The sequence below is a fragment of the Proteus sp. G2673 genome (assembly GCF_009915125.1).
GTDB classification, from domain to species: domain Bacteria; phylum Pseudomonadota; class Gammaproteobacteria; order Enterobacterales; family Enterobacteriaceae; genus Proteus; species Proteus penneri.
The window spans coordinates 1-57,614 of sequence record NZ_JAABLT010000001.1; the positions used below are offsets into that span (position 1 = coordinate 1).

Annotated in this window: 50 protein-coding genes and 1 pseudogene; 24 read left to right on the top strand and 27 right to left on the bottom strand. The window is 39.0% G+C overall.

Annotated features, from left to right (window positions below; genetic code table 11):
• Nucleotides 1-338: pseudogene (locus tag GWI59_RS00005) on the bottom strand (signal recognition particle-docking protein FtsY); the annotation flags it as partial.
• A 228-nt stretch (nucleotides 339-566) separates the two neighbouring features.
• On the opposite strand from GWI59_RS00005, the gene rsmD reads away from it, so the two are divergent.
• Together rsmD and GWI59_RS00015 are read left to right on the top strand one after the other, a co-directional pair.
• On the top strand, nucleotides 567-1,151 hold the full coding sequence (rsmD, locus tag GWI59_RS00010) for a 16S rRNA (guanine(966)-N(2))-methyltransferase (RefSeq protein ID WP_006535412.1): 585 nt from the start codon (nucleotides 567-569) through the stop codon (nucleotides 1,149-1,151).
• Between the two features lie 17 nt (nucleotides 1,152-1,168).
• Nucleotides 1,169-1,465 (top strand): DUF1145 family protein, encoded by a 297-nt coding sequence (locus GWI59_RS00015; protein ID WP_072063811.1) that lies wholly within the window; start codon nucleotides 1,169-1,171, stop codon nucleotides 1,463-1,465.
• Between the two features lie 81 nt (nucleotides 1,466-1,546).
• On the opposite strand, the gene GWI59_RS00020 is transcribed toward GWI59_RS00015, so the two are convergent.
• Entirely contained in the window at nucleotides 1,547-1,933 is a 387-nt protein-coding gene (locus GWI59_RS00020; RefSeq protein ID WP_072063812.1) for a DUF2500 domain-containing protein, read from the bottom strand.
• A gap of 145 nt (nucleotides 1,934-2,078) precedes the next feature.
• On the opposite strand from GWI59_RS00020, the gene GWI59_RS00025 reads away from it, so the two are divergent.
• Entirely contained in the window at nucleotides 2,079-2,705 is a 627-nt protein-coding gene (locus tag GWI59_RS00025) for a lysoplasmalogenase (RefSeq protein ID WP_006535415.1), read from the top strand.
• Nucleotides 2,706-2,884: 179 nt separating this feature from the next.
• Nucleotides 2,885-5,236, top strand: a complete 2,352-nt coding sequence (locus GWI59_RS00030) for a zinc/cadmium/mercury/lead-transporting ATPase (protein ID WP_161670834.1) — start codon at nucleotides 2,885-2,887, stop codon at nucleotides 5,234-5,236.
• Between the two features lie 86 nt (nucleotides 5,237-5,322).
• Here the strand turns inward: GWI59_RS00030 and tusA are convergent, their stop codons facing one another.
• The gene (tusA, locus tag GWI59_RS00035; RefSeq protein WP_036933135.1) at nucleotides 5,323-5,577 is read right to left on the bottom strand and encodes a sulfurtransferase TusA; all 255 of its coding nucleotides are present in this window, start codon (nucleotides 5,575-5,577) and stop codon (nucleotides 5,323-5,325) included.
• Nucleotides 5,578-5,783: 206 nt separating this feature from the next.
• Between tusA and GWI59_RS00040 the strand changes: the two genes are divergently transcribed.
• The 3 genes from GWI59_RS00040 (at nucleotide 5,784) to GWI59_RS00050 (ending at nucleotide 9,130) form a co-directional block, all read left to right on the top strand.
• A complete protein-coding gene (locus GWI59_RS00040) occupies nucleotides 5,784-6,458 on the top strand; it encodes a 7-cyano-7-deazaguanine/7-aminomethyl-7-deazaguanine transporter (protein ID WP_072063815.1) in 675 nt (224 codons plus the stop codon).
• A gap of 363 nt (nucleotides 6,459-6,821) precedes the next feature.
• Complete coding sequence (locus tag GWI59_RS00045; protein WP_161723655.1) at nucleotides 6,822-7,925, top strand: glycerol dehydrogenase; 1,104 nt, start codon at nucleotides 6,822-6,824, stop codon at nucleotides 7,923-7,925.
• Nucleotides 7,926-7,987: 62 nt separating this feature from the next.
• Entirely contained in the window at nucleotides 7,988-9,130 is a 1,143-nt protein-coding gene (locus GWI59_RS00050; RefSeq protein WP_161670832.1) for a phosphoenolpyruvate-utilizing N-terminal domain-containing protein, read from the top strand.
• 176 nt (nucleotides 9,131-9,306) lie between these two features.
• Here the strand turns inward: GWI59_RS00050 and glpC are convergent, their stop codons facing one another.
• Genes glpC through glpA form a run of 3 tightly spaced genes read right to left on the bottom strand, consistent with a single transcriptional unit; the run spans nucleotide 9,307 to nucleotide 13,452 of the window.
• Complete coding sequence (gene glpC, locus GWI59_RS00055) at nucleotides 9,307-10,500, bottom strand: anaerobic glycerol-3-phosphate dehydrogenase subunit GlpC (RefSeq protein ID WP_072063817.1); 1,194 nt, start codon at nucleotides 10,498-10,500, stop codon at nucleotides 9,307-9,309.
• Nucleotides 10,497-11,804, bottom strand: coding sequence for a glycerol-3-phosphate dehydrogenase subunit GlpB (gene glpB / locus GWI59_RS00060; protein ID WP_006535424.1), 1,308 nt, complete (start codon nucleotides 11,802-11,804; stop codon nucleotides 10,497-10,499). The genes glpC and glpB overlap by 4 nt, the downstream gene beginning before the upstream one ends.
• Complete coding sequence (gene glpA / locus GWI59_RS00065) at nucleotides 11,794-13,452, bottom strand: anaerobic glycerol-3-phosphate dehydrogenase subunit A (protein ID WP_202608802.1); 1,659 nt, start codon at nucleotides 13,450-13,452, stop codon at nucleotides 11,794-11,796. Before glpA ends, glpB begins: the two co-directional genes overlap by 11 nt.
• Nucleotides 13,453-13,832: 380 nt before the next feature.
• On the opposite strand from glpA, the gene glpT reads away from it, so the two are divergent.
• The 6 genes from glpT to GWI59_RS00095 all read left to right on the top strand — a co-directional run bounded on the left by glpT (nucleotide 13,833) and on the right by GWI59_RS00095 (nucleotide 19,222).
• Nucleotides 13,833-15,185: a glycerol-3-phosphate transporter gene (glpT, locus tag GWI59_RS00070; protein WP_109848551.1), complete on the top strand. Its 1,353-nt coding sequence runs from the start codon at nucleotides 13,833-13,835 to the stop codon at nucleotides 15,183-15,185.
• 136 nt (nucleotides 15,186-15,321) lie between these two features.
• Nucleotides 15,322-16,401 carry a glycerophosphodiester phosphodiesterase gene (gene glpQ / locus GWI59_RS00075; protein WP_161723657.1) on the top strand — a complete coding sequence of 360 codons (1,080 nt, stop codon included), beginning with the start codon at nucleotides 15,322-15,324 and terminating at the stop codon, nucleotides 16,399-16,401.
• A gap of 192 nt (nucleotides 16,402-16,593) precedes the next feature.
• Nucleotides 16,594-17,151 (top strand): LemA family protein, encoded by a 558-nt coding sequence (locus GWI59_RS00080; protein WP_072063821.1) that lies wholly within the window; start codon nucleotides 16,594-16,596, stop codon nucleotides 17,149-17,151.
• Nucleotides 17,152-17,187: 36 nt separating this feature from the next.
• Nucleotides 17,188-18,261, top strand: coding sequence for a hypothetical protein (locus GWI59_RS00085; RefSeq protein WP_202608105.1), 1,074 nt, complete (start codon nucleotides 17,188-17,190; stop codon nucleotides 18,259-18,261).
• Between the two features lie 8 nt (nucleotides 18,262-18,269).
• Nucleotides 18,270-18,812 (top strand): LemA family protein, encoded by a 543-nt coding sequence (locus tag GWI59_RS00090; protein ID WP_161707172.1) that lies wholly within the window; start codon nucleotides 18,270-18,272, stop codon nucleotides 18,810-18,812.
• Nucleotides 18,809-19,222 (top strand): hypothetical protein, encoded by a 414-nt coding sequence (locus GWI59_RS00095; protein WP_115065061.1) that lies wholly within the window; start codon nucleotides 18,809-18,811, stop codon nucleotides 19,220-19,222. Before GWI59_RS00090 ends, GWI59_RS00095 begins: the two co-directional genes overlap by 4 nt.
• Nucleotides 19,223-19,264: 42 nt before the next feature.
• Here GWI59_RS00095 and epmA read toward each other — a convergent pair whose 3' ends face one another.
• On the bottom strand, nucleotides 19,265-20,242 hold the full coding sequence (epmA, locus tag GWI59_RS00100; protein ID WP_006535433.1) for an elongation factor P--(R)-beta-lysine ligase: 978 nt from the start codon (nucleotides 20,240-20,242) through the stop codon (nucleotides 19,265-19,267).
• A gap of 940 nt (nucleotides 20,243-21,182) precedes the next feature.
• Here epmA and frdA point away from each other — a divergent pair.
• Genes frdA through frdD form a run of 4 tightly spaced genes read left to right on the top strand, consistent with a single transcriptional unit; the run spans nucleotide 21,183 to nucleotide 24,491 of the window.
• Complete coding sequence (gene frdA, locus GWI59_RS00105; protein WP_006535435.1) at nucleotides 21,183-22,979, top strand: fumarate reductase (quinol) flavoprotein subunit; 1,797 nt, start codon at nucleotides 21,183-21,185, stop codon at nucleotides 22,977-22,979.
• The gene (locus GWI59_RS00110) at nucleotides 22,972-23,709 is read left to right on the top strand and encodes a succinate dehydrogenase/fumarate reductase iron-sulfur subunit (RefSeq protein ID WP_006535436.1); all 738 of its coding nucleotides are present in this window, start codon (nucleotides 22,972-22,974) and stop codon (nucleotides 23,707-23,709) included. The genes frdA and GWI59_RS00110 overlap by 8 nt, the downstream gene beginning before the upstream one ends.
• 14 nt (nucleotides 23,710-23,723) lie before the next feature.
• The gene (gene frdC / locus GWI59_RS00115) at nucleotides 23,724-24,116 is read left to right on the top strand and encodes a fumarate reductase subunit FrdC (RefSeq protein ID WP_072063826.1); all 393 of its coding nucleotides are present in this window, start codon (nucleotides 23,724-23,726) and stop codon (nucleotides 24,114-24,116) included.
• A gap of 15 nt (nucleotides 24,117-24,131) precedes the next feature.
• On the top strand, nucleotides 24,132-24,491 hold the full coding sequence (gene frdD, locus GWI59_RS00120; RefSeq protein WP_006535438.1) for a fumarate reductase subunit FrdD: 360 nt from the start codon (nucleotides 24,132-24,134) through the stop codon (nucleotides 24,489-24,491).
• A gap of 65 nt (nucleotides 24,492-24,556) precedes the next feature.
• Here frdD and sugE read toward each other — a convergent pair whose 3' ends face one another.
• From sugE to hydN, 4 genes are all read right to left on the bottom strand, one after another.
• Complete coding sequence (sugE, locus tag GWI59_RS00125; RefSeq protein ID WP_006535439.1) at nucleotides 24,557-24,871, bottom strand: quaternary ammonium compound efflux SMR transporter SugE; 315 nt, start codon at nucleotides 24,869-24,871, stop codon at nucleotides 24,557-24,559.
• A gap of 131 nt (nucleotides 24,872-25,002) precedes the next feature.
• Nucleotides 25,003-25,293: a hydrogenase maturation factor HybG gene (gene hybG, locus GWI59_RS00130; RefSeq protein ID WP_006535440.1), complete on the bottom strand. Its 291-nt coding sequence runs from the start codon at nucleotides 25,291-25,293 to the stop codon at nucleotides 25,003-25,005.
• A gap of 8 nt (nucleotides 25,294-25,301) precedes the next feature.
• Nucleotides 25,302-25,643 carry a hydrogenase maturation nickel metallochaperone HypA gene (hypA, locus tag GWI59_RS00135; RefSeq protein ID WP_006535441.1) on the bottom strand — a complete coding sequence of 114 codons (342 nt, stop codon included), beginning with the start codon at nucleotides 25,641-25,643 and terminating at the stop codon, nucleotides 25,302-25,304.
• 72 nt (nucleotides 25,644-25,715) lie between these two features.
• Nucleotides 25,716-26,273 (bottom strand): electron transport protein HydN, encoded by a 558-nt coding sequence (gene hydN, locus GWI59_RS00140; RefSeq protein ID WP_072063828.1) that lies wholly within the window; start codon nucleotides 26,271-26,273, stop codon nucleotides 25,716-25,718.
• A 404-nt stretch (nucleotides 26,274-26,677) separates the two neighbouring features.
• On the opposite strand from hydN, the gene GWI59_RS00145 reads away from it, so the two are divergent.
• Both GWI59_RS00145 and GWI59_RS00150 read left to right on the top strand, forming a co-directional pair.
• Nucleotides 26,678-28,291, top strand: coding sequence for a sigma 54-interacting transcriptional regulator (locus GWI59_RS00145; RefSeq protein ID WP_072063829.1), 1,614 nt, complete (start codon nucleotides 26,678-26,680; stop codon nucleotides 28,289-28,291).
• Between the two features lie 169 nt (nucleotides 28,292-28,460).
• Complete coding sequence (locus tag GWI59_RS00150; RefSeq protein ID WP_109399395.1) at nucleotides 28,461-29,348, top strand: 2OG-Fe dioxygenase family protein; 888 nt, start codon at nucleotides 28,461-28,463, stop codon at nucleotides 29,346-29,348.
• Between the two features lie 259 nt (nucleotides 29,349-29,607).
• Here the strand turns inward: GWI59_RS00150 and fdhF are convergent, their stop codons facing one another.
• A complete protein-coding gene (fdhF, locus tag GWI59_RS00155; RefSeq protein WP_109399396.1) occupies nucleotides 29,608-31,752 on the bottom strand; it encodes a formate dehydrogenase subunit alpha in 2,145 nt (714 codons plus the stop codon).
• A gap of 528 nt (nucleotides 31,753-32,280) precedes the next feature.
• Here fdhF and eptB point away from each other — a divergent pair.
• On the top strand, nucleotides 32,281-33,972 hold the full coding sequence (gene eptB / locus GWI59_RS00160) for a kdo(2)-lipid A phosphoethanolamine 7''-transferase (protein WP_161723659.1): 1,692 nt from the start codon (nucleotides 32,281-32,283) through the stop codon (nucleotides 33,970-33,972).
• A gap of 83 nt (nucleotides 33,973-34,055) precedes the next feature.
• On the opposite strand, the gene GWI59_RS00165 is transcribed toward eptB, so the two are convergent.
• The 7 genes from GWI59_RS00165 to GWI59_RS00195 form a co-directional block, all read right to left on the bottom strand.
• The gene (locus tag GWI59_RS00165) at nucleotides 34,056-35,252 is read right to left on the bottom strand and encodes a lactate oxidase (RefSeq protein ID WP_109848543.1); all 1,197 of its coding nucleotides are present in this window, start codon (nucleotides 35,250-35,252) and stop codon (nucleotides 34,056-34,058) included.
• Between the two features lie 122 nt (nucleotides 35,253-35,374).
• On the bottom strand, nucleotides 35,375-35,998 hold the full coding sequence (gene ycaC, locus GWI59_RS00170) for an isochorismate family cysteine hydrolase YcaC (RefSeq protein ID WP_072063835.1): 624 nt from the start codon (nucleotides 35,996-35,998) through the stop codon (nucleotides 35,375-35,377).
• A 377-nt stretch (nucleotides 35,999-36,375) separates the two neighbouring features.
• Complete coding sequence (gene narI / locus GWI59_RS00175; protein WP_006535456.1) at nucleotides 36,376-37,053, bottom strand: respiratory nitrate reductase subunit gamma; 678 nt, start codon at nucleotides 37,051-37,053, stop codon at nucleotides 36,376-36,378.
• A complete protein-coding gene (gene narJ / locus GWI59_RS00180; RefSeq protein ID WP_167426098.1) occupies nucleotides 37,050-37,775 on the bottom strand; it encodes a nitrate reductase molybdenum cofactor assembly chaperone in 726 nt (241 codons plus the stop codon). Before narJ ends, narI begins: the two co-directional genes overlap by 4 nt.
• The gene (gene narH / locus GWI59_RS00185) at nucleotides 37,775-39,328 is read right to left on the bottom strand and encodes a nitrate reductase subunit beta (RefSeq protein WP_109399401.1); all 1,554 of its coding nucleotides are present in this window, start codon (nucleotides 39,326-39,328) and stop codon (nucleotides 37,775-37,777) included. Before narH ends, narJ begins: the two co-directional genes overlap by 1 nt.
• Nucleotides 39,328-43,089, bottom strand: coding sequence for a nitrate reductase subunit alpha (locus GWI59_RS00190; RefSeq protein WP_161723662.1), 3,762 nt, complete (start codon nucleotides 43,087-43,089; stop codon nucleotides 39,328-39,330). The genes narH and GWI59_RS00190 overlap by 1 nt, the downstream gene beginning before the upstream one ends.
• A gap of 52 nt (nucleotides 43,090-43,141) precedes the next feature.
• Nucleotides 43,142-44,536, bottom strand: a complete 1,395-nt coding sequence (locus tag GWI59_RS00195) for a NarK family nitrate/nitrite MFS transporter (protein ID WP_115065059.1) — start codon at nucleotides 44,534-44,536, stop codon at nucleotides 43,142-43,144.
• A gap of 297 nt (nucleotides 44,537-44,833) precedes the next feature.
• Between GWI59_RS00195 and narX the strand changes: the two genes are divergently transcribed.
• Both narX and narL read left to right on the top strand, forming a co-directional pair.
• Nucleotides 44,834-46,639, top strand: a complete 1,806-nt coding sequence (narX, locus tag GWI59_RS00200) for a nitrate/nitrite two-component system sensor histidine kinase NarX (protein ID WP_161669576.1) — start codon at nucleotides 44,834-44,836, stop codon at nucleotides 46,637-46,639.
• 25 nt (nucleotides 46,640-46,664) lie between these two features.
• Nucleotides 46,665-47,318 carry a two-component system response regulator NarL gene (gene narL / locus GWI59_RS00205; RefSeq protein ID WP_109399424.1) on the top strand — a complete coding sequence of 218 codons (654 nt, stop codon included), beginning with the start codon at nucleotides 46,665-46,667 and terminating at the stop codon, nucleotides 47,316-47,318.
• On the opposite strand, the gene GWI59_RS00210 is transcribed toward narL, so the two are convergent.
• Complete coding sequence (locus GWI59_RS00210) at nucleotides 47,315-48,217, bottom strand: LysR family transcriptional regulator (protein WP_006535470.1); 903 nt, start codon at nucleotides 48,215-48,217, stop codon at nucleotides 47,315-47,317. The genes narL and GWI59_RS00210 overlap by 4 nt on opposite strands.
• 111 nt (nucleotides 48,218-48,328) lie before the next feature.
• On the opposite strand from GWI59_RS00210, the gene GWI59_RS00215 reads away from it, so the two are divergent.
• Nucleotides 48,329-48,769 carry a PACE efflux transporter gene (locus GWI59_RS00215; protein ID WP_006535471.1) on the top strand — a complete coding sequence of 147 codons (441 nt, stop codon included), beginning with the start codon at nucleotides 48,329-48,331 and terminating at the stop codon, nucleotides 48,767-48,769.
• Nucleotides 48,770-48,807: 38 nt separating this feature from the next.
• Here the strand turns inward: GWI59_RS00215 and GWI59_RS00220 are convergent, their stop codons facing one another.
• The 7 genes from GWI59_RS00220 to GWI59_RS00250 form a co-directional block, all read right to left on the bottom strand.
• Nucleotides 48,808-49,038 (bottom strand): hypothetical protein, encoded by a 231-nt coding sequence (locus GWI59_RS00220; protein ID WP_109848539.1) that lies wholly within the window; start codon nucleotides 49,036-49,038, stop codon nucleotides 48,808-48,810.
• A gap of 104 nt (nucleotides 49,039-49,142) precedes the next feature.
• Complete coding sequence (locus GWI59_RS00225; protein WP_109848538.1) at nucleotides 49,143-49,940, bottom strand: sulfite exporter TauE/SafE family protein; 798 nt, start codon at nucleotides 49,938-49,940, stop codon at nucleotides 49,143-49,145.
• 203 nt (nucleotides 49,941-50,143) lie between these two features.
• On the bottom strand, nucleotides 50,144-51,889 hold the full coding sequence (locus tag GWI59_RS00230; protein ID WP_161723664.1) for an acetyl/propionyl/methylcrotonyl-CoA carboxylase subunit alpha: 1,746 nt from the start codon (nucleotides 51,887-51,889) through the stop codon (nucleotides 50,144-50,146).
• A 16-nt stretch (nucleotides 51,890-51,905) separates the two neighbouring features.
• Nucleotides 51,906-53,483, bottom strand: coding sequence for a 5-oxoprolinase/urea amidolyase family protein (locus tag GWI59_RS00235; RefSeq protein WP_109848536.1), 1,578 nt, complete (start codon nucleotides 53,481-53,483; stop codon nucleotides 51,906-51,908).
• Nucleotides 53,484-53,497: 14 nt separating this feature from the next.
• A complete protein-coding gene (locus tag GWI59_RS00240; RefSeq protein ID WP_006535479.1) occupies nucleotides 53,498-54,304 on the bottom strand; it encodes a putative hydro-lyase in 807 nt (268 codons plus the stop codon).
• A gap of 2 nt (nucleotides 54,305-54,306) precedes the next feature.
• Nucleotides 54,307-55,092, bottom strand: coding sequence for a LamB/YcsF family protein (locus tag GWI59_RS00245; RefSeq protein ID WP_109848535.1), 786 nt, complete (start codon nucleotides 55,090-55,092; stop codon nucleotides 54,307-54,309).
• Between the two features lie 13 nt (nucleotides 55,093-55,105).
• Nucleotides 55,106-56,356 carry an NRAMP family divalent metal transporter gene (locus GWI59_RS00250; protein WP_161723666.1) on the bottom strand — a complete coding sequence of 417 codons (1,251 nt, stop codon included), beginning with the start codon at nucleotides 56,354-56,356 and terminating at the stop codon, nucleotides 55,106-55,108.
• A gap of 467 nt (nucleotides 56,357-56,823) precedes the next feature.
• Between GWI59_RS00250 and GWI59_RS00255 the strand changes: the two genes are divergently transcribed.
• A complete protein-coding gene (locus tag GWI59_RS00255) occupies nucleotides 56,824-57,483 on the top strand; it encodes a GntR family transcriptional regulator (RefSeq protein WP_006535483.1) in 660 nt (219 codons plus the stop codon).
• Nucleotides 57,484-57,614 lie beyond the last annotated feature (131 nt).

Genomic DNA, 57,614 nt, shown 5'->3' on the forward strand with positions numbered 1-57,614 from the left:
CGTTCCTGCTCTGCGCGTTGCGCTTCTAAACGTTCCTGCTCTGCTTTAAGTTCCGCTTGGCGCAGGGCCTCTTCTTGCGCAAGGCGTTGAGCTTCAGCTTCTTGTGCCAGACGTTCCTGCTCTAAACGTGCTGCTTCTTGACGTTGCGCTTCTAAGCGCTCTTGTTCCGCTTCTAACTGTGCTTGGCAAGCAGCTTCTTCTTGGGCATCTTTTGCCAAACGTTCTTGTTCTAAACGCTCTTCTTCTAAGCGTTGCTGCTCTTTCTCTTGCTCAATATTTTCTTCTTTGTTACGCCCAAAACCGAGCCACGAGAAAAAACCTTTTTTTTCTTTTGCCATTAGCTACTAAACTCCTCGCACTAAATCATGGCGCGATTACATTGACGATATTGAAAATAATAATGAAGTCTATCATTTGATCATGGATAAACGCATCTTTTATACGAATTTTATGGTAAATTATTCCGTATTAAATCAAGGGAAGTCATCAAGATATCAAGAGACACTGATCCCTTATTCAAAAAAACACTCCAGAAATCACGTTTAAACGATATAAATCAAAATAATATGGCCAAAAAACCACAAAAAGCCCCAATGGGACAAATTAGAATAATTGGGGGTAAATGGCGTGGTCGTAAACTTCCTGTTCTTGATAGCCAAGGATTACGACCAACAACAGATAGAGTGAAAGAAACGCTCTTTAATTGGCTAATGCCTGTTATCCAAGATGCCCGTTGCCTCGACTGTTTTGCTGGTAGCGGTGGTTTAGGAATTGAAGCCCTTTCTCGCTATGCTCGTGAAACGACCTTTATTGAATATGAACGTCCTGTTGCTCAACAAATTACTGCAAATTTAGCCTTACTTAATGCTGATAATGGACATGTTATTCAAGACAGCGCATTATCCTTTCTCGCAAAGCAAGGCACGCCTTATAATGTCGTTTTCTTAGATCCTCCTTTTCATAAAGGCATGTTGTCTGACACTGTCCAATTATTAGAAAATAACGGCTGGTTAGCGCAAGATTGCTATATTTATATTGAGGAAGAAGTTAAAGCACAGACTTATACACTGCCAATCCATTGGACATTGCATAGAGAGAAGATCGCAGGACAAGTTGCGTATCGTCTTTATATTCGCAGTTTATCTGCTTAATTTTTTATGGAGTTGTTATGTTAATCTTTTTTGGCCGATTTTTAATGGTCGGCGTTTGGGGCTTTCTGCTTTTAAATATTATTTCTCCATTTCCTAAGCCTCTAAAATACTTTATGGATATTGCATTAATTTTCATGGTGATTATGCATGGATTACAAATTGTCATGTATAAAGCAGGGCAACCTAAAGATCAAAAACCGTCAACGGCATTACAATTTCGCATTTTTTTCTTTGGGATCTTTGAGCTTTTAAAAATACAAAAAGAATTACGAAAAGAATACGAAGAAAAACAGAAAAATAAAACGAAACAATAGCTGTAATCTTCATATATCTTCGCAATTATCTGGGGTTACCCACCTACCCCAGAGGTTGCCAATCTTATTAACCGCTTTCGCTTATTTATTATTTTGCTCATCGATTGGCACATCTGTTTCAAACTGTACAAAACGACTGCCTTGCATAAATAAACGCCCTTTCATTTCAGGTTCGATATTTTGATAAGATGATTTATCAATATTCAAAACCAAATCTTTACGATCATCAGTGGTTAAACGAAAGGTAACTTGATAATAATGTGTTATTTCTGGGCCAGTGACATCATTTTCTCTTGAACGTCGTTCATTCGCCGCTATTTCTTTTTTATCAATCACTTCAACCATATAAAGTTTTACAGGTGCATTATCATCACTTATTCGCTGTTTGCGTTGTTCAAAAAAACGATAAGTCGCTGATGCGATAATAATGATCAGTACTGCAATTCCTAAAATAGCCGCTTTATTCATTACACTAATTCCTATCGTTACATGGACCCAACACTGTGTGCTGATATTATTTTAATAAGTACGTCAGTTTCGTCATTAACCGCTATTCTTAAATTAAACTTTCTGCTATCAATAATAAAACAGTTCTGAATATAAGGAAGATATTATGAGTTGGCCGTTTCTCGCCGTATTATTCTCCGGATGGCTTTATATCGATGCCGCATATCGAGGCCCTAATTGGCAACGATGGTTATTCCGTCCTATCACACTACTTCTTTTATTACTTTGGGCATGGCAAGTTCCCGAACACAATATTAATAGCTACCTTATCGTAGGTGCATTATTAGCGACACTACTTTCTGATATCTTAAGAATATTTGATGGTAAGTATTTACTACCATCCATTACCTTGATTTTCTTAAGCTACATACTTTATATGGTGAGTTTTTTACTGCCACTCCAACTCTCTTTCTATCTTCCTTTACTTGGATTCGTTATTATTGCTTTCATTATCATTCTAGTCATTGTTTGGGCTAAGCTTGATAAATTAGCTATCCCTGCCTCTCTAACTTTATTAGCCGCCTTTGCTATGTTTTGGGTTGCGGGCGAAAGATTCTTCTACTTAAGCAATGATTACAACTTATCAGTGATGATTGGTTCATTATTGTTAGTAATCGCTTACTCAATATGGCTAATCAACCGCTTCCGCTTCTCATTTTCAGCTTCTAAAGGACTTGTCAGTGCCTGTTATTTTATTGGGCATTTCTTCATTGTTAGAGCGTTATTCCTTTAGTATCCATCAGCCCCTTGTTTTTACAAAATAGAATAAGGGGTTAATTTTTTAACCTAATTCGCACTTTTTGCCAATGAATGTCCCTTTGGTATCTTGACTCTGGACTCTACTCCAAGCTGTAAAGTACTTATCAGATAAATGAATTTAGACTTTACTTTGTTAAACGAGGAGAGCCAGTTATGACTAAACATGCTCATCAACACAATAAACATACCGATGCTTGCTGCTCAAGCTCTCAATGTTGTTCAGGTCATACAGAGAATAGTACGCACTCACATACTAAAAGCGGACATTCCCACACCAAAATAGATAAAAGTGATCCTGAATGCGAGGATGAGCATCACCACGGACACTCCCACGAACATGCTCATGAAAGCTGTGATATCAACGCTGCTGTTTCTAACGTTGAGCCAGAAAAAGTAGCACAGCAACGCTTTAGTTGGAAAGTGCAAGGAATGGATTGCCCGAGTTGTGCTCAAAAGATCGAAACCGCAGCACTCAAAGTCACAGGCGTAAAACAAGCAAAAGTGCTTTTTGCCACCGAAAAATTGGTCGTTGATGCTGATAGTGATCTACGCGCTGATGTGATTGCGGCAATTAACAGTGCTGGTTTTGAACTGTTTGATCTCTCATCACCTCAATCTAAAAAAGTCACAAAGCAGAGTCTTTTAAAAGAGAGCTCATTTGTTATTGTCTTGGCACTTTTAATGGCGATTAGCTGGGGCGTAGAGTTTATTGATCCTCAAGCAGGCCGTACTGCCTTTATTGCAACAACGTTGATTGGTTTATTCCCCATTGCGAAAAAGTCCTTACAACTTATTCGTAGTGGTACCCCTTTCGCCATAGAAACATTGATGAGTGTTGCCGCAATTGGTGCACTATTTATTAATGCTACCGAAGAAGCAGCAATGGTTATTTTGCTGTTTATGATTGGCGAAATGCTGGAGTCTTACGCCGCAGGTCGTGCTCGTCGTGGTGTAAGTGCATTAATGGCACTAGTGCCAGAAGAAGCAACATTAATCAAAGACGGCAAAAAACAAACCGTCCCTGTTGCACAATTACGTCCAGGCGACATTATTGAAATTGCCCCAGGTTCACGTTTGCCAACAGATGCGGAATTAGTTAGTGCATTTGCAAGCTTTGATGAAAGTGCATTAACGGGTGAATCCGTGCCTGTAGAGCGTCTACAAGGCGAAAAAGTAGCAGCAGGTTGTTTATCTGTAGATAGATCTGTGCAAATGAAAGTCGTCTCTGAACAAGGGCAAAATGCTATCGACCGTATTTTGCAATTGATTGAAGAAGCTGAAGAGCGTAGAGCCCCTATTGAGCGCTTTATTGACCGCTTTAGCCGTTACTATACACCTGCAATTATGCTGTTCTCTGCGCTAGTTATCATTGTTCCACCCCTGTTGTTTTCACAGCCGTGGGAAACATGGATTTATCGCGGTTTAACCCTATTACTAATTGGTTGTCCTTGTGCTTTGGTGATCTCAACACCCGCGGCAATCACTTCAGCATTAGCAGCAGCCACTAAACGTGGAGCGCTGATCAAAGGCGGAGCGGCATTAGAGCAATTAGGCACTGTTAATACTATCGCATTAGATAAAACGGGTACATTAACTGAAGGAAAACCTCAAGTTACTGATGTCGTGGCTGAAAGCGGATTTAATGAAAAAGAAGTACTGACTTTTGCCTCATCCGTAGAAATTGGCTCTCATCACCCATTAGCAAAAGCCATTATCAATAAAGCACAAGATGAAGGCGTGCTTGTTGTTGAAGCGGAAGATCGTAAAGCGCTAGCGGGTAAAGGCATTGAAGGTTATTTAAATAGCCAACATATTCTAGTCAGTGCACCTTCTCAATTATCAGAAGCCACATCGCTCTCTTCTCATTGGCAACAAGAAGTTGCACGCCTTGAAGATGAAGGTAAAACCGTGGTTGTCGTATTAAAAGAGAGCCAGCTTATTGGTGTTATTGCTATGCAAGATACCTTACGCGGTGATGCTGTTGAATCAATGAAGTTATTGAAAGAGATGAACATCAATGCCGTTATGCTAACGGGTGATAATCCAAGAGCAGCTGCGGCTATTGCGAAAAAACTAGGTATGGATTTCCGAGCAGGATTACTGCCTGAAGATAAAGTGACTTCAGTAATGGAAATCAGCAAAACGCATAACACAATGATGGTAGGCGATGGTATCAATGATGCGCCAGCAATGAAGGCTGCCACCATTGGTGTCGCGATGGGAAGCGGTACTGACGTTGCACTTGAAACAGCTGATGCGGCGTTAACACATAACCGTTTAACCGGCTTACCTGAAATTATTAAATTATCTCGTGCGACACGTAAAATTATCCGTGAAAACATTACGATAGCATTGGGCTTAAAAGCAATATTCTTAGTAACAAGCTTATTAGGTATCACTGGGCTTTGGGTTGCGGTTCTTGCTGATTCCGGCGCAACAGCACTGGTTACTGCCAATGCGTTAAGGCTGTTAAGAGTAAAAATTAACGCCTCAAATAAAGAGTAAGCACGTTAAAATAACGAAACCCAAACCTCAGTTAATCTGGAGTTTGGGTTTTTTAGCGTGAAGATGAGCAATATTTACAGCATAAATTACAAATTGCTCTCTTTTTTACGAATAAGATAACGATAAGGTGCAGATTGCGTCTCTTGATTTAATAAATCATGTTCCATAAAACGGCAAAAGCCAGGAATATCACGCACTGTAGCAGGATCATCAGCTATCACTAATAATGTCTCCCCCAATGCCATATTTCTTATCGTTTTACGTACTAACATCACAGGCTCAGGGCAACGTAGTCCTAGCGTATCTAATGTCTTAGTTGCATCATCAAATTGAGCATTCATTCTATTAACCATTCTTATTGCACTGACAGATTGTGTCATTATATCGCGCTTTCGTGTTCACATCACGGCACATTAAGCACAACGGTATTTCTTCCTAATCTTTGCTTTTGTTGCGCAACAGGCGTATTATGCGCATCCTCTCATTTAAGAGAGAAATCACTGTTTTATTGGGTTCCCTCACCCCAATCACTAAAAAGGTACAATTTATGTATACGTTTACTCCCCGCCAAAAAGCGGTGGCGCTATTATGGCTTTCTTTGTTCCACATTCTAATAATTACATCTAGTAATTATCTTGTGCAGTTACCTATCTCCATTTTTGGTTTCCATACCACTTGGGGTGCTTTTACTTTTCCGTTTATTTTTCTAGCAACAGATTTAACGGTTCGTATTTATGGCGCACCCCTTGCCAGACGCATTATTACCGCTGTTATGCTACCTGCATTAGCAATTTCTTACCTGATCTCAACACTCTTTTTCCAAGGAAGTTGGCAAGGGGTTGCCTCATTAGCTGATTTTAATATCATGGTGGCAAGAATTGCGACAGCAAGCTTTATGGCTTATGTGTTAGGTCAAATCATGGATGTATCTGTCTTTAATCGTTTAAGACAACAACAAAAATGGTGGGTAGCACCCAGTGCAGCAATGTTCTTTGGTAATTTACTCGACACTCTAGCCTTCTTCTTTATTGCTTTTTATCGTAGTACTGACGCATTTATGGCAGAGAATTGGATTGAAATTGCATTAGTTGACTACGTGTTTAAATTGACCATTTGTATGCTGTTTTTCTTACCTGCTTATGGTGTTTTATTGAATTTTATTTTGCGCTACTTTTTCGCCCAAGAAAACAAAAAACAAGATTATGCTGAAATTCACTCATAATCCATCTCACCTCGCAAAAAAATAATGATATTAATGTCATAATTCAAATAATAAAGCTTCATAAGTCAATTTTATGAAGCTTTATTCTGATTGAGAAATTAATTATTTTACATAAATATTTCGTATCGTAATTAATTAGCATGATTAGTTAAACAACTCACAAAATATTACTTAAATATCAGTATTAGGATGTTTTTTGCATGCTAATATAAAAATGATTAATTATTTGCAATGAAATATTTTATTCATCTATTAGACTGTTAATGTGTTTAAGTTCATCTCCATAAAATTCAATGTCAATTGGGAAGACAAGCCCCACCATAAGGATTTTTTACTCTCTTTTGCGAATAGTAGGAGTCTATTATGTTAAAAGTTATTCAATCCCCCGCTAAATATATTCAAGGGCCAGATGCGCTATACCATATTGGTAAATACGCAAAACCTTTTGGCGATAGGGCACTGATTATTGCTGATAAGTTTGTTATGGATCTCGTCGGAAGTACCGTCAAAGACAGTATGTCTCAATATGAAGTGAATGGGCACTTTGAACTGTTTAATGGTGAATGCACACATAACGAAATCAATCGACTATCTGAACTTGTAAAAGAACAAGCCTCTCTTGTGATCGTTGGCGTTGGTGGTGGAAAAACATTAGATACTGCCAAAGCGGTTGCTTATAAATGCCAACTTCCTGTCGTTATTTCCCCTACCATTGCTTCTACTGATGCCCCCACAAGCGCACTTTCTGTGATTTATACGGAATTAGGGGCATTTGATAGTTACCTTTTCTATCCAACAAATCCTGACGTGGTCGTGATGGACACAAATATCATCGCTTCTGCGCCAGCGCGTTTATTAGTGGCTGGAATGGGGGATGCTTTAGCAACCTACTTCGAAGCAAGAGCCTGTAGTCAGGCTCAAAAACAGACTATGGCAGGGGGTAAATCAACACTAGTAGCGCTTGCTTTGGCTGAACTTTGCTATAACACCCTTTTAGAAGATGGTTATAAAGCAAAGCTCGCCGTAAGCCGTGGTGTTTGTACAGCTGCAGTAGAAAATATTATTGAAGCTAATACCTTCTTAAGTGGTATCGGTTTTGAAAGTGCGGGTCTTGCGGCAGCCCATGCCATTCATAATGGATTTACAGCATTAGAAGAGTGTCACAACATGTATCATGGTGAAAAAGTTGCCTTTGGTACATTAGTTCAATTAGTTTTAGAAAACAGTCCATTAGAAGAATTAGAGGAGTTCCTTGATTTCTGTATTTTAGTCGGATTACCTGTCACTTTAGAAGAACTGGGTATCAATGCAACAGGTGATGAATTAAATGAAAAAATCATGGCAGTTGCTGAATTAAGCTGTGCTGAAGGTGAGACAATTTACAACATGCCATTTGATATCGATTCCGATAAAGTTTATGCCGCAATTTTAACTGCCGACCAATTAGGACGAGAATGGCTTTATTAAAGCCTGAGTAAACAGGGAGTGTTTATCTCCCTGTTTATATTTACAAAAAAAAAGAGGGCTTTATGGTCAGTATCGTATTAGTTTCAAAGAGCCTTACACTCGCCAATGGTATTAAAGAGCTCGTTAATCAGACTGTAAATCACCAAGTAAAAATTGCCATTGCGAGCAACTATCAAACACCTTCTGATCTTGCTAATGAAGTGTCACCAAAAACTATACTTTCCACAATTGAAAAGTGTTATAGCAAACAAGGTGTACTGGTTTTGCTTGATACTTATCATTCAGCAAAAAATGCCGCTCTCGCCATTGCTGATCTTGAGCATAGCATTGCCACTAACGTCATATTAAGTTCGGCGCCGATTGTTGAAGGCACCTTGGCTGCCGCCAATAGTATTGCGCGAGGAGATTCACTTGAAGAGGCAGAAAAAGCGGCGCATAAAACCATTACAATTAAAAAACTGCAATTAGGCGAAAATCTCCTTAATTTTAATATTCTCCCTAAAAACACAAATTACGAACCCGTCAAAACGATCACCGCACCTGTTTGGTTATACCCTTATCATCGTTTCGTGATCCCCCGTAAAAAAATATCCTCCAATTTATTACTTGAAGAGCAAAAACGTCTCGTGAAAGCAATTGAGCGATCCAAAAAAGATATAGACTGGTTAACTGAAGAAACGCATAACAAAATTGGTAAACAATATGCCCATATTTTTTCTAGTCACCACTTCTTATTAGAAAATACCGAATTACAACTGACTGTATGCAGTATGATAAACAAATATCACTGTAATGCTGAATTTGCCTTACAGCAAACATTCATTGATTTAATAGATACTTACGCACAAATGGATGATGATAATATGCGTGCTGGTGAAAGTGATTTAGATGATATTTTATCTCGATTACTACGCTATTTGACGTCAGCACCACCAATACCGCCACCTCCTTATCCAAATGCTATTCTAGTGACAAAACAACTTCATCCATCAACATTAATCACACTTTATCCTTATAAAATTAAAGGGATTTTATTAAGTCATGGAAATCCACTATCTAACACAACTGTATTAGCGAATGCATTAGACATCCCCATTATTAATGAGGCAGGAAAACAGGCATTATCGCTGACTAATGGGCAAAATATCACACTTAAAAAAGTCCAAAATATTTGGCTTTATCAAAACACCTATATTTCTCATTAAAAATGAAAGTATTTAAATAACCTGCCCCCTCAATATCAGGTTATTTAATTTTTTTATTTTCTTATAGTTACGTGTTTTTTTAAGAATAAAAAAAGGGAATAAAAGATCCTCTTTTACTCCCTAGCTGCTTGTTATCTTAGTAATCAATTACTTTTTTATTATCTAATAGGCAATACTTATAATGCTCTTGCCAATAAACTAATGGGGTGTTCACATTTTTTCGTTGTTGACATCTCAATTTGCCATTTACAGGTTTCGCAATCCGTGATCACTAAATCACAGCCACTCTCTTCAATTTGGCGGAATAAGCCCGCACCAATGCCTTGAGCAACATCGTAGTTTTCAGATTTAAAACCGTAAGTTCCAGCAATACCACAGCATTGAGAATCTAAAACAATAACCTCAACACCAGGGATACGTTTAATTAAATCAATGGAATATGCTGTCCATCCCATTTTTTCCATATGACAAGGTGTGTGATACACCACTTTTAGTGGAGTGTGTTTCAGTGGTAATTCACGCCCCTCTTCTAATAAACGATAAATATAACGTGTCGCTAATTCGATATTTTCACGTACTTTTGAGGTATCAATATCAAGGATATGTTCATACTCATCACGAATAGTGAAGGTACAGGTTGATGATGTTGCAACAACAGGAATATTGTTTTCAACAATTTTTTCTGTTAGCGATTCAAGGTTTACAGCAGCTTGTTTTTTGGCTTGTTTAACAAAGCCATTCGCAATTAATGCAACACCACAGCATTTTTCGCGTTTTAATAACTGAACACCAATCTCCATTTTGTTGAATACTTTAACTAAATCTTTCCCTAATTGGGGATGGTTATAGTTAGCGTAACAACCATGGAAGAAAGCAACTTGATCTTTAAAACGCGCCTGCTCTTCAACCTGTTTTTTCATCCATGTTCTAAATGTACCAAAAGAGTATTTTGGTAATTCGCGACGATGATCGATTTTAAGTGCTTTATCTAAGATCTTACGTACAGGTTTTAGTCCTGTAATCGTATTGACTATCGGCGCCATTGGCGTTGATAGTGTTCCCATTAAATCCGTATGACTTAAAATAGCATCACGAAGTTTTGGCGTTTTTGTATTGTAGTTCAATTTCGCACGTGAAATGATGTCACCAATCTTCACATCTGACGGACAAGCAACTTCACAACGCTTACAGTTAGTGCAATATTTCAATGCTTCATCATAAAGCATTGGATCTTTCAGGCGTAAACGCTCACCATCAGGGCCGGCTTGTTTAGGGCCAGGATAAAGTGGATTTACTTTTGCAACTGGGCAATAAGTCGTACAAACAGTACACTTAATGCACGCTTCAAAGCTGTTATCATGTAAACTCATTGTGCTGCCTCCACAACCGCAGATGTGGTCTGTTCTGATTTATTGTGCTGTAAAATTTGTTGTGCTGCATACAGTGCGCTGATCATTGAAACACCTGCGCCACAACCTTCATTAAGAGGGTCAAACCCACCTAATACAGCACCTACAGCGTAAACATTCTCTAAGACTTCACCATATTTCATCGGTCTTAATTGGTTATCTGTATCCACACCAAATCGCATATAAGGCTGTTTTGCAAAGACATTCACTTGTGTCCACTCATTGCGTGGTAATGTCTCTAGCAAATCAAGTTCCATCAAAGGTTCATAGACACGATCAAACTCCGCAATTAATCCATTATTGAAGAAACTGCCTGTTGCCAATACAACATGTTCACTACGAATAGGAATATCAGTATGGTTTCGAGTATGAACACCTGTAACTTTATTACCAATTAAATCAACTTGTTCTGCACGATCGCCCGGCATAATTAAACCGCCCGCTTTTTGGAAGCGCAGTTTTAATGCTTGATGTAAACGAATACCTAATAGTGATGGTGGCAATGTCGGTAATAAACAGATAGGTTTACCTACCAGTTGTTCAAGTAACGTCACCGGCTCTTCAGCATCCAAACCAATACATGCGGGTAAAATAATCGCTTCAACACTATTATCGATATGCTTTTTCAGCTCTTCTGCTAACGCTTTAGTGTTTTCAGGCTTATCTAAATAGCGCGCAATATTGACTGCTCTAAATTCACTTGGATTATCACGCAATCTATCTAATAACGGTAAGTGGATATGATAAGGAATCGCTTCAACATCTTGCTCATTCAACGTATTGCTTGCAAATTGTGGCTGAAAATCTAAAAAGCCTTCAATTCCAACAACAGCTAACTTTTTCCATGGCAACGCTTGGTCAATTCCATGAGTTGGTACACGTTTTGGACTCATCCAACTCATACGTGAGCGCCCAACTGGTGTAATACGATAATGGTTTTCATCACCATTACCTTGATATTCAAGATCTTTAGTCGTTGATAATAATGCTTGAGCCTGTTCAATTAAGGTTGAAACTTGCGATTCACCCATGCGGCTATAAGGATGTTTCGGAGCAAGCTCAGACAATGCTGCCAACGCTTTTTTAGGTTGGGTCACTAATGAACCATCAGGAAGATGAGTTAATAGATCTAGCGAACCTGATGAAAAATGTAGTGCGCTTTGACCATTACTAATAATTGCGCAAGACTTACCTGCTTCAGCAAGACGAATACCTGCGGTTAAACCTGCAAGTCCGCTACCTATAATGATGACGTCAAATTTCATTATCTGCCTCCGCTGAAGTTGCTTTTTCAATCATATCAGCATCTAAACCACATAAACCTTGGTAAACCCAACTGGTGAATTCACTCTCACGTAACGCATTACCCCAAGCAATTGGTCGAATACCTTTCCAACGCTCATTTAAGAAATGGGCAAGCTGTTGCTCTGACTCGTGAGGAGTCGTGACTTGTAAACGGTTTAATAAACCTGCAGCACGGCAAGCACAAAGCTCACCTTGGCATGTTCCCATGCCCACGCGAGTACGGCGACGTAAATCAAGTAAGTTATTGACAGTTAAAGAGTTAACAGCATAACGAACTTCTCCTGCGGTAACAGCTTCACATTCACAGACTAAGCTCTTATCACTACGCTCATTACTCAATAATTTATTGGCTAAATCACCGTGGCGATAAACCGCAGAACCACGGATTGGTGCAGGTAATGAAACAACACTACGTAATGCTTGCTCTGCGGATTGACGGGAGCCAGGTAATGCCTCTTCTGCAGTGGTACATTTAGCAGAGACATTTAATTTCTCACAGATTTTATCTGTTGCCCATTCGGCCATTAAACGGTAAGTCATTAATTTACCGCCAGTAATGGTAATAAAGCCTTCTAATCCATCACGTTGAGCATGATCGAGTAACACAATACCACGGCTCACATTACGGCCGGATGGATCATCATCACTTGCCACTAAAGGACGTACACCAGCATAAGCACGTAGAATTCGAGTTTGAGCCAGTTTTGGCGCTAACATTGACCCCTCACGAATAAGAATATCGACTTCTTCAGGAGTGACATACATATTGTCGATTTCATCGTAAGGTACACGTGTTGAAGTTGTACCAATTAATGAAATTGTATCGCCAGGCACTAAAATATCGGCATCTGCAGGTTTACGACAACGGTTGATCACCATATTGTTAATGCGATGGCCCAAAATCAGTAATGCCCCTTTTGCTGGGAACATTCGAACTTTTAATTCACCATATTCAGCAATTTTTTGTCCCCAAATCCCCCCCGCATTCGCCACAATTTGTGCGCGAATTTCATACATTTTTTTCGCTTGATGATCGTAAACTTTGACACCTTTAACACGGTCACCTTCACGAATAAGCCCAACAACTTCATGATAAGTCAGGACTTGTGCACCATGTTCACGGGCATCTAACATATTTGCAGCGGTTAAACGGAAAGGATCGACAGTACCATCTGGTACTTTAACTGCACCGATTAAATTCGGGTTAACAGAGGGCTCTAAGCGAATAGCTTCTTCGGGTGAAATCGCTTGAGCATCAATACCTGCCGCTTGGCAAGATTGAATAAAGGTCTGTTGAAACTCTAAAGAATCGTCAGGAAGGGTAATAAAAAGGCCATCCGTTTTTTCAACACAGTGACGAGCGACCCGTTTTAAAATCATGTTTTCTTCAATACACTCACGCGCTGACTCTGGGTCTGTTACTGCATAACGCGCACCACTGTGTAACAATCCATGATTTCGACCGGTTGCACCGGTTGCAATATCATGTCTTTCTAGCAGGACGCAACGTAATCCACGGCGTGCACAGTCTCTTGCCATGCCCGCACCGGTTGCTCCCCCGCCAATAATAATGACATCAGTTTCTGTCACTGGTGAACCGCTCATCATAGAGATGCCCTCTCACATTACATTCAGCAAACGCTTATTTATTCTTTAGCGTTAATTATAGTGTATAAGATACACAAAAAATGTGGTTAATGTTTGATAATGAGCAAAAACGAAAGAGAAACGCTCACGAGTGAAAAATTAAAACCACATATGTGATACTAATCACAAATTATTTAACAAAAAGTATTTGATAAAGTTAACATATCACTCAAAATTGCACATCTTGAAAAATTATTCGACAACTGAGTAATACCTCACAGTAAATTTGATTGTATAAGTTTACTATTAAGTTCGTTAAAGAAAATTTTTTGATAACTTCGTTGTTCGTTTTGTCATTATTTAATATCAACATATTAAAATAAAAGCCATCGGAGGCTAATATGTTAAGTCTATTTAGACCTGCGCCACATAAAGCGCGTTTGCCAAAAGAGCAGATAGATCCCGTCTATCGTCGTCTGCGTTGGCAGATCTTTATGGGGATTTTCTTTGGTTACGCTGCTTATTATTTAGTAAGAAAAAACTTTGCGTTAGCAATGCCTTATCTTGTAGAAGAAGGTTTCTCTAAAGGTGACCTAGGTTTTGCTTTATCAGGGATCTCGATTGCTTACGGTTTCTCTAAGTTTATCATGGGCTCATTCTCTGACCGAGCTAACCCGCGTTATTTCTTACCTGCAGGTCTTATTTTAGCATCCGCAGTGATGCTAATTATGGGCTTTGTGCCATGGGCAACTTCGAGCATTATGATCATGTTCGTTCTGTTGTTCCTTTGCGGTTGGTTCCAAGGTATGGGTTGGCCTCCTTGTGGACGTACTATGGTGCACTGGTGGTCACAGAAAGAACGTGGCGGTATCGTTTCGATTTGGAACTGTGCGCATAACGTCGGTGGTGGCTTACCTCCATTACTGTTCTTATTAGGTATGGCGTGGTTTAACGACTGGAAAGCAGCGTTATATATGCCAGCATTTGCAGCAATCTTAGTGGCTATGATTGCGTTTGCATTAATGCGTGATACCCCACAATCTTGTGGTCTTCCACCAATTGAAGAATACAAAAACGACTATCCACCTGATTATAAGGAAACTGACGAACAAGAACTGACTGCAAAAGAAATCTTTATGAAGTATGTGTTCCCTAACAAACTTCTGTGGATGATTGCAATTGCAAACGTGTTCGTTTACTTACTGCGTTACGGCGTGCTGGACTGGTCACCAACTTATCTGCGTGAAGTAAAAGACTTCGCAATGGATAAATCATCATGGGCTTACTTCTTATACGAATACGCTGGTATTCCGGGCACACTACTGTGTGGTTGGATGTCGGATAAAGTGTTCCGAGGTAACCGTGGTGCAACAGGTGTGTTCTTCATGACCTTAGTTACTATCGCAACTATCGTATTCTGGATGAACCCAGCGGGTAACCCGAATGTTGATATGGCGTGTATGTTAATCATCGGTTTCTTAATCTACGGCCCTGTTATGTTGATTGGTCTGCATGCTCTTGAGCTTGCACCGAAAAAAGCAGCAGGTACAGCAGCAGGCTTTACCGGTCTATTCGGTTACTTAGGTGGTTCTGTTGCGGCAAGTGCTATCGTGGGTTACACCGTTGACTACTTCGGCTGGGATGGTGGCTTTATGGTCATGATCGGCGGTAGTGCACTGTCTGTTGTGTTATTACTTATCGTGATGGTTACTGAAACCAAACACAAACGTGAAATGCTTCAGAAGTACGAATAATCGTTAACTGATTATTTATGAAATTAGTTAAATCTCATCTCTAAAAACCAAGCCACATCAACTGTTTTGATGTGGCTTTTTTTATTGCCAACTGTACATAACTTTATTGTACGTAGAATTAAAATGGAGCAGCTTTATGAGTACATCTTTTAGAATAAAACCGTTAGTTGCAGGCGTTCTTTTAACTCTATCTTTAAGTGCAATCGCACAAGCGGCGAGTGATAAGGTCGTTATCGCCCACCGTGGTGCAAGTGGTTATTTGCCTGAACATACGCTTCCTGCCAAAGCATTAGCTTATGCCCAAGGCGCAGATTATCTTGAGCAAGACTTAGTGATGACCAAAGACAACGAATTAGTTGTTTTACATGACCACTATCTTGATCGTGTAACAGATGTGGCTGATCGTTATCCTGATAGAGCAAGAAAAGATGGCCGTTACTACGCTATCGACTTTACGCTTGAGGAAATTAAAGGACTGAAATTTACTGAAGGTTTTGACATTGTTGACGGTAAAAAAGCCCAAAGTTACCCAAACCGCTTCCCTATGGGTAAATCGGATTTTCGTGTACATACTTTCCAAGAGGAAATTGAATTTATCCAAGGCCTAAACAAATCAACAGGCCAAGATATTGGTATTTACCCTGAAATTAAAGCACCTTGGTTCCATGAACAAGAAGGCAAAGACATTACCACCAAAGTACTAGAAGTGCTTAAACAGTACGGTTATACGAAAAAAACCGACAATGTTTATCTACAATCATTCGATGCTAACGACCTAAAACGCATCAAAACAGAATTGATGCCAAAAATGGGCATGGACTTAAAACTCGTTCAGTTAATTGCTTATACCGACTGGAATGAGACCTATGAGAAACAGCCTGACGGTACATGGACAAACTACAGCTATGAGTGGATGTTTAAGCCAGGTGCAATGAAAGAGATTGCCACTTATGCTGATGGAATTGGTCCTGATTACCACATGTTAGTCGAAGAGAACTCGACGCCAGAAAAAATCACATTAACCGGTATGGCGGCTGATGCTCACGCCAACAAACTCACCATTCATCCATTTACTGTTCGTATTGATAAACTGCCTAAATATGCAAAAGATGGTGATCAACTATATGACATTATTTATAACCAAGCCGGTGCTGAAGGTGTCTTTACAGACTTCCCTGATTTAGGCGTTAAGTTCTTACAAAAACAAGCTAAATAATTCAAAGTTCAGCTTGAAGTGTAACGAGTATCCTACCTTTTTTTAAAAGGGTAGGATCTTTGCGCCCTTTCTGATTGTATATTTTTCCATCTTTCTTTAACTTATTCTCACAATTTTATTAAAAAATCATAATCACTTTTTAATTTAACTATCATTATTTAATTTATTAAATATTTAAAGGAAGGGATCACAATGACAATAATGGCTATTATTTTACTTGTTCTTATCGTTCTATTTATCGGTTGGGGAATTTCAACTTACAATCGACTTATTGCGGCGCGCAATCAAGTAAGCAATCAATTTGCGAATATTGACGTTATTTTAAAACAAAGAGCTGACCAAATTCCTCAATTAATGACGATAGCTGAAAAAGCAATGGAACACGAAAAAAGTGTATTTATTGCATTAAGTGACGCAAGACAACGCTATTTTAAAGCACAAAATATTAATGAAAAAATCAGCGCATCAAACGAAATGAATACCGCTTTACGGGGTATGATTGCCCTTGCTGAAAATTATCCAACATTAATTTCAGGTGAACAATTAGCACTACTTCAAACAGGTGTTAGCGATGTAGAAAATAAAATTGCTCAACGTCGTGAAGGATTTAATGATGCAACAACTCACTACAACACCGCAATAGAGATGTTTCCTGATAGCTTAATCGCCGGCCTTTTTCGCTTTGAACGTATGCAATTACTAGAAATACCAAAAGAAGAGATGAAATTTGAAGGGATTCATTTTAAGTAACAGTAAGTTAAATAACCGCATTAAGGATAAATTGCAGTGTTAATTTATTTTTTTATCGGCTGTACTGTGGGCGCATTAATCTATTTTTTACGTAGTAAACGCTCGAAAAAAAAGAAGAACAATTTGAGTATTGTTCCCTTTTTAGGGATCGCCTTTGCTGCAGGGAATTACCTTTTTTTCTCACGAGAAACTGACGTTTATCCTAGTGGTGAAAACTCTGTTGTTAATCTTATCTCCTGTATTGCATTCGCTGTTATTTTGTTATTTGCATACGGTATTTCAAACCATATTGCTAATATTGGTGAAAAAGCGATAAAAAATTACCACCAATTACAAAATGAAGGATCCTCTAAATTTTCGGCACTTATCAACACCGTATTTATTAGCCTCTTATTATTAAGTTTAAGCTTCAGTTTGTTTATTGACCAAAGATTGTTCTTTTTAAGTTTCGTTTTAATGTTTGTTTACCAAATCGTCAAAAGAACACCTGAAAAACGTTTTTTACGCTTTCAAAAAATTCTAGCAACATCAAAAATCCGCTCTTTAGCCATTGGACTTGTTGAAATTGAAGGCAAAATAACTGCGGGTGAAAAACTAATAAGTCGCTTAGGTAAAAAAGAGTGTTATGGCTACATCTATTATGAATATAACGTATCCACAAATAAAGAAGGCAAGAAAAGCTATCACCAAACACTCTATGAAAAAAAGATCAATAATTTCACGATGACAGATGATAGTGGTTCAATTCAAGTTCTCGCAGCTGATAAACCGTTAGTACATCTTGGTATCGAGCCTCATCAAGATTTGGAATATAACAATAAACGTTTTAAGGAGTATATATTAGAAGCTGATGCTACTTATTTATTAATAGGTAGTGCAGAAACGATTAATGATAAAGTTGTGATCACACACAGTGCTCCTCACTATCTATTAGGTTTATCACCACAAGATTATGTTGTTCGTTGGAACAAAGCGCGTCCTTTTCGTCGTAACGCGACTATCATCGTTATTATTGCTCTTTTTGTTATCTTTTCCATTCTAGCAATACCAATGGAATATCAAGACGGCATCCTAACACTTTATTTTAATAACACCTCTTCATTTTGGTAATTGATTATATGGAATGGCTTATTTTCATCATTTTTATTCTCGCCTTGGTTTATTTTTTAATACGCCAATTAGTGATGATTTATAACAATATGGTGATGCTAAAAAATAATTGCTATAAAGCCTTTGCAAATATTGATGTTTTATTAAAAAAACAAGTTGATCTGATCCCAATGCTGATAGCAATAACACAAAAAGCGATGGATCATGAGAAAACCTTATTTAAAAAGTTAGCTGAAAATAGAGATCTCTATTTATGCGCAGAGGTATTAGACCAAAAAGTTGATTTAGCTAATCAGTTATTACCTCAAATAAAAAAATCACTTATTATTGCTGAAAAATATCCTGAACTTATCAGTGGGAAAAATTTACGCTTATTACAGACACAAGCGAAAAAATTAGAAGAGTGTATTGCAGATAGACGTGAATTTTTTAATCAATCTGTCACACTCTATAATACCGAAATACATATTTTTCCTAATGTATTGTTTAAGCTTATTTTTAATTTTAAAGATATCCCTCTTTTCTATCCTAGTAAGGAGGCCACTTTATGATAGAAATTCCCTTTTCTTTTTTTGGTATAACGGATTGGTTTCTAAGCTTTAATGAACCTATCTCGATTATTATGTTCGCCACATTTGGCGTACTGTTCTCCATGGCGATTATTTTGCCATTAGTCAGTATCACTCCGTTAAAAAAATATATGTCGCAAATTGCAGGAGGATTATTTAGCTCGATATTTGTCAGCTTAATGGTCTTAATTAGCTTTCATTTAATGCTGGGTGTTAATTCTTCATTAAAGCTACTCTTAATTTGGTGGGTTATTTTATTTTCGTGTATTACGTTTTGGTTTATTAACTATCGCTATATGAAAGATGTAACAGGGGATAAATTTGCGAAATTTCAAGAAAAAGCCCTTGAAGCAGAGGAAAAACGAAGACAAAATCAAAAATCTAAAAAATAAAAGAGAGCCTAGGCTCTCTTTTTAGCATTATCGATATCGTATTTATGCTCTATAAACTGGGAACGCAATCACATCACTAAGGTGTTCTACCCCCAGAGCCAGCATAATCAGGCGATCAACCCCTAAAGCCACACCTGAACATTCTGGTAATCCAGCTTCAAGGGCAGCTAAAAAGCGCTCATCAATAGGTTGCTCTGGTAATCCCATTGCTACTCGCTGACGATTATCACGTTCAAAACGATGACGTTGCTCCTGTGCATCCGTCAGTTCACGGAACCCATTCGCTAATTCAACACCTTTAAAATAGACCTCAAAACGCTCTGCAACACGGTGATCTTCTGAACTAATTTCAGCTAATGAGGCTTGTGACGCAGGGAAATGATAGATAAAGGTTGGTTTTTCTAAACCGATATGAGGTTCAACTCCAGAAACAAATAGCAATTGAAGTAACGTATCTTTATCTTCTTCCGTATCTGCAATATTTGATAAGTCCAGTTTTGCTGCCACTTCACGCAATTTTTCTTTATCAACAGATAAAGGGTCAATATCGAGATAACGCAAAAATGCTTGTTGATAAGAGAGTGATTCTGATGCTTCACAATCTAACACTTCTTGCAGTAGATCATCGACTTCATTCATCAACCGGTACATATCAAAACAAGGGCGATACCACTCTAGCATCGTAAATTCCGGATTGTGATATCTACCGGCTTCCTCATTACGGAAGCAACGCCCCATTTGATAAATTGGCCCACTGTTTGCGGCTAATAAACGCTTCATGTGGTATTCTGGGCTTGTCATCAAATAAAGTTTTAGCCCTTGTGAAGCACCTGGCCCAACAAATTGGGTTTCAAATGGGTAAAGATGAACATCGGTAACGGTAGCCTGACTCATCATCGGTGTTTCAACTTCTAACACGCCACGATCAGTGAAAAAACGCCTAATATTACTGATTATTTTCGCCTTTTTTAGTAAGTTGGCGATTGAGGCGCTTGGCTGCCAATCCGCGATTTCACTCATAAACGAAAAACTCCAACAGAAAACAGAGCGTGCAGTTTACTCGCATCCTCTTCAACAGACAAATTTCTGCTAATAAAGAGGTGTTTCATTTTATATTTTTTCATTGTTCTTTTCTTTTTTAAGTAAAAACATATAAGACAAATAAATATAATTCTACAAAACATCTACTTTTGGGCACTTTTTATCGTTTAAATAAACACCAACTTACATCAGAAAAGCCGTGATTTTTTGCTATTTTTATAACAAGAGTTAATTAGAATAATTCTTTTTCTCAATTAGAAATAACAATAAACTAACACTATTCTTATATTTAAATAGCCAAGTTCACCTAAACTTTAAAGTTAACTCTCTATTTAAATCTATGTATTTTGATTAGAATTAAAAACCTTTAGAAATATTATTAATATTTTATTAACAATTAACAAGACAAACCGATTTGTTTTAGATAAATAGTAAAAATTTTATTTTAACTTTTAGAATGGAATTTTATTTATTTAAATTAGACTTAAGAAAAATAAAAAAATCACTCTTTAAAATCAATGTTTTATAAAAAACCATTGTCATTTTTAATTAAAGTTATCTATACTTTCAAAACAGATTATTCATTACTATTTATAATTTCCAATTTAGAAAAATATATTCTATTTGATCTTCGCGTTCTTCTGGTGGCTTATTATCAAAACCCAGAATTCTTGGTGTGGATCACACTTTTTTTGCGAAATACGGGAAAACCATCATTCATATCAAATTTCGGTGCCCTACATTTCGTTATACTAAAATTACAGTCAATGATAATAAAGATGTTATCAAGCGTAGTCACAAGGCAGTGAAACAATTTCGTTACGGATAGCTTAAAAAAATAGCATTACAAATTAATAATGTCAGTGAATTGAATTCTAGACAATTATTCCAATTTTCACTTGAACAATGGAGAAGCGCAGTGCAAACCTTTAATGCCGATATAGCGATAATCGGAGCCGGGGGCGCAGGCTTACGAGCAGCAATAGCTGCAGCGGAAGCGAATCCTCAACTGAAAATTGCTCTGATCTCAAAAGTTTACCCAATGCGTAGCCACACCGTGGCAGCAGAAGGCGGATCAGCAGCAGTGACTCAGGCTCACGACTCCTATGATTTCCACTTCAATGATACCGTTTCAGGCGGTGACTGGTTGTGTGAACAGGATGTCGTAGATTACTTCGTTGAGCATTGTCCAACAGAGATGACTCAACTAGAACTCTGGGGCTGTCCTTGGAGCCGTAAAGAAGACGGGTCAGTCAACGTCCGACGTTTTGGTGGGATGAAGATCGAACGGACCTGGTTCGCAGCCGATAAAACCGGCTTCCATATGCTACATACCCTGTTCCAAACATCCTTAAAATATCCACAGATTCAACGTTTCGACGAACACTTTGTTCTCGATATCCTTGTTGATGAAGGTCACGCTCGTGGTCTTGTTGCTATCAATATGATGGAAGGTACGAAAGTTCAAATTCGTGCTAATGCGGTCATTATGGCAACGGGTGGTGCTGGACGTGTTTATCGTTACAATACCAATGGTGGCATTGTGACGGGTGATGGTATGGGTATCGCTTTACGCCATGGCGTTCCACTGCGTGATATGGAATTTGTTCAATATCACCCAACTGGACTACCTGGTTCAGGTATCCTGATGACCGAAGGTTGTCGTGGTGAAGGTGGTATTCTGGTCAATAAAGATGGCTATCGTTATCTGCAAGATTACGGCCTAGGACCAGAAACACCATTAGGTAAACCAGAAAATAAATACATGGAATTAGGCCCTCGCGATAAAGTTTCTCAAGCTTTCTGGCATGAGTGGCGTGCAGGCCGTACCATCAAAACTCACCGTGGTGATGTTGTTCATCTTGACTTACGTCATCTGGGTGCGAAAAAACTTCATGAACGTCTGCCATTTATTTGTGAACTGGCAAAAGCGTATGTGGGTGTTGACCCAGTAAATGAGCCAATCCCTGTTCGTCCTACTGCTCACTACACTATGGGTGGTATCGAAACCAACCAACAAACAGAAACTCGTATTAAAGGTCTGTTTGCAGTAGGTGAATGTTCATCTGTTGGCTTACACGGCGCTAACCGTTTAGGTTCTAACTCACTAGCAGAACTGGTTGTATTTGGTCGTCTTGCAGGTGAAGAAGCGGTTCGTTGTGCTCAAGAAGCAGCACCAGCTAACGCATCAGCATTAGATGCTCGTACTCGTGACATTGAAGATGGCCTGAAAAAACTGATGAACCAAAAAGGTTCTGAAAGCTGGTCACAAATTCGCGATGAAATGGGTGAATCAATGGAAGAAGGTTGCGGTATCTATCGTACACCTGAATTAATGCAAAAAACCGTTGATAAACTGGCTGAATTAAAAGAACGTTTCAAACATGTTGAAATTAAAGACACCAGTAGCGTCTTTAATACCGATTTACTGTACAAAATTGAGCTTGGCTTTGGTTTAGATGTCGCTGAATGTATGGCTCATTCTGCAATCAATCGTAAAGAGTCTCGTGGTGCACACCAACGTCTTGACGAAGGTTGTACTGAGCGTGATGACGTGAACTTCCTAAAACATACTCTGGCGTTCTATAACCCAGAAGGTGCCCCTCGTTTAGAATATAGCGATGTGAAGATCACTAAGTCTGCTCCTGCTAAACGTGTCTATGGTGGTGAAGCGACTGCACAAGACAAGCAGAATAAGGAGAAAGCGAATGGCTGATGACATGAAGCACATTAAGATGGAAGTCATGCGCTATAACCCAGAAACGGACGAAGCGCCTCATTTCGTCACTTATGATGTACCTTATGATGAGCAAACCTCATTACTGGACGCATTGGGTTATATTAAAGACAATTTAGCGCCTGATCTCTCTTACCGTTGGTCTTGCCGTATGGCGATTTGTGGCTCTTGCGGCATGATGGTCAACAAAGTGCCTAAATTGGCTTGTAAAACGTTTATTCGTGAATATCCAAACGGCATAAGAGTTGAAGCTCTAGGTAACTTCCCTGTTGAACGTGACCTTGTTGTTGATATGACTCACTTTATCGAAAGCTTAGAAGCGATTAAACCTTATATTATCGGTAATGATCGTAAGCCTTCTGAAGGTCCGAATAAACAGACTCCTGCTCAAATGGCTAAATACCACCAATTCTCTGGTTGTATCAACTGCGGTCTTTGCTATGCAGCATGTCCTCAGTTTGGTCTAAACCCAGAGTTTATTGGCCCAGCAGCGATTACATTAGCTCAACGTTACAACACAGATAATCGCGACCATGGTGCAAAAGAGCGTATGCCTCAGTTAAATGGTGAGAACGGTGTCTGGTCTTGTACCTTTGTTGGCTACTGTTCTGAAGTCTGTCCAAAACATGTGGATCCTGCTGCCGCTATTCAGCAAGGTAAAGCAGCCAGTGCGCAAGACTTTGTCATTGCGATGCTGAAACCACGTTAAGGAGGAAACAAGACATGACAACAAAACGTAAGCCTTATGTTCGTGGCATGCAACCAAACTGGTGGACGAAACTCGGTTTCTATCGTTTCTATATCACCCGTGAAGGGACTTGTCTTCCACAACTTTGGTTCAGTCTGGTTGTACTGTTTGGTGTGTTCGCACTGAAAAATGGACCAGAAAGTTGGGCAGGTTTCGTTGGATTCCTGAGCAACCCAATTGTAATGCTGATTAACATTGTGACCCTTATTGCGACGGTATTTCATACTGCAACTTGGTTTAAGCTTGCACCGAAAGCCGTAAATATCGTCGTTAAAGATGAAAAAATGCCTCAAGAACCTATTGTTCGTGGTTTTTGGGCTGTCACTATCGTTGTTACTGCCGTTATTCTGGCAGTAGCGTTAATGTAACCCAGGAGGGAAATAATGAATCAGAATCAACTTCCTAAGCGCTCTGATGAACCTATTTTCTGGGGATTATTTGGTGCAGGTGGTATGTGGAGTGCAATTGTCTCTCCAGCTATTATTATCCTGCTCGGTATCCTAATCCCAATGGGTATTGCGCCAGAAGCATTTACTTATGAACGTATTATGGCATTTAGCCAAAGCATTATTGGCCGTCTGTTCTTACTATTAATGATCATTCTGCCAGTTTGGTGTGCATTACACCGTATTCACCATACTTTGCACGATTTTAAAGTGCATGTACCTGCAAGCAAATGGGTATTCTATGGTGGTGCAGCAATTATCAGTGTTATCGCTATTATTGGCGTATTTACACTGTAATTGATTAATACGTGAAGATTAAAAGCCACTCAATTGAGTGGCTTTTTTGTGCCTGATATTCTGGTTTAGCTCGCTAATTTCAGTCCAATAATACCGAAAATAATCATTGCTAAACTCAATAAACGATAGATATTGGCTGATTCACCAAACACGAGAATACCAAAAATTGCCGTACCGACAGCACCAATGCCTGTCCAAATCGCATAAGCCGTGCCCGCTGGTAAGCCTTTCATGGCATAAGACAACATTCCCATACTCACAACCATGGCACTAATGGTAATAATACTTGGTGTTAAACGCGTAAAACCGTGTGTGTACTTAAGGCCGACAGCCCAAACGATCTCTAATAAACCCGCAATAAGAAGAATAATCCAAGACATAACGTCCCCTACTCGATAAATTGGGGTCGTCCCCTGAATACAAAGACAAAAAGCTGGGCCGTCCCAGCTTTTAAAAGATGAAGGTTAAGTATAAGAAAAAGAAATTAATCGTGCAATAGTACAAAACTAACTCAATTTTTCTTTGGTGCGCCCTCTTCACCATAAAGAAAAGCAGAGACATCATTTTCCACTTCTCCCATGGCCATCAGAGCATCCAGTGTCTCTTTTGCTTCTTCTTCATTGACGATACTCATAGCAAAACCTACATGCACCAGCACCCATTTTCCGATCATCGTATGAGGCTCGCCTTCACAGACTAGCGCAATATTGACTTCTCGTTTAACGCCACAAACATCGACCATTGCATTTTCAGTGATTGTTTTTCCAACTTCAACAACCTGGCCTGGGATACCAAGACACATAACAACCTCTATTCGATCTCTATTTGCTTTATTCGCATTGCATCGTCACTTTCAACGCGCAGATTCTGGCTACCACAAGACGGGCAACCTGCATTAAAGGTTGAAACAGTGACAACTTGATGACAATCCCAACACCATGCTTTCGCGGGGATAATCTCAATATGTAATTCACAGCCTTGGGCAAGGGTGTCTCTGCAAACAATATCAAAACAAAATTCAAGTGCACTGACTTCAACACAAGATAATGCGCCAATTTCCATCCATACGCTTTTTACTTTTTTTGCATTATTTAATTTAGCTTGAGAGTCTATTATCTCAAATGCGCTCTGGCAAAGCGTGATTTCATGCATGTCGATACCTTATTGAAGCAGAATAAATAATAGCAACTATAGTATCAGTACATAGTTGCTTTATTATTGATCTTAGAACAACAATTCAGCACCGGTTTCAAAAGCGGCTTTACGACGGCGTTCTTTAACCATCTCTTCAAGCGCATCTCTATCAATACACACTAGAGCATGAGTTGGGCAAACTTCAATACATGCAGGGCCCGCTTCACGGTGGTGGCATAAGTCACATTTATTTGCTTCCGCTTTAAATGCCTCAATGGTATTAAGCGCGGTTGATTTGCGCATAACAGGACGAGAAACCACTTCCATCGTGCCATAAGGACAAGCCAGTACGCAGGTTTTACAGCCGATACATTTTTCCTGATCGACATAGTAATAATCTTTGTTATGAATGATAGCGCCATTCGGGCACACATTGGCACAAGGGGCATCTTCACATTGATGACAAACAACTGCCGTACTGATTGAGAATCCTTTGATCACATGAATTCGCGGTTGAAAATTCTGCTCACTAATTTGGTCAATGGCTAAATTATCTTGGTCTGCTTGCTGATGTGACACAACACAAGCCACTTCACAAGTATGGCAACCAATACATTTTTTAGGGTCTGCAATGATGAAACGGTTCATCATATTCTCCTGATCTTTGTTATATATAGCCGTTATATATGGCGATAAATGCAATGAGTTATTCTAATTAAGAGTAATAATTAGAGTATCAATAGAATGAATCTAGCACAGTTCATGCCAATATATTTTTGATATAACTATTCCTTATTTTTCAATTAAATAATTTTCAAATAAAAATGATTATTGATTAATAGATAAGTCACTTCGTCAAATTATTCGACAAAATTGACGATAAAATAAATCGCTATATATTAAATTATATAATGGTTTGATGCGTTTATATTCTTAAGTTTCATTACATATACAAAAATAGCGGGTTGGATCAAAAATGATTCAGTCATTGATATAAATTTATTCTAAACCTACTACAATATAGCTAATTTTTTAGGGCAATCGGTGGTGTCATGAAATTAAGCAGTAACAATGCTGAAACTATGGAGAGCCTTCGTAATGAGCGCAACCAATATCGAATTTTGGTTGATATCACAAATTCTGTATTAGCTCATCTAGACATGGATGGTCTTATTTCTGAAGTCTCTAAAGAAATACATCGTTTTTTTGGACTAAACCATATTAGTCTTATGTTATGCCGTACCTCATCACAAAATAATAGTGAAGGTATTCTTTATTCTAGTCGTTATCAGACTGGAAAATCTGTTATTCGCCAACAACGTAAATTCAGTAGCGCGAATAACAAAGCCGAAGAAATTATTAATCAGAATAAACCTGTCTTAATTGATATTAATAAAGAAGATCAGGAAGATGTTTTGATTAAGCGTCTAATTAAGCAAAATATGCAGACGGCTTTGTTATTGCCACTGGCTTTTAATCATAAACCTCTCGGTTTATTAATTTTAGCACATGAAATAGGAAGTGTTTTTACTAACGATACTTGCCAATTGCTTCAACAAATTGCGGCTCGTATTGGTATTGCCATTGAAAATGCGGCCGCTTATGAAGAAATAACGCATTTAAAAGATAGTTTAAAGAATGAGAATATTTGGCTTAATGAACAGATAGATAATAATGCAGGTTTTAGTGAGATTATTTATCAAAGCGATGCTATGCATAATGTTCTCGAACAAATTGAATTAGTAGCACAAAGTGATAGTACCGTTCTTATATTGGGTGAAACAGGGACGGGTAAAGAATTAATTGCACGCGCTATCCATCGTCTAAGTCAGCGAAAAAGTAAGACTATGATAAAAATGAACTGCGCAGCCGTACCTTCTGGCCTTTTAGAAAGCGATCTCTTTGGTCACGATAAAGGTGCATTCACTGGTGCAACGAATACACATATTGGCCGATTTGAAATGGCGGATAAAAGTACACTATTTCTAGATGAAATTGGTGATATGCCCATTGAATTACAACCCAAACTGCTGCGTGTTCTTCAAGAGCGAGAAATAGAAAGACTGGGTGGTAATAAAGTTATTCCTGTTGATGTTAGGCTGATTGCAGCCACGAATAAAGATCTTCATGAATTAACTGATGAAGGTGAGTTTAGAGAAGATCTTTATTATCGTCTTAATGTTTTTCCTATTATTATTCCGCCATTAAGAGAGCGACCTGAAGATATTCCGCTTTTAGCAAAACATTTTACGCAAAAAATTGCGCGAAGAATGGATAGAAAAATAGATTGTATTCCCGCTAACGCATTGGAACAATTAACACTTTATCCATGGCCGGGTAATGTCCGTGAACTTGAAAATATTATTGAGCGTGCGGTTATTTTAACCCGAGGTTCAACATTAAATCTTCAGTTAAAAGAGCTTCACATTAATAAGCCCTCTCGTTTAAAACAGGTGCTATCTCAACCTTCATCTATTGAAAAGCGTATGCAAACTAATGCGCCAGAAAGTGATGATGAGGAGAGAGAAAGGATCATTCAAGCGTTAAGAGAAACCAACGGTGTAGTTGCTGGTGCTAGAGGTGCCGCTTTAAAATTAGGATTAAAAAGAACAACGTTATTATCACGAATGCAACGCTTAGGTATTTCAATTCCAGAGATACTTTAATTCTGAAATAATTACTTATTTAATTAGAGTGTAATTAATTTATTACACTCTTTTATTTCATTTATTTGAAACTTATTAGTCTCTATCTATAATTTAATTGATCGTATTTCATTAGATAATCCTCTAATTAATTATTAATAATATAAACAATCAATGGAGCATATTATATATGAATAGCCTGCTTATAGATAAAATTAGTGAAATAAAAAAAGAGTACAAAAATAATAAATATGTTTTTATTCCCCAAAATATTGTCATTGATTTAATAAAACAATTAGGTGCTAAAGAAAAAGATATTAATACATTAATGGAATATGGCGACTATTTGGCGCAAGATCCAACTCTTTCATTTCGCCATACTCGAACAGGACGCTACCTTTTTGATAATGATATCGAAACCATCTCCAGACTAGAGTATCAACCTTTTGTTCTCACCGAAGAAGATGGATTTATTCGTGAAGACAGTGGTGCACAAAGGCATTTTAGAGCGCTGGATGATCGCTGGCAGAGCAATACGGCCTATCAAGCCTTGTTAAAATTAAAAATGCTATTAATTCAAGGAAATGCATTTACCCCTCGTCACTTAACAGATCAACAATCGCCAAAATCAATATCGACTGTTTTTCATTTAAGATTAATTGCTCAACCAGACTCTTTAAGTGAACTTTCAATTGAAGGTGTGCATAAGGATGGCGTTGACCACACCATGATTGTTATGATGAATAAGCATAATGTAAAAGATAATACTGGTGCTTTACGTGTCCATTCACCACAAGAAGCTATAGGAACACCTTGGCAAAAAATTAACCCTGAAAATGTGCTTTATGAACACAATAATGCGCAATATCTTGATGTTCTATTAATTGCAGATAATGAATTAAATCATAGCGGTACACCTATTTTCACTCATGATAATAAAAATCAGGCTTACCAAGATTTTATGGTTTTATTATCTCGTTATCCCACCGTTGATGCTCACCCATCACATAAATTCGACTCAATGAATGCACACCCTGATTTACCCTTAACGCTTTATTTAAATCAGTCAGTTGCTTAGTCATAAATTATTATTGCATAAATTAAAAAGCAATTTATCCACTTGATTTAGAAAAGGATTATATTAAAAGTAACATATCACTTTTTTATTGTGAGCCAACGTATGGTGAATATTCAAACAAAAATTAAGTGATTTTTTGACGATAAGCAGAAGAAGAAAAACGCCGACAGTAATAAAAAACCATAAAAAAACCGAGTTTATTAACATCAAGTCAATAAACTCGGTCTTAAGGCAGAAAAACAATACTAATTAGGTCAGATTAGCCCTCGGCGGCTTCTCTTAAACGACGTTTAATATTGCTGTACTCCGTTTTCACATAGTGTTCTGCCTGAGCCTGCTCCTTGATTGGCTCAACACATACTGCACAATACTTATACTCAGGAGTTTTAGTAATTGGGCTTAAGTTTTCTGCAACGAGTTCGTTACAAGCACCAATCCACCACTGGTAAGTCATATATACCGCGCCTTTATTCGGTCTATCACTGACTGCAGCGCGCGTAATCACTTTACCTTGACGGGAGCGTATCCAAACTAGCTCTTGATCTTTAATTCCTAGTTGTTTGGCATCTTCAGTGTTTAACTGAACATAGCCCGGCTCATCAGCTAATGCCGCCAATGCTTTACAGTTACCTGTCATTGAACGACAAGAGTAGTGCCCAACTTCACGGACTGTTGCCAGTACCATTGGGAATTCATCAGAAAGTTTGTCAATGGGTGGCGCCCAGTCACAAGTAAAGAATTGACCTTTACCGTTAGGGGTATCAAAGTTACCGCCTTCGTACAGATATTGTGTACCTGGGCTATCCTCTGTTGGGCAAGGCCATTGAATATAAGCCAAGTCCGCCATTTTTTCGTAAGTCGCACCGTAATAAATTGGGCATAACTCACGCAACTCATCCCAAATTTCTTTGGTATTGTTGTAATGCATTGGATAACCCATTGCAGTTGCCATCAGACTGATAATTTGCCAGTCTGTTTTCACATCACCAACAGGTTCAACCGCTTTATAGAAACGTTGGAAACCACGGTCTGCTGCAGTATAAACACCTTCATGCTCGCCCCATGATGTTGCAGGGAAAATAACGTCAGCAATAGACGCCGTTTTGGTCATAAAGATATCTTGTACTATCAGTAGATCCAGCTTTTCAAAAGTTCTACGGATGGTTGCTAAATCTGGCTCTGTTTGCAGTGGATCTTCACCCATTATATAGTGCGCTTTTAATAAGCCATGATCGATATTATGAGGAACTTCACTCAACGCATAGCCTACTTCATCAGGCATAGATTCAATGCCCCAGAATTTAGCAAATTTCTCACGCGCTTTTTCGTCAGTAACGTATTGATAACCTGGTAGTGTGTTAGGTAATGCTCCCATATCACACGCACCTTGTACGTTATTTTGACCACGAACAGGGCCAACCCCGACATATTTTTTACCTAAGTTACCAGTTAATAACGCCAAACTAGTCAGTGAACGAACAGTTTCAACACCTTGGTAGAATTGAGTCACACCCATCCCCCAAAGAATTGTTGCTGTTTCTGCTTTTGCGTACATACGCGCAGCTTCACGAATAATTTGCGCACTTAAGCCTGTTATTTCTTCAACTGATTCAGGTGTATAGCTTTCAACTAACTTACAATATTCTTCAAATTGCTCAGTATGGTTTTCGATAAAGGATTTATCATGTAATCCTTCCTCAATAATCACATGCGCAATCGCATTTAATAACGCAATGTTAGAGCCATTTTTCAAGCCTAAGTGTAAATCAGCTAAGCGTGCTGTTTCGATGTAACGAGGGTCACATACAATAATTTTGGCACCCTTTTCTTTCGCCTTAACAATACGGCGAGCAACAATAGGATGCGAGTCTGCGGCGTTATAGCCGAAGACAAATAGACATTTGGTATCCTCAATCTCAACGATTGAGTTGCTCATAGCACCATTACCGACCGAACGCTGCAGACCTGCAACCGAAGGGCCGTGTCAGACACGAGCACAGCAGTCTATATTATTATTTCCGATAACCGCACGAGCAAATTTCTGCATAACGAAGTTAGCTTCGTTACCCGGGCCTCGTGATGAACCGGTTGTCATAATAGATTTAGCGCCGTATTTCTCTTTGATAGCAAGAAGCTTGCTACTTGCAAACTCAATCGCTTCTTCCCAAGAAACCGCTTCTAATTTTCCGCCTCTTTCACGACGGATCATTGGTGTTTTAAGACGTGGAGTCAGTATCTTAGTATCATGGATAAAATCCCATCCATAATACCCTTTCAGACACAGCTCACCTTGGTTTGTTAAACCATTGGCTCCTTCAGCGCCAATGATTTTACCGTTTTCCACCTTCAGGTAGATTTTGCATCCTGAGGCGCAATACGGACAGACCGTGATGACTTTTTTCATCAACATTGCTCCTGTGTTCATCAACTTTCAGGTTATTACCCGATTCTCTCCTCTATCTATGCAGAGAGTGTGCCAAAGAAGCGCGCTTTTTTATATTTCTGCAATACTATGAAAAATAAAGAAAAATAAAATCAAAAAATCAGTAAGAAAATAATAAAGATTAAATTAGCAAGCGATGTTCGACACTAATGACGATATTTATGTCGATTAAGATACCTATAAAAACACGTTATACATAAGACGTTATAGCGAAGGAACGTTCTTTATTTAGCGAAAATAGCGATTGTGCAAATACACGTTCTTATCTGCCTCTATCCGGATCTTGCCATATATAATGATGACAACTTTCTAATATCGCTATCAATACGCCTATTTACTAGAACTATTCAAAACTAATAATTTTGATATTAATGTAATTCAAATAAAAAATTTTTAAACTTCAATAAAAAAAAGAACATAATACTGAACCTGAAAACAACTTCGTGGTCTTAAAGACCTCTACACCCTATACATTGATAATAACTGAACATGCAAAAATTAAAGTTTTTAAGGTTTTCGAAAGAAAATATTGTCCTTTTTTTAGCTATCTATCTTGGTTTTTTTCTAAATATTTCCGTTTACATTGGCCGATACGGCACACAGAATACAAATAACCCCCTCATTGATGCATTATATATTCTAGGTGAAGTTGTCGTTAATATTGCCTTTACCTTCTTTTTACTGCGTTTTCTTTCCTTTTTTGGTTCCCTTTTTTTTAAAATAGTCGCTTCTTTTATTCTTATCGTCAGCGTTTGTGCTAGCTACTATATTTCGTTTTACGATGTTGTCATTGGTTACGGTATTATCATTTCAACACTCACTACAGATACCGATTTATCTAAAGAGCTGGTTAGTCCTAATGTCATTATTTGGATTGTTGGCTTATCTATTTTACCATTAGCACTTATTTGGCTATGTAAAAAACCAGAAAAAAATCTCACTACAGAGCAGAAGAAAAAAATCTGGATAAAAAACACAGCTAAAATGCTTGTGATTGCCGTCGCTGTATTTGCTTATCTAAAGACCTTAGATTCAAAACAGAAAGCCTACGAAATCAAAAATAACTTAGATTTACCAAGCTACAGTGGGGGCTTAAGTTATGCATACTTGCCCACAAACTGGATCATTCCATTATTCCAATATGCAATAACGCAGTATGACGATACGTTTAATAACCAAAATATTTTTGATCCCGCTGATCATTTCACATACCAACCATCAAAGGCTAATGAGGATGTGTATGTTGTCTTTATTATTGGTGAAACAGCAAGATGGGATCATATGGGATTATTAGGATATGAGCGTCAAACCAATCCTCTATTAAGCCAAGAAAAAAATCTTGTCGCCTTTAAAGGTATTTCTTGTGATACCGCAACCAAGCTTTCATTAAAATGTATGTTTGTGCGAGAAAACGGAACAGAAAGTAACGATCAGCGAACATTAAAAGAGAACAATATTTTCTCAGTTCTGAAACAGCTAGGTATGACATCAGAACTCTTTTCAATGCAAAGTGAATTGTGGTTTTACAATAAGCTTGATTTAGATAATTATGCGATGAAAGAGATGATGACCGCCAAAAACAGCAACTTTGGTAAAGAGCTTGATGATACTTTATTAATTGCTGAAACGGCGAATGCGGTTTCTCAGCGTCCAAAAGGAAATCATTTAGTGATTTTACACACTAAAGGCTCTCACTTTATGTATTCTCAACGTTACCCAGAATCATTCAAAAAATATCAACCTGAATGTTTAAATGTGGATGATGAGTGTACTAAAGGGCAATTAGTGAATGCTTATGATAACTCTATTCTTTATACCGATTATTTTATTGATGGCATACTCGACACATTACGCGATAAAAAAGCCATTGTGTTTTATACCTCCGATCACGGTGAGTCTATTTCAGAAAAAGGTGGCTTACACGGCACACCAAAAGAAATCGCACCACCAGAACAATTTAAAGTGCCTTTCTTAGTTTGGATGTCGGATAGCTATTTAGCAGAGCCTGAAAACAAGCAGTTATTTGATAACCTAAAACGCAATCAAGTTGCGGAGCGCACGTTCTATCATCACAATATTTTTGATTCAATGTTGGGTTGTTTAGGTTATTCATCTCCCGATGGTGGCATTAATAATCAAAATAATCTCTGTTTTGGTGAGACACCATCAACTGAAAAATAAATCTTTAATGAGCCATTAGACAAAACCCCACACTCAACTTAAGCGTGGGGTTTTTATTCTTCTTAACTTAATAAATAAGCTAATTATTGATTAAAGCTAGCATCAGTATAAAGATGTGTTGCCTGAATATCTTTTACTGTTTTTGCGCCACCTAACATCATATTAATTTTTAATTCTTTATTTAAATGTTGGATAACTGAATTTACACCTTCAGCTCCCCCTAAATTTAATCCATAAAGGATCGGGCGACCAACAGCCACAACATCTGCACCACTCGCTAATGCTTTAAAAACATGAGAGCCACGACGTACGCCACTATCGAAAACAATAGGTACACGTTTATTCACCACTTTCGCAATCGCAGGTAATACATCAATGGTTGCTGGAGCACTATCTAATTGACGACCACCATGGTTAGACACCCAAATCGCATCTGCGCCAGCTTTAATGGCAGTATCTGCATCTTCAGGTGATTCGATACCTTTTACAATCACTGGTAAACCAGACATTTTCTTCACATATTGAATATCTGCTGGTGTGAAGGCTTGTTTAGCTTGTGCATAAATTTCGCTAATACCCGCACCTTTACCTGTCTTAGATTTATCATCGCTAATTTTTGCGAATGCTTCTAAGTTGGCAAAGCCTAATGGGAATTGGAAATTATTTTTCACGTCATCTTCACGATAACCACCAACCGAAGAGTCGATAGTCATAATAATACCTTTAGCGCCATACTGTTTTGCTTGAGATAAAATATACTCGTTAAAGGCATCATTTTTACTCATATACAATTGAAAGAAGAAAGGATAACCCGGTTGAGCATCTGCCACTTCTTTAATGGTTTTATTACCATAAGTACTTAATGAAAAAATAGAACCTGCTTTTGCCATACCTTTTGCTGTGGCGACTTCGCCTTGTTGATGAGCAAGCCCTTGAGCTGCCATCGGTGCCTGAATGATAGGCGTATCTAATTTAATACCTAAAAATTCTGTTTTTAAATTTAAGTCAGAAAATTCGATGCCTTGTAATGACCGAGGCATAATATATTTTTTATCAAATGCAGTCGTATTTGAACGTAAATTATTTTCGTCTTCTGCACCACCTCGAATATAACCAAAAGCGCCTTTTTCCATATTAGCTTGAACTTGTGCTTCCATGGCTTTTAGGTTGACTATTTTTATTGGGCCTTCAGCAGTACTTGCTTTATATTCAGCCGCTTGTGCAACACCCACACTTAATGCCATCGCAATAGCGGTTGTTTTTAATATTTTGCTTTTCATTTTCGATCCGGTTGTTAATTAAGGGCTTATATCTATAATTTAATAAATTTAAATTTTAATTAAATTATATTTTTCAAAAAATAATATAAGCCCTATTTTTGGATAAAACTTAAATTAACCGCTTACTTTTTTGTTAAAGTATTATAGCTTGTCATAAGATTACGATAGTCTGGAATATGGTTAGCAAACAGTGTGCCTAATCCTTCAACATCATTACGCCAATCACGGTGTAACTCACAAGCTAAACCAAACCAGTTAATTAATTGCGCCCCTGCTTTTGACATTCTATCCCACGCAGAGTCACGAGCAATAGCATTGAAAGTCCCTGAAGCATCGGTTACAACAAACACTTCAAAACCTTCTTCAAGTGCTGATAATGCAGGGAATGCGACACAAACTTCAGTCACAACACCTGCAATAATCAGTTGTTTTTTGCCTGTCGCTTTAACTGCTTTGACAAAGTCTTCATTATCCCATGCATTAATTTGTCCAGGGCGGGCGATATAAGGGGCATCTGGGAACATTTCAACAAGTTGAGGCATTAGAGGGCCATTAGGGCCATCTTCAAATGAGGTGGTTAAAATGGTAGGTAAATTAAAGTATTTAGCGGCATTGGCTAGCGCTAATACATTATTATTGAATTTATCTGGCTCGATATCTCTGACTAAAGAGAGTAATCCTGCTTGATGGTCTACCAACAGAACAGCGGCATTATCTTTATCAATACGATGATATTTAAAGCTCATAATAATCTCCGATAGTATAATAGAGGTAAGACTCAATTAAATCATAGCACCAAATTTATATGACAATACTCAGATCCTTTTAAAATTACATCTTAATGTATTTATTAATAATAAATAATCGATTGTAAACTTTAAATATAATTAAATATCACGATATTTAATTAACTGTTTATTTGTTTATATAAATTTATTCGTTTCGTTGAAAATAATTATAAGTGCAACCATTCTTAAATGAATCTAAAGATTATTGCTTTAACCATTCAAAATTTTTGTTGATGTTTTAGATCTGGAAAAAAAGATAAAAAAACCCCCGCGGGCGGGGGTGAGATAAGCGCAATTAAAAGGTCTCAAACTTACTATCAGGAGATGGGTATTCATTAATGACGATTACGCACAATTTGATAGCGACGCGTTAAGTACTCAACGGGTACGCTCCAAATATGAACTAATCGACAGAATGGGAACAATAAGAAAATCGTCATGCCTAAAAAAATGTGCAATTTAAATACGAATGCGACACCTTCAAGATGAGCCGAAGCACCGCCGTGGAAGGTCACGATAGATTGCGCCCAAGCCACCAGCTTCATCATTTCGCTACCATCCATATGTTGGGCCGAGAATGGAATAGTCAGCAGACCTAACGCAACTTGAATAACCAGAAGCGTTAAGATCATGATGTCACCAAATGAAGATGTGGCTCTTACCCGTGGGTTGGTTAAACGGCGTTTTAATAACATCACGCCCCCAACCAACATTAATACACCACAAGTACCGCCACCCACCATCGCCATAATTTGCTTATATTCAATTGGCAGAAAAGATTCATACATCCAATGTGGCGTTAACATCCCCAGAAAATGACCAGCAAAAATACCAATGATCCCAATGTGGAATAAGTTAGAAGCCAATCGCATATTTTTCTTGTCTAGCATCTGGCTAGAGCCTGCACGCCAAGTGTATTGACCATAATCATAGCGTAACCAACTACCGATAATAAAAACGGCACCAGCAATATAGGGATAGATATCAAAAAATAACGTATTGATGTAATTCATTTTTGTACTCCCGTATCCAACGAATTTCCCACGTTGAGATATTGAACTGCCGTCTCTTGTGCAAAACGACGCTGATGTTGGCTGATTTTGTTACCACCACATTGCGTACCTTCTCCAAGAAACGTCACTTGTTCTTCTTCCCACACCGCATCTAACGCGGCAGGTGTATCATCTAAAGGCTCTTTTGCTACTTGAGCCGCAAGTTGTGAAGCGTCTAACTCACTTTGTGAAAGACAAAGCAACACATCAAAGAGAGCGTGATAATCACTGCCTCGTTGTTTTAAACGCTCACCTAGCAGAGCCAAAATAGGCGCAATGTTGTTTAGCCCTTCAATACACTCGGTGGCAGGTAAAAGTGTTAAATACTCAAGGTAAGTCGGCAAATAGTCAGGGAGTTCACGGCTGCTTAATGTGATCCCCGCTTGTTGATATTGATTTAACAGATCAACCATTGCCTGACCACGATCGCGAGACTCACCATGAACATGTTCAAATAACAATAGTGATCTCGCTCTACCTCGATCAAAAAGCTCGCTATAATTGGCTTGTGCATCTAACAACTCTTGTTGCGTTAAGGCGTGAATAAACGCCATTAATTTCGCAACTTGAGTCACAGGAAGCTCATCGGCCTCCTGTAATGCGTCAATAAGCTCGCCACGGTTATCCCATAATTCTTGTGTGGGATAATCTAAAAGATGAGAAATAACTTTCAGAGAGATCATCATATTTTCTCCTCTGAACGACGTTCATCCTGTGGTGTTCTTGAAGTGATATCAATCGCATCAATCCGATGACTATTAAACAAATTAAATTTACTATCACTACCATGGCAACCATCACCAAAGCTAAAACCACAACCATTACGTTCTGGGAAAGCTTCTCTCGCAAGTTCTCGATGACTTGATGGAATAACAAAGCGATCTTCATAATTGGCAATAGCAAGATAACGATACATCTCTTGTGCTTGCGCTTCAGTCAAACCGACTTGCTCTAACGCACTTAAATCCGTTTTTCCTTCTACCGTTTCAGCACGTTTGTAATGGCGCATCGCTAGCATACGTTTTAATGCTAATAACACTGGTGCCGTATCACCGGCTGTCAGTAAGTTTGCTAAATACTGAACGGGAATACGTAAGCTTTCTACATCGGGCAGAACGCCTGTATGTGGTAACACACCTGCATCAGCAGCAGATTGAATCGGTGACAAAGGTGGTACATACCAAACCATTGGTAAAGTGCGATATTCTGGGTGCAGTGGTAATGCCAGCTTCCAATCTACTGCCATTTTGTACACAGGCGAACGCTGTGCGGCATCAATTACACTTAACGGAATACCCTGCTCTTCTGCAGCTGCAATCACTTCAGGATCGAAGGGATCTAAGAAGATATCTAACTGGCTTTGGTATAAATCTTTTTCATTATCTGCACTGGCAGCTTGTGAGATTTTATCTGCGTCATACAGCATTACCCCCAGATAACGAATACGCCCTACACAAGTTTCTGAACACAGTGTTGGCTGACCCGCTTCAATACGTGGATAACAGAAAATACATTTTTCTGACTTACCACTTTTCCAGTTGAAATAGATTTTTTTGTATGGGCACCCCGTTAAACACATGCGCCATCCACGACACTTATCTTGGTCGATAAGCACAATGCCATCTTCAGCACGTTTATAAATTGCACCACTTGGGCATGTCGCAACACAAGCTGGATTTAAGCAGTGTTCACATAAACGTGGCAAATACATCATGAATGTATTTTCAAACTGCCCATACATCTCTTTTTGCATATTAGCGAAGTTTTTGTCCGCAGCACGTTGACTAAATTCACCGCCTAAATCGTCTTCCCAGTTTGGACCTTTTTCGATCTTGGTCATGCGCTGACCTGTGATCAACGAACGAGGACGTGCTGTCGGTAATGAGCCTTCTGGTGCATTTTTTAAATGCTCATAGTCATAATCAAACGGCTCATAGTAATCGTCTAATGCAGGGACATCGGGATTGGCAAAAATTTTAGATAATAGACCAACACGGTTGCCCATTCTTGGTACTAATTTACCTTTGATATTTTTTATCCATCCACCTTTCCACTTTTCTTGGTCTTCCCAATTTTGGGGATACCCTGTGCCTGGTTTTGTTTCAACGTTATTGAACCAAGCGTATTCAACACCTTCGCGACTGGTCCAAACATTTTTACAGGTTACTGAACAGGTATGGCAACCGATACATTTGTCGAGGTTGAGTACCATACCGACTTGTGAACGAATTTTCATTATGCCTTCTCCTGTCCATTCAGGGTCTGTTGATAAGCATCACCTTCACCATCAAGCCAATCAATCTGTTTCATTTTACGCACCACAACAAACTCATCACGGTTAGAGCCAACAGTGCCGTAGTAGTTAAAGCTATAAGCTAACTGAGCGTATCCACCAATCATATGGGTTGGTTTAGGGCAAACACGCGTCACAGAGTTGTGAATACCACCACGCATGCCTGTCATTTCTGATCCTGGCAGGTTTATTTGACGCTCTTGTGCGTGATACATATAAATCATGCCATCGGGAATACGTTGGCTAACAATCGCTCTCGCAGTTAGCGCGCCATTACTGTTGTATGCTTCAACCCAATCGTTATCGCTAATTCCCATCTCTTTGGCATCATCTTCACTCAGCCAAACCACAGGGCCACCACGACCGAGCGTTAACATCAGTAAGTTATCGCTATAGGTTGAGTGAATTCCCCATTTTTGGTGAGGAGTCAGGAAGTTCAATGCTTTCTCAGGAAAACCATTTGGTTTTTTACCTTTAACCGCATCAATCGCTTTAGTATCAATAGGTGGACGGTAAACCACTAAGCTTTCACCGTAAGCACGCATCCACTCGTGATCTTGATACAACTGCTGACGACCACTTAAAGTACGCCAAGGGATCATCTCGTGAACGTTGGTATAACAGGCGTTATAAGAGACATGTTCATCTTCAAGGCCAGACCATGTTGGGCTTGAGATAATCTTACGAGGCTGAGCAACGATATCGCGGAAACGAATTTTCTCGTCTTCTTTCACTTTGGCTAAGTGAGTGTGATCGCGTCCTGTCACTTTACTTAATGCATCCCACGCTTTTACCGCTACTTGACCGTTAGTTTCAGGGGCTAAAGAGAGGATAACTTCGGCTGCATCAATTGCTGTTTCAATCGCTGGACGCCCTTTTGCCACACCGTCATGACGGACACGATTGAGTTTTTTCAGGAAATCGACTTCTGTTTGTGTATTCCAACTGATCCCTTTACCGCCATTACCCAATTTATCCATCAGCGGGCCAAGTGAGGTAAAGCGAGCATAAGTATTTGGATAATCACGCTCAACAGGAATAAGATGTGGTGCGGTTTTACCCGGAATAAGGTCACATTCGCCTTTTTTCCAATCTTTCACATCGAAAGGCTGTGCCATTTCAGCGGCAGAGTCATGCTGAATAGGTAATGTCACTAAATCGGTTTCAACCCCTAAATGACCCACGCACAATTTAGAGAAGGTTTTAGCGATACCTTTATAGATTTCCCAGTCTGTTTTAGACTCCCAAGCAGGATCAACAGCTGCCGTTAATGGGTGAATAAACGGATGCATATCCGAAGTATTCATATCGTCTTTTTCATACCATGTTGCGGTTGGTAAAACGATATCTGAGAAAAGACAGGTACTTGACATACGGAAGTCTAAAGTTACCACTAAATCAACTTTACCTTCACCGCCTTTATCTTGCCATTCCACTTCTTGTGGCTTAACTTGGCCTTGCTCGCCTAAATCTTTACCTTGTAATCCGTTTTCGGTTCCCAGCAAGTATTTCAGTAAATACTCATGTCCTTTACCCGCTGAACCTAATAAGTTAGAGCGCCAGATAAATAAATTACGTGGGAAGTTTTGTGGATTATCAGGTTGCTCTGAAGCAAAACGGATTTCACCTGATTTCAATGCATTAACGGTGTAATCAGTGGCACTAACGCCTACCTCTTGGGCTTTTTTCGCAATAGACAGCGGGTTTAAGTTTAATTGAGGTGCCGATGGTAACCATCCCATACGTTCTGAACGCACGTTCATATCGACCAAACTACCACTAAAGCGTGATTTATCCGCTAATGGTGATAATAACTCTGTCGGTGATACGGTTTCATAACGCCACTGACTTGAGTGATTATAGAAAAATGACGTGCTATTCATATGACGAGGTGGGCGCTGCCAGTCAAGACCAAAGGCTAACGGCAACCAACCGGTTTGTGGACGCAATTTTTCTTGTCCAACATAATGTGCCCAGCCCCCACCACTTTGACCAATACAACCACAGAAAATCAGCATATTAATAATGCCACGATAGGTCATATCCATGTGATACCAGTGGTTAATACCGGCTCCCACAATCACCATAGAACGACCATGTGTTTTTTCTGCATTATCTGCAAATTCACGTGCAATACGGGTGATATCTTGACGGCTTACCCCCGTCACTTTCTCTGCCCATGCTGGTGAATATGCTTTGATTTCATCGTAATTTGATGCGCAGTTTTCATCATTTAAGCCACGATCAATACCGTAGTTTGCTAATAGCAAGTCATAGACGGTTGTAACGTATTTTTCTTCGCCATTCGCAAGTGTAATACGCTTAGCAGGCAGTTTATGAACGAGAACGTCATCAAGAACAACACCTTCAAAGTATTCACTCTTGATGCCACCAAAGTAAGGAAATGCCACATCTACAACATCATCGTGGTTCTCTAAAAGCCCTAATTGTAAAGTGACTTCTTCACCACTCTTACCGTCTTTAGGCTCAAGATTCCATTTAGCTGCGCCTTCCCAACGAAAGCCCATCGAACCTTGAGGGGCAACCAATTGCTGTGTTTTCTCATCAATAGCAATGGTTTTCCACTCTGGGTTTTTCTCCTGATCGAGATTGTTCACTAAATCAGAAGCTCGTAACATACGACCCGCAACTAAATTGCCAGAATCATGTTTATCTAACATCACTAACATTGGCATGTCAGTGTAAGTGCGCACATAGTTACTAAAGTATTCAGTTTGGCGTTTAACGTGGAATTCGTTAAGAATAACGTGTCCCATCGCCATTGCCATTGCGCTATCAGTACCTTGTTTTGGATTTAACCATTGGTCACACAGTTTAGCAATTTCAGCATAATCAGGTGTAACCGCAACAGTTTTAGTCCCTTTGTAGCGAACTTCGGTAAAGAAGTGGGCATCTGGAGTACGTGTTTGCGGTACGTTAGAGCCCCATGCAATCAGATAAGAAGAGTTATACCAGTCCGCCGATTCAGGAACGTCTGTTTGCTCACCCCATGTCATGGGTGATGCTGGTGGTAAGTCGCAATACCAATCGTAAAAACTTAAACATGCCCCGCCAATAAGAGATAAATAGCGCGCACCCGCAGCGTATGACACCATCGACATTGCTGGAATTGGTGAGAAACCGATAATACGATCAGGACCATATTCTTTAGCTGTAAATACGTTAGAAGCGGCAATAATTTCATTCACTTCAGACCATGAAGAACGAACAAAACCACCACGACCACGAGCTTGTTTATAGCTTTTGGTTTTTTCTGGCGAGCTAATAATAGAAGCCCAAGCATCGACAGGATCACTGTGTTGTGCTTTCGCTTCACGCCATAATTTAATTAGGCGTTTACGTACCATTGGGTATTTAACGCGGTTCGCACTATATAAATACCATGAATAGCTTGCACCACGAGGACAACCACGAGGCTCATGATCGGGTAAATCAGGACGTGTACGCGGATAGTCCGTTTGTTGGGTTTCCCATGTGACTAACCCATTTTTGACATAAATTTTCCAGCTACAAGAGCCAGTACAGTTAACACCATGAGTGGAACGGACAATTTTGTCATGTTGCCAGCGACTACGATAACCATCTTCCCAGTCACGATTAACATTTAATTCTTGGCCATGATCCTTTGAAAAGGTATCGCCAAGCTGTTTAAAATAGCGGAATCTATCGAGAAACTTACTCATCAGATACTCTCCCAATGCGCGTGAGCGCTCTCACATTGCGTATAATTCGTCATTATTGTTTATTGTGTTTACGTCCATAGACCAACCAAGTGATCAAGACGCAGGCGATATAAAATAGAACAAAGATTTTCATGGCACCGGCAGGTGAGCCAGTCATTGCAAGCGATGTGCCAAAGGCTTTAGGAATAAAGAAGCCACCAATTGCACCAATGGCTGAGATAAAACCAAGCGCAGCTGCACTTTCTGTTACTGCTTCTTTTTGCGCTGCTTCATCAGAAGCACCTTGTGCTTTCATGCGGTCAACGGTGATTTTTCTAAACACCACAGCAATCATTTGGAATGTAGAACCGCTACCTAAACCTGCGGTTAAAAACAGCACCATAAATACGCCATAGAACGCGATAAATGAGCCACCAGCACCGTTTTCAGGTAGTGTTAAGAAGAGTAGAGCAGAGAAAATTGCCATAATGATAAAGTTAATCAGCGTGACTCGAATGCCTCCAAATTTATCCGACAAAGCGCCACCCACAGGGCGAGCTAAGGCACCTAATAAAGGTCCGAAGAAGGCATAATGCAAAATAACGATATCGGGAAATTGGGTTTTCGATAACATCGCAAAACCCGCTGAAAAACCAATAAATGAGCCAAAAGAACACAGGTATAAAATACTTAATAACCAGAGGTGACCACGTTTTAAAACAGGTAATTGCTGACTTAAAGAAGCTTTGTTAGCCGCAAGGTCGTTCATACCAAACCAAGCTGCAAATGTCAGGATCAACAAGAAAGGAACCCAAATCCACGCAGCATTTTCTAGCCATAAACGTGAACCATCAGGCTGAACGACACCAGGGCCACTAAATAGAGCAAAAACACCAACGCCAACCACTAAAGGGGCGACGAGTTGCATAACACTCACACCGAGATTACCTAATCCGCCATTTAATCCTAATGCCCCACCTTGACGTGCTTTAGGGAAGAAAAAGCTGATGTTTGCCATACTGGATGCAAAGTTTGCTCCAGCAAAACCACATAACAGCGAAATTATAATAAAAGTTGAGTAAGACGTTGTGGCGTCCTGCACGGCGACGCCTAGCCAGAGACAAGGAATTATCAGAAATACGGTACTGATTGCCGTCCAGCGACGGCCACCAAAAATAGGAATAACAAAGGAATAAGGAACGCGCAGAATAGCACCTGAGACTGAAGGCAGTGCCGTCAGCATAAATAGCTGATCTGTGGTAAAGTTAAAACCTACTTTGTTCAAATTTACTGCAACAGCACTAAAAAGCATCCATACGCAGAATGATAAAAGTAAACAAGGAACAGAAATCCATAAATTACGTGAAGCGATCTTTTGACCAGTCTTTTCCCAAAAAGCTTTATCTTCAGGATGCCAATCTTTGATCACCCCTTTTTTCATTTTTTCTGGGTGTTGAGTGAGTGCCATAACAACCTCGATTAACGGTTAGATTGGCATCTTTGTACGATTAGAATTGTTAATTAGTCATGATCTGCATCAAGCAAACATTTGTTTGATTTTTGAACTAAAATCACTATTTACACCTAAGTATTAATAACATAATACTTAATTTTTTATTTTAAATTAATTAGTTAGATTAAAAGCATCATAATTTAGAAGTGAAATTATCTCTATTGGATATTTAGGAGTAATACTTTAGTAGTATATGACATTGGGTGTCTTTTTAAGGCAATATAGCGCCAGAATAAACTTGGAAAAATAACGATGAGTACACATAAAATCCAATGGCACTACCGTTTTTCAATTATTAATCAGATAGCGATATTAATGTTACTTTTCACGCTATTGGGTGTGGTAGGAATGGCAATTTCTAACCATATTATTTTGAGTGTGCAAGGTAACGCTCATGCGATTAATAAATCTGGATCGTTGCGAATGCAAAGCTATCGTTTGCTATCTGCTTTACCTCTAGATGAACAGCATCGTTATTACCTTCATGAATTAGAAACCGATTTAGACAGTGATGAATTACTTCAAGTCCTAAGCAATGAATCGCTACAATCACAATATGCTCAATTAAATACTTACTGGAAAGATACCTTAAAACCAACATTGCTCTATGCAAAACAACGTGATGATGCAAAAGAAGAAGTTATCTTTTTTGTTTCTCAACTCGATAAATTAGTGTTAAGTATCGACCAGCTAACAGAGCAAAAAATCAGGATGGTGGCTTATACTCAGCTTATTTTTACTGCACTCACTCTGTTATTACTGTTTGGCTCTGTTTGGCATTTTCGCCGTCGTTTATTACATCCTTGGCAACAATTAATGGCGATGGCTCATTCAATTGGTCATGGTAATTTTTCAGCACGTTTTCATCAGCGCGCACACCATGATGAAATTGCCACATTGGGTATCGCACTCAATACCATGTCAGAAGAGCTTTCTACGCTGTATAGTGAACTAGAAAAAAGAGTGGTCGAAAAAACGCACGACTTACAACAGAAAAATAAAGTGCTCTCTTACCTTTATCATTCAAGCCAGCAATTACACTCTCCTGCCCCTCTTTGCGCTCGATTAAGACAGATACTATTTGAACTTCAACAAATCATTCCTGATGCTTATTTGCAGATACGTTTATATGAAGATAATCATCACACACTGTTTAATGAAATCAGTTTAGAACCTCAATCACGTCCACATCACTGCCCAGATAAGCAATGCGAACGTTGTGAAGATAATACGTCAATAACGACTTCATTAAATAGTGGGTTATTACATTGGGAATTAGCTGATCAAATCCATCGTTATGGATTATTTGTTATGCAGTTACCTGAAAATACAGTTTTAACTGACGAACAGAATAATTTAATGTTATTACTAACAAAACAGATCTCAGCAATGCTTGCGATGGAACAGCAAAACGAACAGCAGCAACAGCTTTTACTCATGGATGAGCGTTCGGCAATTGCTCGTGAATTACATGACTCTATTGCTCAATCGCTTTCTTGTTTAAAAATGCAAGTTAGCTATTTGCAAATGCAGTCAGAAACCTTACCGGATAACTGCCAAAAACTCCTTAAAGAGATGCGAGAAGAGCTTAATGTGGCTTATCGTCAACTAAGAGAACTGTTAACCACGTTTCGCTTAAAACTCACAGAGCCGGGATTACTAGCTGCGTTAGAAAGTACACTGACCGAATTTAATCAGCGCCTTGGATTTACTATTAATTTTGACTATCAATTACCTGCAAAATGCGTGAATTCACATCAGAGTATTCATGTGGTTCAAATTGTACGTGAAGCATTGAATAATATATTACAGCATGCCAATGCCAACTGGGCTGAAGTCTCTTTATCTCTCGATAATGGCATTATTGAATTAAAAATTAACGATAATGGTGAAGGAATTAGTCCTAACCCTGAAAAATTAAATCACTATGGCCTTATTATTATGCGTGAACGCGCAAATAGCCTAAATGGCTCTTATACTATCAAAGTACGTGAACAGGGCGGTACTCAAGTGCTTGTTAAATTTCCATTAATCACTACTCATAAAGACCCTGTCTAACATGGAGCAAGTCGTAATGAATAACATGGGATCCCCCACAGAAAAAGCGACAATTTTACTCATTGATGACCACCCAATGCTACGCAATGGTGTAAAACAACTCTTAAGTCTTGATACAACACTCACTGTCGTTGGGGAAGCGGGTGATGGTATTCAAGGCGTGAAACTCGCAGAAGAATTAGATCCAGATTTAATTTTGCTGGATCTGAATATGCCAGGAATGAATGGTTTTGAAACACTTGATCAACTTCGACTAAAGTCGTTATCAGGTCGGATCGTTGTTTTCAGCGTATCAAATTATAGTGATGATTTAGTCACAGCGTTAAAACGTGGTGCAGATGGCTATCTTTTAAAAGATATGGAGCCTGAAGAATTGCTTGCAGCACTTAAACAGGCGGCTGCCGGAAAAATGGTTGTCAGTCCTGCATTAACGCCGATTTTAGCAGAATCATTACGTGAAGATCGTTCTGAAGGTGAGCGTGATATTGAACAACTCACCCCGCGTGAACGTGATATTTTAAAATTAATAGCGCAAGGGCTATCCAATAAAATGATCGCACGTAAACTTGATATCACAGAAAGTACGGTCAAAGTGCACGTTAAACACTTACTAAAAAAGATGAAGCTAAAATCTCGTGTTGAAGTTGCCGTTTGGGTTCATCAACAACGTATCGATTAATCAAAATTAGGTACAATGGGCTGATGAGAACTCATCAGCTCAACTAATTCTTTTGCCCCTTTTTGTAACGACTCCCCTTTTAGCCACATGGCATGAATAGGCAATCGTAACTCATTTTTCGTATTCTTAAACTGCAGCTGTTTTAATTTTCCTTTTTGTAATTGAGTATAAATCAGCGAATACGGTAAATTACCCCATCCCATTCCCGCTTCAACCATACCTAATGCCATTTGAAAACTATCCGTTTGCCAATAATTTGTAGCCACTAATGAGCGTTCATCTCTCAACTCTTTGGTGTGACTAGCGATCATAATTTGGCGAACATTCACTAAATCCTCAATAAATACGCCTGCTGGGTGTGCTAATGCAATATGACTTGCTGAGATTGTTGCCACTAATGACTCTGAGCCAAGATATTGAAATTGCTCATCACCATTCACATACAAGCCCCCATAAACGAGGCTCAATTGAATTTTATGTGAATGCAACATTTCAATAATGTCGTCTTGTGCTGCGGTTATCACATTCACATTAAGTAATGGATAACGTTGGGTTAATTCAGATAACGCAGGTAATAAATAATCAGGATTAATATCAGCTGCAACACCAATATTTAAAACACTTTCGAGATCCATGGAAAGCTCTTGTGCATGCACTTGTAATAATTTTAATTGCTCTGCGATCATTCTGGCATGAGGTTCAAGTGCTTTGGCTTTTTCGGTTGGTTGAGGCTCTCGTGATGAGCGCTCAAAAAGTGCATAGCCTAATTCAGCTTCCATATTGGCAATCGCCATACTAACTGCAGAAGGAACACGTTTTAATGAACGTGCTGCTGCAGAGAAAGATCCCTTATCCATCACGGCTAAAAATATCGCAATATGTTCACTTGAAAACTGCATGTTCACTCCTGATGTTTCAGTTAAATTGATACTAGTTGACTTTTTATGTCATTCTTGCTGATTTATCTTACGATGCTTAACAACACGGATCCACAGAAAAAAGAGAGCACAATGCAAGGTATTAAACGAAAAATTGTCTACGTGACAGCTTATGAGATTTTTGGCTGGGTTATTTCATCCGTTGGACTTGCTCTTTTGGCTGATAGCTCAACAGCAGTAACTGGCCCATTAGCGCTTGTGATAACAACAATCGCGGTGAGTTGGAATTTTATTTATAACTGTATGTTTGAATTTTGGGAAAGTAGGCAGATTTCAAGAATTCGAACTTTTAGGCGCCGTATTGTACATGCAATTGGATTTCAGCTAACACTAGTACTCTATTTAATCCCATTAATTGCATGGTGGCTTAATGTTTCGTTATGGCAAGCGTTAGTGATGGATTTTGTGCTGATAATTATTATCCCTTGTTATACTTTCGTTTATAACTGGGTATTTGACAAAGTATTTGGTTTACCGGCATCTGCATTACCTGAAAATGCGCCTGTAGCCTAAACGACAAATGAATTAAGAAGAGTGATCTGCAATTAAGATCACTTTTTAACGGGGTAGATATCTTCTAATGCAAATTGCTCAATACCGCCTTCTAACTCACAACGACCCAAACCAATATTTTTATCATCAGCCGTTGTTCTTTTGAGTAACTTACCTGTTACTTGAGAAAGTTGAGTATCTAATTCAACAACACGATAATACTCTTTCATATAGCTTTCTTCACCTAGCGCCATATAAACTAAAAATTCATCACCTATTTTAATGTTCATCTCGTTTTTACTTACTCTTAGTCGTTAATCTAATGATGATAGAATAAGTTTAGTCTAACTAAAGAGAATAAGAGAAAGATTGACTCACTCGATATTACATTAAGTTAATTTATTAACTTCCAACTCATCATAATGATGCTGATCAGAATAAACGACAGTGTTAAATATTGGAAAAAACGCTCTGATAAATAGACAAGTAAATAGCGTGCTAATGGAATAGAGAATAATGATCCTAAGCAAAGAATAAGTGCCGTGTGAACATCGGTATAACCACCAGCACTATAAGCAATCGCTGAGCCACCCGAAAGGATCGTAGTAATAAAAATAGAGGTCCCAATTGCCTCTTTAATCCCCATTTGTGCAAAACGCATTAATACAGGCAATACCACTAATCCCCCTCCAACTCCCGTCGCTCCAAGCACAAGCCCAGCACTCATTCCTGGTACAAATAAGGAAGAAAAAGTAACGGATGAAGGTGGTGGCAAAGAAATTAAAAGATCTGAACCTGTTGATCTTCTTATCATTCGTTGTAAAAACAAAATCAATGAAAACACGATGGCAACGATCATTAAAATATTAATACCAGATTCAACACGATCGTAATATTGAGGTTGCGATCCCAACCACGTCACCCCATAACTCGCTAAAAAAGTTGCAGGAAACATGATCGCCAAAATTAATAATGCGGGTTTTAATGGAATATTACCTAACCGAAAATGAATATAAGAAGACGAGAGTTTCATTAGCATAGATAACAAATTAGCCGTTGCCACAGCCGCTAATGCATTCATTCCAAAAAGATAAATAAGAACAGGCAATAAAATAACGCCTCCGCCAACACCGGTCGTTGTAATAACTAACCCTATTGCAGCGCCGATAAGCAATTGTGAGACGAGTAACATCTTATTTCCTTTTGCTGATAATTTAGCGAGCCTAGATTATAGGCAAAATAACTTATAACCAAAAGGAATTAGATATAACAAATAGATATATAAATAAAGTTATTATAAAAAAGCCCTTTAATACGAAATTTACTCATCTTAAAGGGCGAATATTAAAGGCAGGTATTATTCTTATTAATCAATATATTAATTCTTTAATACGCTTAATTTATTTCAGCTAAAACGGTTTCTGCTGAAAAGTAATCACCTGTTTTAGCTTTTTGCTGTAATACCCCGTCACAAGATGCGACCACCTGAACTTCCATTTTCATCGCTTCCATAATAGCAATAACATCACCTTCTTTGACGTTGTCACCATCAGATAAGATCCAGCTATGTAATACACCAGAAATTGGCGCAATAACTGCTTTTTCATTCTCTTCTTTCTCATGACTGGCATTCATTGCTGTTGGTATTACCGCAGAGAGTGATAATAATTGAGCTGGCAAAGCAAGTTCATGACGACGACCATCAATTTCAATAAAGGTACGAACGAGTTCTTCATTTTTTGCTGATGTACTACGTGGGAAATGGCTATTTTTTGCCTGAAAATCAGTTTCAATCCAACGAGTATGTACCTTAAAATCTTCAGTAAAATCGGGGTGTTCCATCATTTCACAATGGAAAGGCAATACACTTGCCACACCTTCTATTTTAAATTCAGATAATGCCCGACGAGCCCGTGCAATGGCTTGTTCACGTGTTGCACCTGTCACTATCAGTTTGGCCATCATTGAATCGAATTGGCGTGAAACCTGATTATTTTCAGCAACACCACTGTCTACTCGCACACCTGGACCTGAAGGCTGAGAAAAATGTGTAATTAAACCGGGTGTAGGTAAAAAACCTTTCGCCGGATCTTCTGCATTGATCCTAAATTCAAAAGAATGACCGCGCGGGACAGGGGTTTTATCAATACTGAGTGGCAACCCTTCAGCGATACGTAACTGCTCGATAACTAAATCAATGCCTGCCGTTTCTTCTGTCACTGGATGCTCTACTTGTAGACGAGTGTTTACTTCCAGAAATGAGATAGTGCCATTTGCACTTAATAAAAACTCAACTGTACCTGCCCCTATATAGCCCGCTTTAACACAAATATCTTTAGCTGATTGGTGAATACGTTCACGTTGTTCATCTGTTAAATAAGGTGCTGGGGCTTCTTCAATCAGCTTTTGATTACGACGTTGTAGCGAACAATCTCGTGTTCCAACGACAACAACATTGCCTAATTTATCTGCGATAATTTGCGCCTCGATATGACGAGGTTTATCTAAGAATTGTTCAACGTAACATTCACCACGTCCAAATGCGGTGACGGCTTCTCGTACTGCGGAATGATAAAGCTCTTCAATTTCTTCCATTTTATGGGCAATTTTTAAGCCTCGCCCACCACCACCAAAAGCGGCTTTAATCGCAACTGGCAAACCATATTGCTTGGCAAAATCTAATACTTCTTTGGCATTATTAACAGGATCAGCCGTACCATTTACAAGAGGAGCACCAACAGATTGTGCAATTTTACGTGCTTTCACTTTATCGCCAAGTACCTCAATCGTTTCAGGATTTGGCCCGACCCAAATAAATCCGGCTTCTTGTACCGCTTTTGCAAAATCCGCACGCTCTGAAAGAAAACCATAGCCTGGATGGATCATCGTCGCTTTAGCTTTACTAGCAATATCAATAATTTTGTTGATATCTAAATAGCTTTCTTTCGGTAAATTACCATTGAGTCCATAAGCTTCATCAGCAAGACGAACGTGTAGTGCATCAATATCATCATTGGCATAAATGGCAATTGAAGTGGCACCATAATCCTGACAAGCACGAATAATGCGAACCGCGATTTCACCTCGATTTGCAATAAGTACTCGATGCTTCACTCGTTGTTTTTGGTTAATTGTTGTCATGAGTGGCACTCTCCTATCAATATTCTTGAAATTCGGTAATTGGATTAAAACGAATTTTAGCGTTAACAGGGATTTGCCCTGCGAGTGGTAAGTGATATTCAGCGACAGCACCAATAACAGGATAGCCCCCTGTTAATGGGTGATCGTTAAGAAACAAAACAGGCTGCCCATTAATTGGTACTTGTATTGCACCAATACAGGTGCCTTCACTTGATAATTCTTGTTGTTGCTCACGCGCAAGGGGCGTTTCGCCCAATAAACGTAAACCAATACGATTAGATTGTGGTGTGACTTGCCATAATTGAGAGGTTAGCGTCTTTATTGCATCCGCGGTAAACCAGTCAGTACGAGGGCCTAAAACGATATCAAGTGTGACAATATCACCTTGTTTTGGCAGCACTGATGTTGGCTGTTCATCGGCTACAATACCGTTTGAAATGCTTTCATTATTCAGATGAAGGACATCTCCTTCTTGCAGTGCACTAGGCCCAATTTGCGCTAAAGTATCAAAAGCCTGACTACCTAAAACTTTAGGTAATTCAAACCCACCTCTCACAGCAAGATAGCTACGTACCCCTGTTGTTGGTATACCTAAAATAATTTCATCACCACAACGAACATCAATTGGTTGATAGCTTGATAGATATTCACTCTTTCCCGACTCATGTTTTAGTAAAATAGAACAATCCGCCCCAGTTAAGGCAATAACACAATCTTGTCGCGCTTTAAGTGTTAATCCACCTTGAGTTATCTCAAGTGCCACGAAGGTTGTCGGATTCCCAACTAAACGATTAGCCGCATGTAAAGCGGGTTTATCTAGTGCACCAGAAGCAGAAACCCCCATTGATGCAGCACCAATTCGTCCTTCATCTTGAAATAATGTCTGTAACCCTGCCGAAATGACATATAAGCCTGTATCATTTAATGAAAGAGGGGGAGCTACTGCCGATTTTTTTTCAGGCAATGAAACGGTTATTGGTGCTTTTTGTGCATCAATAAAATGCACTTCATTTCCCGGTAATAAAAAGGCGGGTTGTTCGCGGGAAAGATCCCACATTTTTATTTCCGTCGTTCCGATTAACTGCCAACCGCCGGGACTTTGTTGTGGATACACACCACTAAATTCACCGGCTAATCCAACAGAACCTGCTGGGATCCGTGTACGAGGCGTTTTACGACGAGGTACATAGAGCTGGGTTTCATCAGCGATCAGATAAGCAAACCCCGGTGCAAAACCAGTGAATGCAACTTGATAGGTTTGTTCTGTATGTCTGCGGATCACTTCATTGGTAGTGATCCCTAATAATTCAGCGACCTCATTGAGATCTTCACCTTGATAATGAACAGGGATCGTTAATGACTGTGTTTGACGTGCTGATAGCGCTTTGATTTCTAATTGTCGGAGCTGAACAACAAGTTCTTCAGCCGTAATTAGCCACGGTGTATAGTGAATTAAGAGCGTTTTCGCTGCAGGTACAATATCTTCAATAGCAGCAATATCCGCTTGTTTAACGGATTCATACAATGCGAGCGTCTCTTTTAAAGAGGAGAGTTCGACAAGTAAGTGAGACAAGTTAACAGGCAAAAAGCGCAAAGTATCTTCCTCCCTTATACATGATAAGCAGCATCAGGCACATCAGTAATAAACATATGCCCTGGAGCATGACTGAGCGCGAAAGGAACGCCTGAACGCATCACCGCCGCTTGTGGTGTGACACCACAAGCCCAAAACACGGGGATCTCACCTTCTTCAATTCTCACTGGTGAACCAAAATCAGGCGACATAATATCGTTAATACCTAGAGCATCAGGTGAGCCAATATGCACGGGAGCACCGTGTACCGAAGGAAAGCGGCCGCTGATCATTACTGCATCAGCAATTCTATCTGACGGAATAGGACGCATTGAAACCACTAACTCGCCTTCTAATCGTCCTGCTGGGCGACATAAACGATTGGTTTTATACATCGGAACATTGCAGTTATCCGTAATGTGTCGAATTTCAATACCCGCTTCTAACATCGGCGTTTCAAAAGTGAAACTACAACCAATAAGAAACGTTACGAGATCGGGGTGTTGTGCCCATATGGCTGTAGCATCTGTAATCTCATCTGTTAATTTGCCATTTTCCCAAACACGGTAAAGAGGAATGTCAGTACGCAGATCGGCGTTTTTCGCTAAAACAGTACGATAACTACCTGATTCACAAACATCTAAGATAGGGCAACTTTTAGGATTACGCTGTGCATAAAGTAAAAAGTCGAATGCCCAATCGCGAGGCAAACTAATCATATTTGCTTGTGTCATTCCTTTTGCCATACCTGCTGTTGGTATAGCTAAACCATGACGAATTGCTAATCGAGCCTCTTGTGCTTTGGTGATTGCATCAGCAGTTGCTTTCATTAAAGTTGTCATATTTACCCCTTAACTTTCAGTAAAGCAGGAGCAAATGATTTAATTGCAATACCATGATTTATTAAAGTTTCTTTTACGCTTTTGGCTAAATTGACTGCATCAGGACTATCACCATGAACACAAATAGAATCAGCTTTTATCGCCGTAAAAATACCTTCTATAGACTCAACACCACCTTCTTGTACAAGTTGTAGCATACGTTGTGCAACACGTTCAGGATCATGTAAAACTGCGCCCTCTTTTTTACGAGAAACCAGAGTGCCATCAGCGTGATAAGCTCTGTCTGCAAAGGCTTCGGCTATAACACGAAGTCCTTTTTCTTTTGCAAGAGTAATCAAAGGTGATCCTGCTAAAGCAACTAATGTCAGTTGAGGATCTACGGCGAGTATCGCCTCAATAACAGCAAGTGCTTGGCGTTTATCATGAGCAATTGTGTTATACAACGCGCCATGAGGCTTAACATAAGTCACGCTCAAACCCACTGCTTTTGCCAATCCTTGCAAAGCACCTATTTGATAAATCACATCTGCGGTTAATTCATCACTGGCGATATCCATATTACGGCGACCAAAACCCACTAAATCAGGATAAGCGACATGTGCCCCTATTGCGACATTGTGTTGTTTTGCCGCTTTTAATGTTCTTAAAATTCCATCCGGGGAGCCAGCATGGAAACCACAGGCAATATTGGCACTACTGACTATTTCAAGTACTGCATCGTCATTGCCCATTGTCCATTGTCCGAAGCTTTCACCTAAATCACTGTTTAAATCGATGGCATTTATCATTGTTATTATTCCTTTAAGCAATCTTGAGGTAGTTGAAAATCGCACCGACTGACATGATGCCCATATACCAAGTCAGTACACAGACTAAAATGCCTGACCATAACAACCATGCTGGGTATTTATAGCCATTCATTAAGTCTTGGCGACGCCATGCAACAAAAATAAACAGAGTCATACCAATAGGTAAAATCAGACCATTAAAACCACCGGCAAAGACTAATAGAGCAGCGGGCGCTGTTCCCATCATCATATAAATAGCTAATGAAACAGCAATAAAGATAATGGTTGCGATATTACGTTGGCGTTCTGTGATCCCTTTTTTAAACACCGTAATAAATGACATAGAGGTGTAAGCAGCACCAATAACACTAGTGAGAGCAGCGGCCCATAAGATAAGACCGAAGATACGTAACCCAGCTAAACCCGCAGCATGTTGAAATGCTTGTGAAGCAGGGTTCGCAGCATGGCTAGAAATATCTAATGTTACACCGCTAGCCACAACACCTAAAATGGCAAGGAACAAAATGTAGCGCATCAATCCAACAACTAAGATACCTTTTGTTGCAGCCTTCGATACCGCTTCAATATTCTCAATACCCGTCGTTCCCTTATCAAGAAGACGATGAGCACCCGCATAACAGATATAACCCCCTACTGTTCCCCCCACAATCGTGGTAATTGTGGCAAAGTTAATAGAGTCAGGTAAAACTGTTTGTCTTAATGCTTCGCCAATCGGTGGATTGGATGCAAACATAACAAAAACAGTTAGTAAGATCATGACCATACCAAGAATGATAATCATACGATCAATAAAGTTACTGGCTTTACGTGAAGAGAAAATATAGATCGCAAGCAATGCACTTAAGATCCCACCCCATTTAGGATCTAGTCCAACCATTGCATTAAGCCCTAATCCTGCACCTGCAATATTACCAACGTTAAAAACTAAACCACCGAAGATAACTAATATCGCCAGCAAATAGCCACTTCCCGGGATAGCTTTGTTGGCAATATCTGAAGCCCGCATATTGGTTACCGTGATCACTCGCCAAATACTTTGTTGCACAATAAAATCAATCACAATCGACGCTAAGATCCCAAACGCAAATGCGGCCCCCATTGTCGCCGTAAAGGTTGCAGTTTGTGTAATAAAACCAGGACCAATTGCTGAGGTTGCCATTAAAAAAATAGCGGCAATCAGAGAGGAACGTCTACTTTTTATAAACGAAGTTGGAGCTGTATTTGCAGAATCTTGTGTAGCCATAAGCTACCCCCTTTATCATCATTATTTTAATTATTATTACTAAGGCAATTTACATGCCATTGTTGAGCATGAATACGTGATTGTTAATCAAGTGATGTTAGATTGTTGAACAATTAATAATAATAGATGAATAAATAAGCAAATAGATTTAAATATGGGATGATAAAAGTGCAAAGAAGATCGCATTTTTAACATTTTATTGACAATTTGAGATGATTTATTCGTATCAAAAATGCACGGGAATGAAGCATAAAAAGATAAGATGCACAAAAATAGTGCATATAAATAAAGAAAAATAAATTTGAACATTAAAAATTGATAAAGAAAAAATCAATTTTTTTAATAAAAAGAAACAGAAAGCAATATTGTAGAGAGTGATAAGTACAACATACAGCGACAATAGAGGTTATATATTGTAAAGCTCACTGATAGAATAGATGTTTCTATTGAGCTAATAGCAGAAGATAATGCAGAAAAAAACATCTCCACAAATTCTTTCTCAAAAAGTCGCCAATATTATTCGACAAAAGATCACTATAGGAGAATTACCTCCTGGTGAAAGACTTTCAGAAACCGCATTAAGTGAAACGCTAGAGATATCGCGTAATACTTTGAGAGAAGTTTTTCGTGTGTTGACGCAAGAAGGGCTGTTAACTTATAAACCTAATCGTGGGGTTTTTGTTTCAGTACCAGATATGGCCTCTATTATGGATATTTATCGTGTAAGACGGTTAATTGAGTGTGATGCATTACGACATTCTTATCCTATGCACCCAGCCATTATTAGAATGCAAGATAGTGTCGAACAAGCAAAAAAGTTTCAAGAACAACAAGATTGGAATAGTGTCGGAACCTGTAACATGCATTTTCATACCGCAATTGTTGAGCTTTCAGATAGCCCTAGACTGTTTAAACAATACCAACTTATTCTAGCAGAATTACGTTTAGCCTTCGGTTTATTAAACGATCCTCAATTACTACATGCACCTTATATTGAGAAAAATGAACAGATTTTAAGGCTATTAATGGATGGCAAAGCACAAGAAGCTGCGATGGCAATGGAAGACTATTTGGAAATTTCAGAAAGGACAGTGCTCGCTGCATTCTCTCGTCATAATTTTTGTTAATTATTCAATTAATAATAAAAATGCCCTATGTTGGGGCATCTAAATAGTGTATTTTTCATTATTATTTTATTTAAAAACTCCAAACGCAAAAAAGCCAACCCATTGGGTTGGCTTTTTCGTCTTATTTAATG

What these genes read in the sequence shown, in the direction of transcription:
- rsmD (WP_006535412.1), top strand. Translation starts at nt 567, where the DNA reads ATGGCCAAAAAACCACAAAAAGCCCCAATGGGACAAATTAGAATAATT.
- GWI59_RS00015 (WP_072063811.1), top strand. Translation starts at nt 1,169, where the DNA reads ATGTTAATCTTTTTTGGCCGATTTTTAATGGTCGGCGTTTGGGGCTTT.
- GWI59_RS00020 (WP_072063812.1), bottom strand. Translation starts at nt 1,933, where the DNA reads ATGAATAAAGCGGCTATTTTAGGAATTGCAGTACTGATCATTATTATC.
- GWI59_RS00025 (WP_006535415.1), top strand. Translation starts at nt 2,079, where the DNA reads ATGAGTTGGCCGTTTCTCGCCGTATTATTCTCCGGATGGCTTTATATC.
- GWI59_RS00030 (WP_161670834.1), top strand. Translation starts at nt 2,885, where the DNA reads ATGACTAAACATGCTCATCAACACAATAAACATACCGATGCTTGCTGC.
- tusA (WP_036933135.1), bottom strand. Translation starts at nt 5,577, where the DNA reads ATGAATGCTCAATTTGATGATGCAACTAAGACATTAGATACGCTAGGA.
- GWI59_RS00040 (WP_072063815.1), top strand. Translation starts at nt 5,784, where the DNA reads ATGTATACGTTTACTCCCCGCCAAAAAGCGGTGGCGCTATTATGGCTT.
- GWI59_RS00045 (WP_161723655.1), top strand. Translation starts at nt 6,822, where the DNA reads ATGTTAAAAGTTATTCAATCCCCCGCTAAATATATTCAAGGGCCAGAT.
- GWI59_RS00050 (WP_161670832.1), top strand. Translation starts at nt 7,988, where the DNA reads ATGGTCAGTATCGTATTAGTTTCAAAGAGCCTTACACTCGCCAATGGT.
- glpC (WP_072063817.1), bottom strand. Translation starts at nt 10,500, where the DNA reads ATGAGTTTACATGATAACAGCTTTGAAGCGTGCATTAAGTGTACTGTT.
- glpB (WP_006535424.1), bottom strand. Translation starts at nt 11,804, where the DNA reads ATGAAATTTGACGTCATCATTATAGGTAGCGGACTTGCAGGTTTAACC.
- glpA (WP_202608802.1), bottom strand. Translation starts at nt 13,452, where the DNA reads ATGATGAGCGGTTCACCAGTGACAGAAACTGATGTCATTATTATTGGC.
- glpT (WP_109848551.1), top strand. Translation starts at nt 13,833, where the DNA reads ATGTTAAGTCTATTTAGACCTGCGCCACATAAAGCGCGTTTGCCAAAA.
- glpQ (WP_161723657.1), top strand. Translation starts at nt 15,322, where the DNA reads ATGAGTACATCTTTTAGAATAAAACCGTTAGTTGCAGGCGTTCTTTTA.
- GWI59_RS00080 (WP_072063821.1), top strand. Translation starts at nt 16,594, where the DNA reads ATGACAATAATGGCTATTATTTTACTTGTTCTTATCGTTCTATTTATC.
- GWI59_RS00090 (WP_161707172.1), top strand. Translation starts at nt 18,270, where the DNA reads ATGGAATGGCTTATTTTCATCATTTTTATTCTCGCCTTGGTTTATTTT.
- GWI59_RS00095 (WP_115065061.1), top strand. Translation starts at nt 18,809, where the DNA reads ATGATAGAAATTCCCTTTTCTTTTTTTGGTATAACGGATTGGTTTCTA.
- epmA (WP_006535433.1), bottom strand. Translation starts at nt 20,242, where the DNA reads ATGAGTGAAATCGCGGATTGGCAGCCAAGCGCCTCAATCGCCAACTTA.
- GWI59_RS00110 (WP_006535436.1), top strand. Translation starts at nt 22,972, where the DNA reads ATGGCTGATGACATGAAGCACATTAAGATGGAAGTCATGCGCTATAAC.
- frdC (WP_072063826.1), top strand. Translation starts at nt 23,724, where the DNA reads ATGACAACAAAACGTAAGCCTTATGTTCGTGGCATGCAACCAAACTGG.
- frdD (WP_006535438.1), top strand. Translation starts at nt 24,132, where the DNA reads ATGAATCAGAATCAACTTCCTAAGCGCTCTGATGAACCTATTTTCTGG.
- sugE (WP_006535439.1), bottom strand. Translation starts at nt 24,871, where the DNA reads ATGTCTTGGATTATTCTTCTTATTGCGGGTTTATTAGAGATCGTTTGG.
- hybG (WP_006535440.1), bottom strand. Translation starts at nt 25,293, where the DNA reads ATGTGTCTTGGTATCCCAGGCCAGGTTGTTGAAGTTGGAAAAACAATC.
- hypA (WP_006535441.1), bottom strand. Translation starts at nt 25,643, where the DNA reads ATGCATGAAATCACGCTTTGCCAGAGCGCATTTGAGATAATAGACTCT.
- hydN (WP_072063828.1), bottom strand. Translation starts at nt 26,273, where the DNA reads ATGAACCGTTTCATCATTGCAGACCCTAAAAAATGTATTGGTTGCCAT.
- GWI59_RS00145 (WP_072063829.1), top strand. Translation starts at nt 26,678, where the DNA reads ATGAAATTAAGCAGTAACAATGCTGAAACTATGGAGAGCCTTCGTAAT.
- GWI59_RS00150 (WP_109399395.1), top strand. Translation starts at nt 28,461, where the DNA reads ATGAATAGCCTGCTTATAGATAAAATTAGTGAAATAAAAAAAGAGTAC.
- eptB (WP_161723659.1), top strand. Translation starts at nt 32,281, where the DNA reads ATGCAAAAATTAAAGTTTTTAAGGTTTTCGAAAGAAAATATTGTCCTT.
- GWI59_RS00165 (WP_109848543.1), bottom strand. Translation starts at nt 35,252, where the DNA reads ATGAAAAGCAAAATATTAAAAACAACCGCTATTGCGATGGCATTAAGT.
- ycaC (WP_072063835.1), bottom strand. Translation starts at nt 35,998, where the DNA reads ATGAGCTTTAAATATCATCGTATTGATAAAGATAATGCCGCTGTTCTG.
- narI (WP_006535456.1), bottom strand. Translation starts at nt 37,053, where the DNA reads ATGAATTACATCAATACGTTATTTTTTGATATCTATCCCTATATTGCT.
- narJ (WP_167426098.1), bottom strand. Translation starts at nt 37,775, where the DNA reads ATGATCTCTCTGAAAGTTATTTCTCATCTTTTAGATTATCCCACACAA.
- narH (WP_109399401.1), bottom strand. Translation starts at nt 39,328, where the DNA reads ATGAAAATTCGTTCACAAGTCGGTATGGTACTCAACCTCGACAAATGT.
- GWI59_RS00190 (WP_161723662.1), bottom strand. Translation starts at nt 43,089, where the DNA reads ATGAGTAAGTTTCTCGATAGATTCCGCTATTTTAAACAGCTTGGCGAT.
- GWI59_RS00195 (WP_115065059.1), bottom strand. Translation starts at nt 44,536, where the DNA reads ATGGCACTCACTCAACACCCAGAAAAAATGAAAAAAGGGGTGATCAAA.
- narX (WP_161669576.1), top strand. Translation starts at nt 44,834, where the DNA reads ATGAGTACACATAAAATCCAATGGCACTACCGTTTTTCAATTATTAAT.
- narL (WP_109399424.1), top strand. Translation starts at nt 46,665, where the DNA reads ATGGGATCCCCCACAGAAAAAGCGACAATTTTACTCATTGATGACCAC.
- GWI59_RS00210 (WP_006535470.1), bottom strand. Translation starts at nt 48,217, where the DNA reads ATGCAGTTTTCAAGTGAACATATTGCGATATTTTTAGCCGTGATGGAT.
- GWI59_RS00215 (WP_006535471.1), top strand. Translation starts at nt 48,329, where the DNA reads ATGCAAGGTATTAAACGAAAAATTGTCTACGTGACAGCTTATGAGATT.
- GWI59_RS00220 (WP_109848539.1), bottom strand. Translation starts at nt 49,038, where the DNA reads ATGAACATTAAAATAGGTGATGAATTTTTAGTTTATATGGCGCTAGGT.
- GWI59_RS00225 (WP_109848538.1), bottom strand. Translation starts at nt 49,940, where the DNA reads ATGTTACTCGTCTCACAATTGCTTATCGGCGCTGCAATAGGGTTAGTT.
- GWI59_RS00230 (WP_161723664.1), bottom strand. Translation starts at nt 51,889, where the DNA reads ATGACAACAATTAACCAAAAACAACGAGTGAAGCATCGAGTACTTATT.
- GWI59_RS00240 (WP_006535479.1), bottom strand. Translation starts at nt 54,304, where the DNA reads ATGACAACTTTAATGAAAGCAACTGCTGATGCAATCACCAAAGCACAA.
- GWI59_RS00245 (WP_109848535.1), bottom strand. Translation starts at nt 55,092, where the DNA reads ATGATAAATGCCATCGATTTAAACAGTGATTTAGGTGAAAGCTTCGGA.
- GWI59_RS00250 (WP_161723666.1), bottom strand. Translation starts at nt 56,356, where the DNA reads ATGGCTACACAAGATTCTGCAAATACAGCTCCAACTTCGTTTATAAAA.
- GWI59_RS00255 (WP_006535483.1), top strand. Translation starts at nt 56,824, where the DNA reads ATGCAGAAAAAAACATCTCCACAAATTCTTTCTCAAAAAGTCGCCAAT.